Origin of the sequence: Oceanospirillum multiglobuliferum, assembly GCF_900167095.1 — a bacterium.
GTDB lineage: Bacteria > Pseudomonadota > Gammaproteobacteria > Pseudomonadales > Halomonadaceae > Oceanospirillum > Oceanospirillum multiglobuliferum.
In genome coordinates, this window is record NZ_FUXG01000014.1 from 1 (window position 1) to 57,671 (window position 57,671).

Here is a 57,671-nt window from a genome sequence, read left to right on the forward strand (position 1 = left end):
AAGCATCTGGTTAAAATCGACCAGTGGTTTGCCAGCTCCAAGACCTGTTCTTGCTGTGGACACAAGGTAGACACCCTGCCGTTGTCGGTTCGCATCTGGGCATGCCCGGCTTGTTCGGTAGAGCTAGATCGCGACATCAACGCCGCGATCAATATCCGCCAGCAGGGTGTTATCAAACTAAAGGCCGAAGGACTGTCGGTTCCTGCCAATGGAGGCTTGCGTAAATCCGGCCACGCGCCGGTTGCTGCCTGAGAAGTTGGAAGCCTCGCCCGAAAGGGCGGGGAGCAGTCACATCGCGTTAAACGCCATCCAACAGAGAGTATGGAGCTGCTTAAGCTTGCAGGAATTAAAAACCAAACTTGGTTGGATGTGGTGTTGCAGCACCACGAAAAGCTTGATGGCTCTGGTTATCCTAATGGGTTGAAAGGGAGTGAGATTTTACTTGAAGCTAAAATAGTAGGTTTGGCTGATATATACTCTGCTATGATCTCTAGTCGACCTTATCGTGCAGCATTAACACCTCAGAAGAGCCTAAAACAACTTTTTATGCAACGTGGTAGTTTCTTTGATGAAGCACTGACCAACATATTTCTAAGTGAGTTGGGTATCTATCCACCTGGAGCCTCAGTTAGCTTGGCTAATGGCGAAATAGGTGTTGTGATTAAGCGTAAATCACAAGAAACCAGCAAACCTATAGTGTCGTCAATAAAAGACCGCTTTGGCGTTCGCTTTATGCACCCTGTTATGAGAGATACTGGTGATAAACGTTATGCCATCAAAGCTGATATACCATCATCACAGCTAGGGCAAGTAAACCCTTCAATGCTCTGGGGATTGAAGCTTATGCGTGTAAGTTAAATGCGGCAGCGTTAATATTAATATTTATCCAATAAGGGAGTAAGCAATGAAAACGTTAATGTTAATTACGCTAGCGTGGGTATTTTCAACGACCAGTTATGCCGCGGATTACTCTGATCCAGCTCAAGCGATGAAAGCACGTCAGGATCAGTTTGAGGAAATTAAAACTACATTTAAACAGCTACGCTTTGATGTGATGCAAAAGAACTTTGATGCAGCAGCTACAGCTAAATCGGCTCAAAAAGTTGCCGAATTAAGCCAGCCTCTACTAGAAATGTTTAGAGTGCGCTCAGATCAAGGTAAAACGAAAGCGTTGGATCGAATTTGGGACAACTGGCCTAGATTTGAAAAACAAATGTTAGAGTTTGTTGAGTTGAATAACAAAACCGTAGAAGCGTTACGTTATGGTAATCAAGATGATGCTAAAGACTTTGTAGATCAAGCGGCTAAAAGCTGTAAAAGTTGCCATAGGTTGTTTAAAGCTAAATGAGTTTTTAGTATTGGATATTAGGAGTAGGTGCTGAAATGTACATGACAGTGCGCCACCTACTTCTTTGAACCTGTTCTTTCCTCCTCTTCCCAATAGAAATCCCTCCTATAATGTAGCCCTCTGTAATGGATTCATCCTACAGCGCTGGGGTGATAGAATGACCGCAATTTTGAAATTATGCGGAAGAACTTATGCTCAGTTATCGCCATGCTTTTCATGCGGGTAATCATGCCGACGTATTGAAACACCTTACCATGTCACTTGTTTTTGAGGCTCTGGGCAAAAAAGATAAACCTTACTGTTATATTGATACTCACTCTGGTGGTGTTTATTACGATTTAAATAGTGATGAAGCACGTAAAACAGGTGAGGCTATTGAAGGTATCTTGCAGGTTTATAATCACCCTCTATTACCAAAGTCTTACCGTAGTGCAATTGCCCGTTGTAATGATGATGGGCGCTTAACCCGTTATCCTGGCTCTCCAGCCATTGCGCAATCTTTTCAGCGAGAGCAAGATTGTTTGCACTTAATGGAGCTACACAATACAGAGATAGAGTTGCTTAAGCAGCGTACAGGTCGGTGGCATCATACCTCTATCCATCACCGTGATGGTTTTGAAGGGTTGCCTGCATTGCTACCGCCCAACCCAAGGCGAGGATTGGTGCTGGTAGATCCTTCTTACGAGATCAAATCAGACTATAGTAAAACTGCTCAGGCTGTGGAGAAGGCTTATAAACGCTGGTCAACGGGTATCTTTGCGGTTTGGTATCCCATTCTTATCGCAGATAAAAGCCGGTTTATGCTTGATCAGTTTGAGCAAAGCGGCATTCGTAAAATTTTGACTATTGAGATGCAGCGTAAAGCAGAACCTGATGAGACCTTTGGCATGATTGGTAGTGGTATGTTACTGATTAATCCGCCTTATCAGCTAGATCAGCATCTAGACACTATTCTACCCGAGTTAGCCAAGGCGCTACTTGGCGATACTGCTGTCGCTACGGTGCGCTGGCTGGTAGGTGAGTAGCCCATATTTGGCACTAATTAGTCTACCTATCCCAAATCTAAAACTAAAAAACCCCACTTCAAAATGAAGTGAGGTTTTTTTGGGTGTTAGGTTTGAAAAGCGTATTGCTACGTTCTACTTCTCTTCCCAATCCCATTCAACACTGGCCGCACCCGCTTTAGCTGCATCCGGTAGTAGATCTACAAAAGAAAATGCTTCTTTTGTGTCAACATCGAAGTCGCGCACGATATTAGGCTTATTGATTTGCACTTCTAAACGAGTGCCATCATCTGCTACACCAGTAAAGATTAGCGTGCCTTTACTGTATCGAGTAAAGTTCATCTGCGTGTCGTTATAGTATGAAAACTTGCTCATCAGATCGTCCCCTGTGGGTCAGGTCATTGTTGTTTTGTTATTCAGGGCTGTGTTTGACTAGAGTATGATGATTCTGACTGATGAGTATTGAGCTAGATCAAAAGGATACAGAAATAGGATTTGTATTTAAATTTAAGAATCACTTTTGGTATTTTGTTTTTTTCTCAGTGTATAAAAAAACCCAAGCACCTCAATGAGTGCTTGGGTTTTGAGCTCAACTTAAAGCTGAGCTTGATACATCAATCGCTTTTTCTAGCTTATAAAGAAGACAAAGCGCTGTTCAGTGTTTCACTTGGGCGCATTACAGCATCAACTTTAGCCATATCTGGGTGGTAGTAGCCACCGATATCAGCTGGTTGACCTTGTACTGCACTTAGTTCTGCAATGATTTTCTCTTCATTTTCAGTTAGAGATTTAGCTAAAGGCGCAAAGCGCGCAGATAAAGCTGTATCCTCTGTCTGTGCTGCTAGTTCTTGTGCCCAGTACATGGCTAGATAGAAATGACTGCCACGGTTGTCTAGCTCACCGACTTTACGTGATGGTGACTTGTTGTTCTCTAGCAGTTTGCCAGTTGCAGCATCCAACGCTTTTGCCAGTAGTTTAGCTTGTGCGTTGTCATTCTTGATACCTAGCTCTTCAATAGAAACAGCCAGTGCCAAGAACTCGCCTAGAGAATCCCAACGCAGGTGGTTTTCTTCCAGTACTTGTTGAACGTGCTTAGGTGCAGAGCCGCCAGCACCTGTTTCGTACATACCACCGCCCGCCAACATTGGAACGATAGATAGCATCTTCGCAGATGTACCCAGTTCCATAATTGGGAATAGATCCGTTAGGTAGTCACGCAGAACGTTACCAGTTACAGAAATAGTGTCTTTACCACGAATCATACGCTCCATAGATGTACGAATTGCGCGGTTATAACCCATAATGCGTAGGTCTAGACCTGCTGTGTCATGTTCTTTCAGGTATTCTTCAACCTTCAAGCGCAGCTGACGATCGTGAGCACGCTCAGCGTCTAGCCAGAAAATTGCAGGGGTGTCAGATTGACGTGAACGAGTCACTGCCAACTTAACCCAGTCACGTACCGCTGCATCTTTAGTTTGGCAAGCGCGCCAAATGTCGCCCTTCTCAACATTGTGCTGCATTAACACAGTGCCGTCAGATTTAACAACACGCATCACGCCATCTTCTTTCATTTCGAAAGTTTTGTCGTGTGAACCATATTCTTCTGCTTTCATTGCCATCAAGCCAACGTTAGGTACAGAACCCATTGTGGTTGGATCAAAAGCACCGTTAGTACGGCAGAAGTTGATCATCTCTTGATAGATGCGTGCATAAGTTGACTCAGGCATAACGGCTTTAGTGTCTTTAATCTTGCCGTCACGACCCCACATCTGACCAGAACTACGAATCATTGCTGGCATAGAAGCATCAACAATAACGTCGCTTGGAATGTGTAGGTTGGTAATGCCTTTAACAGAGTCTACCATCGCCATTTCTGGGCGGTGCTCGTAGCAAGCGTGAATAGCTTCTTCGATCTCTTCTTGCTGAGACTGAGGCAGCGTTTTGATTTTGTCATAAACGCTAGCCATACCATTGTTTGGATTAACGCCCAGCTGTTCAAATAGCTCGCCGTATTTTTCGAACACTTCACGGTAGAAAACACGTACAGCGTGACCGAATACGATAGGGTGAGACACTTTCATCATGGTGGCTTTAACGTGCAGAGACCACATAACGCCATCTTCTTTACACTCTTGTAGAGTACGCTCGAAGAAAGCATCCAGCGCTTTAGCGCTCATGAACATGCTGTCTAATACTTCAGCGGCTTCAAGTTTCAGTGATTTTTTCACCTCAACGTTGCTGTTCTGACCTACAAACTCAATACGCACTTCGTCAGCATCAGTCATCGTGACAGACTGTTCGCTAGAGAAGAAGTCACCGCCACGCATATAGTCTGCGTGTGAGCGAGAAGCCTTGCTCCACTTGCCCATTGAGTGAGGGAACTTACGTGCGAAAGCTTTAACAGCTGGTGGCGCACGACGGTCAGAGTTACCTTGACGTAAAACAGGGTTTACCGCACTACCTAGAATTTTAGAGTAGTTTGCCTGAATCGCTTTCTCTTCTTCTGTTACAGCTTCATCAGGGTAGTTAGGTACGTCGTAGCCTTGCGCTTGCAGCTCAGCAATTGCGGCTTTCAGCTGAGGGATAGAAGCACTGATGTTTGGCAGCTTGATGATGTTGGCGTTTGGATCAAGTGTCAGCTCACCTAGCTCGGCTAATGTATCAGGAACCTTCTGATCATCCGTTAGCTTCTCTGGGAATGCTGCCAGAATACGCGCTGCAACGGAGATATCACTGGTTTCAACTTCAACGCCTGCCGCTGAAGTGAACGCTCTGACGATTGGCAGCAGAGAACCTGTTGCCAGATATGGTGCTTCGTCGGTGAGGGTGTAAATGATTTTTTGATTTGGAGTTGGAGTTGTCATTTTTATCCCTATAGTTATGGCGTGATAGCCAAAGACCTAACAAGAGATGACTTGTGGTCACCTCTGCTCAAATAAGGTGTTCTGTTCTAGATTAAACCCGTCTGCTAGGCGCGATTATACTGAAATCTAGCGCCTATTTATACGGGGCTAGATTACACTTAAGGCTAGTGAGTCGTAGTTTTTTTACAGAATACACCATTAAAAATAATCGCTTGGCGTGATTATGGCAAATATGACACTGTATTTTGCTAAAAATGCGATTGAAATTTCAAATCACTACACAAAATGTAAAAACTTGTAGTCGGACAGGATGCAGGGAGGTGCGCAGCAGCAGAGTGCTGCGCTGCAATTTCAAATCAAGTCTTAGGCAGCGTAACCCCTGTTTGGCCCTGGTATTTGCCGCCACGGTCGCGGTATGAGGTTTCACAGACTTCATCTGATTCAAAAAACAGCATCTGTGCCACGCCTTCATTGGCATAAATCTTTGCAGGCAAATTGGTGGTGTTAGAAAACTCTAAGGTCACATGACCTTCCCACTCTGGCTCTAATGGCGTTACATTCACGATAATGCCGCAGCGTGCGTAAGTGGACTTGCCCAAACAAACGGTTAGCACATTACGCGGAATTCGGAAGTATTCTACAGTACGTGCTAGGGCAAAAGAGTTAGGAGGAATGATGCAAACATCGCTTACTACATCCACAAAGCTTTTTTCGTCAAAGTTTTTTGGATCTACAGTCACTGAGTGAATGTTAGTGAACACTTTAAATTCGTTGGCACAACGTACATCATAACCATAGCTAGAGGTGCCATAAGAGATAACTCGCTGATTGTCAGCGTCGTAACGCACCTGCCCAGGCTCAAAAGGTTCAATCATTGCATCAGATTCTGCCATGCGGCGAATCCACTTATCCGATTTAATGGCCATAAGCTTCCTACGGGGAAAGTTGAAAAATGGTAGGAATCATACAAGGTTAAAGCCGATTAAAAAAGCCAATAACCTTGTATGTAAAGCATGAGTCAATAAAGGTTTAAGTCTGAGCGGCTTGTTGCCACTAAACCGTTAGTCGTCACTGAATGAAATAGTCGGATTTAACTGTACTACTTGCGCTAACTGTTGGTTCACAGCGTCGGCAATGTCTGCAAATAAACCTGCGATCTGCCCCTCCGGTTCAGCAATCACTGAAGGTTTACCCGCGTCTGCTTGTTGGCGAATACTCAAGGTCAATGGCAACTGACCCAACAATACTGTTTGATACTCAGTGGCGATACGGTCACCGCCGCCTTCGCCAAATACAGGCTCGGTATGCCCACAGTTTGAGCAAGTGTGTAGGCTCATATTCTCAACCACACCTAATATAGGCACTTTTACTTTGCGGAACATTTCAACGCCTTTTTTCGCGTCTAAAAGCGCAATGTCTTGTGGGGTGGTGACAATGACCGCGCCGCTAACTTTTACTTTTTGCGTAAGCGTTAACTGAATGTCGCCCGTTCCCGGCGGCATATCGATAAATAGGTAGTCCAGATCAGGCCAGTTTGTTTGTGTTAACAGTTGTTGGAAGGCTCCGCTGACCATTGGCCCGCGCCATACCATTGGGGTGTTTTCATCAACAAGAAACGCCATCGACATGGCATAAACACCGTGAGCCTGTACAGGGATAAACGTGCGCTCATCTTGCATTTGTGGGCGAGTGCCTTCGGCAACGCCTAGCATTAAAGCTTGGCTTGGGCCGTAGATATCTGCGTCTAAAATACCAACTTTAAACCCCTTCTGCGCCATCGCTAGAGCTAGGTTTACAGTGACCGTTGATTTACCCACCCCACCTTTGCCAGAGGCAACGGCTATAATATGTTTTACTGAATCCAGCATAATTTTTCTCTGTATCCTCTCTGTGTCACATCAGTCATTTCAAAAAGCATACCATAAGCAATAACCAAGCTCATTAGTCAGATTTATAATCAGTCGAGGCTGTGTCGTCCAATGCTTAACATTAAGTCATAAGGGTGCAGATCAAAGATGAAAAAATCTCTCTCAGTCGCTATAGTTAGCGCAACTTTTAGCAGGGGTGAAACCTTTAGCACCTATCACCCACACCTTTTTAATTTTGATCAGTTTAAAGAGACATCATGTCATCAGCTTCTCCAACTCGTAAAATCTTAGTCACTAGCGCGCTACCTTATGCCAATGGCTCTATTCATTTGGGGCACTTATTGGAATATATCCAAACTGATATTTGGGTGCGTTTTCAGAAACAACGGGGTCACCAGTGTACCTACGTGTGTGCAGATGATGCCCACGGTACAGCTATCATGCTGCGCGCCGAGCAAGAAGGTATTACCGCTCAGCAGCTGATCGACAAAGTGAATGCTGAACACCGTGCGGACTTTGACAAGTTTCTGGTTAACTTTGACAACTACTACTCTACTCACTCAGAAGAGAACCGTGAGTTTGCAGAGCTGATTTACACTCGCCTACGTGACAAGGGCCATATTGCCACCCGTAGCATCACGCAGATGTTTGACCCTGAAAAAGGGCTGTTTTTGGCTGATCGTTTTATCAAAGGCACGTGTCCAAAATGTAAGGCGGAAGACCAATACGGTGATAACTGCGAAGCTTGTGGCGCCACTTATAGCCCTGCGGAACTGATCAATCCAAAATCTGCAATCTCGGGTGCCACTCCGGTTGAAAAAGATTCTGAGCACTACTTCTTTAAGCTGCCTGACTTCCAGCAAATGTTAGAAGGTTGGACGCAAAGCGGTACCCTACATGAGTCCATTTCTAACAAGTTAAAAGAGTGGTTAGATATTGGTTTACAAGAGTGGGATATCAGTCGTGATGCACCCTACTTTGGCTTTGAGATTCCAGATGCACCGGGCAAGTACTTCTACGTTTGGCTAGACGCGCCTATCGGCTATATGGCCAGCTTTAAAAACCTATGTAGCCGTCGTGATGATTTAGACTTTGATGCTTACTGGAAAGAAGGCTCCGAGGCCGAACTTTATCACTTCATCGGTAAAGACATCATCAACTTCCACGCCCTGTTCTGGCCTGCCATGCTGGAAGGTTCGGGCTTCCGTAAGCCAACTGCAGTAAACGCGCATGGTTTCTTAACGGTGAACGGCCAGAAGATGTCAAAGTCTCGCGGTACTTTTATTAAGGCGCAAACCTATGCAGAGTTCTTAAACCCAGAATACTTGCGTTACTACTTTGCCGCCAAGCTGACCAGTCGCCCAGAAGACCTTGATTTGAACTTAGAAGACTTTAGCGCACGGGTGAATTCAGACCTGATCGGTAAGGTGGTGAATATCGCCAGCCGTTGTGCAGGTTTTGTGAAAAAAGCGGGTGGTACGCTTTCAGCTCAATGTGCAGAGCCAGAAATGTTGGCCGAAGCGGTGGCTGTGGGTGAGCAGATTGCCGAGTTCTACGAAAAGCGTGAGTTTGGTCGTGCCGTGCGTTTAATTATGGAGCTGGCTGATAAAGCGAACCAATATATTGCAGACAAAGCACCTTGGGCACTGGCAAAAGAAGAAGGCAAAGCAGAAGAAGTGCTGGATATCTGCTCGGTGGGTATCAACCTATTCCGTCAGCTTGTCACCTATCTTGCACCTGTATTGCCTGAGATGAGCCGTAATGCCGCTGAGTTCTTAAATTTGGATTCATTGAACTGGGATGCACGCGCTGAGCTGCTGCTAGGTCACCAAATCAATGCCTTTAAACCGCTGATGACCCGTATTGAAACGGATAAAATTGACGCGATGATTGAAGCGTCAAAAGAAGTTTTAGCAGAAGAGCAAAAACTAAAAGAAAAGCCATCTGCAAACCTGCATTTGACCGATGACCCTATCAGTCCAGAGATTGAGTTTGACGACTTTGCCAAACTTGACCTGCGTGTTGCCACTATTATTGAGGCCAACCACGTTAAAGGTGCTGACAAACTGATTCAGCTGACCTTAGACCTTGGCGGAGAAACCCGTAACGTCTTCGCGGGTATCAAATCAGCCTATGCACCAGAGCACTTAGTGGGTCGCCAGACCGTGATGGTGGCCAACTTGAAACCGCGCAAAATGCGCTTTGGCATGTCAGAAGGTATGGTGATGGCCGCAGGCCCCGGTGGTGAAGAGATCTTCTTACTGTCACCTGATCAAGGTGCCGTAAACGGTATGCGTGTTAAATAAACGTATTGGCGTTATTTGAAGTAAAAAACCATAAAAAGCAGAGGGTTAAACCTTCTGCTTTTTTATTGCCTGCCCAAAAAGCAGAAATAACGTTATAAAATATTTTTGTGCTTCTTATAACTATAACCTATAAAAAGAACTTTCTTTTTTCTTGTAGGGAATAACCTAAAGCAAGATAATAGCGACTCTCGGGTTGAAGCTGATCTATATCAGCCCCTAAAAAGCGTGATCTGATACACTTTTTCCACTCGAAAAAATATTAAGGTATTGGTTTGTGAGGACTCGTATTAAGCCAGCGCTGCAAAACCTGCGACAAACTGCCACAGGTCTTGGTTGGTGAAACTGATCAAATCTAAAGCGATAAAAGTTACCATTACCAATCATATGCACTCTTTCAATCGGTTTTGACACTCAGATGACTGAATATATCTTGCTTCTGATCAGCACTATTCTGGTCAACAACTTTGTTTTAGTTCAGTTTTTAGGCTTATGCCCATTTATGGGTGTATCCAATAAGCTGGAATCGGCGATGGGGATGTCTCTAGCGACCACCTTCGTATTAACGCTGTCCTCTTCTAGCAGTTATCTGGTGTACCACTTTGTTTTAGAGCCGCTCGGTATTGAGTACCTGAAAACCATTGCTTTTATCATGATGATTGCTGTGGTGGTGCAGTTCACCGAGATGGTGGTACGTAAAACCAGTCCGCTGCTGTATCGTGTTTTGGGTATTTTCCTGCCACTCATTACCACCAACTGTGCGGTGCTAGGCGTCGCACTGTTGAGCTTAAACCGCAATAGCGGCTTTGTTGAGGCCACTATTTATGGCTTTGGTGCGGCAGTTGGTTTCTCTCTGGTGTTGGTGCTGTTTGCCGCTATGCGTGAGCGTATTGCGGTTGCTGATGTGCCTGCACCATTCAAAGGTGCCTCTATTGCGATGGTCACTGCGGGTTTAATGTCCTTAGCCTTTTTAGGTTTCAGTGGGTTGGTGCAGCTTTAAAAGCCGTTTTTTGAGGGGTTGTTAAAGCCCAACCTGTGTGAGTAGAAGAGCCAGAAATGACAACATTTTTTAGCCAACATCCTGTTTTAGCGGCCGTGCTAGGACTACTTTTATTAGCCTTGGTTTTTGGTGCCTTATTGGGTTATGCCGCTATCCGCTACAAAGTAGAGGGCAACCCTATTGTGGAGCAGATTGAAAGCCTGCTGCCTCAAACACAATGCGGCCAATGCAGCTATCCGGGCTGCCGTCCTTATGCGGAGGCGATCGCCAATGGCGAAGAGATCAACAAGTGCCCTCCAGGTGGTGAAAGCACTATGATCGCGCTGGCTGATTTAATGGGGCGTGACCCCGTACCATTGGATGCCGACCCCGATACCATTGGGATGAAGAAAGTAGCCTTCATTCGTGAAGACGAGTGTATTGGCTGTACAAAATGTATTATCGCTTGCCCTGTTGATGCCATCGTTGGCGCAACTAAGCTGATGCACACCGTCATTGAAAGAGATTGCACAGGCTGTGAGCTATGTGTTGCACCTTGTCCTGTAGACTGTATGGATATGCTGCCGATAGAAACCACTGCAAAAACGTGGAGCTGGTCAATTCCACAAGGGCCGAATGCACGCTTTCAGGCCAATGTATTTGCCACAGATGGAGGCCAAGCCTGATGCGTAGTTTATGGGATTTTCACGGTGGTATTCATCCTGATGAAAACAAACAGCAGTCTTTACAGCAACCCTTAGCGGATGCGCCACTGCCTAAAAAAGTAGTGCTGCCGCTGCAACAGCATATTGGTGCCGCGTCTGAGCCGATTGTTCAGGTGGGCGATAAGGTCAAAACAGGCCAATGTATCGCCAAAGCCGATGGTTTTGTCAGTGCCAATATTCATGCCTCTATTTCGGGTACAGTGGTTGCAATTGACGAACAACCGATTCCACATCCGTCCGGCATGAGTGACTTGTGCATCAGTATCGAGTCAGATGGTTTAGATCAATGGGTTGACTTAACCCCCGTCACAGATTGGCAAACGGCTGACACTGAGACCTTGATACAAGCCATCGCTAAAGCGGGTATTGTGGGTTTGGGAGGCGCAGGCTTTCCAACGGCAGTTAAAGCCCGCACTCGCGAGCGCCATGCCATTGATACGTTAGTGATCAACGCGGCAGAGTGTGAGCCTTATATTACCGCTGATGACATCAGCATGCAGACTTACCCTGAGCAGATTATTATTGGCGCACAAATCCTTTGCCAACTGGTGAACCCCAGCAGTTGCTTGATTGGCGTTGAGGATAACAAATCAGATGCCATCAAAGCACTGCAAAAAGCCGCTCAAGGCACACATATTGAAGTGGTGGTGATTCCCACTAAATACCCTTCTGGCGGCGAAAAGCAGCTGATTAAAATTCTGACCGGACGAGAAGTGCCTTCTGGCGGCTTGCCTGCGGATATTGGCGTGGTTTGCCAAAACGTGGGTACCACACTTGCCATTGCTCAAGCGATTACTCTTGGCCAACCTCTAGTCAGTCGCGTGGTAACCTTGACAGGCAACGCTTTTACCCGTCGTCAAAACTTACAAGTGCGTTTGGGTACACCTATTCATGAGTTGCTGGCGTATGCCGGTTATAACGCTGCAATTGCCAGTCGCTTAGTGATGGGCGGCCCCATGATGGGCTTTAGCCTGCTCAGTGATCAACTACCTGTTGTTAAAACCACCAACTGTATTCTAGCGCCCACGGCTCAAGAGTTTCCTGATCCTGAGCCCGAGAATCCTTGTATTCGTTGTGGCATGTGTGAGCAAGCCTGTCCCGCAGAGCTGTTGCCGCAACAACTGCATTGGTTTGCCAAAGCGCAAGAGTTTGAAAAAGCACAGCTATTCAACCTATTCGATTGTATAGAGTGTGGCGCTTGCGCTTACGTTTGCCCAAGTCACATTCCTTTAGTGCAATATTACCGTTTTGCTAAATCTGAAATTCGCAAAGAAAGCGAAGAGGCTAAAAAAGCAGAACGTGCAAAAATTCGCTTTGAACAGCGTCAAGCCCGTTTAGAGCGAGAAGAGGCCGAGAAGGTTGCACAACGAGAAGCACGCATGGCGGCAGCTGCAGCGGCCACAGCTGCGAAAAAAGCAGCTGAAGCCAGTCAAAGCACAAATCTTGATAGTGCAACAGGCACATCAGCACACAATACCGCAGCTGCACCATTGGCTACTGCAAGTCACGCGGCCACTAGCCAATTAGATGAAGCCGCACTGAAAAAGCTCAAAATTCAACGGGCTGCCGCCGCTGTTGCATTGAAAAAAGCAGAAAAAGCATTAACAGAGGCCAAAGACAATGGCGTTGATGTAGAGACTCTCAATACACTTGACCAGCAACTGAATGCGGCTCAGCAAAAACTGAATACAATTGATCAGCAACTGGGTAAAGAGATCAGCCCAGCCGCTGCTACATCGTCAGCAAATGCCACGGCATCTCTTAATGCAGGTGCCCAAGCTGAACATGAAAAAGCACTTAAACAAGCCAAAATTGCTGCTGCGGCCAGTAAAGCCGCTGTGAAAAAAGCAGAAAAAGCGCTAATTCATGCCCGTGAAAATGAAGGTGTCGAAGAGATTTCTGCCAAAGAGCAAGCGCTGGTTATCGCACAAAACCTTGCCCAAAAAGCTGCGGAAAAGCTAGAGGCGTTAAACCAAGCTCCTGTAGCCGCTTCAGTGGCAGCACCTTCTCAGTCGGCTTCTACAGTTGAGGCAAATAGCTCGGATACTGGGCAAGCCGAATATGAAAAAGCACTTAAACAGGCCAAAATTGCCGCTGCTGCCAGTAAAGCCGCTGTGAAAAAAGCAGAAAAAGCGCTAATTCATGCCCGTGAAAATGAAGGTGCCGAAGAGATTTCTGCCAAAGAGCAAGCGCTGGTCATCGCACAAAGCCTTGCCCAAAAAGCTGCGGAAAAGCTAGAGGCGTTAAACCAAACTCCTGTAGCCGCTTCAGTGGCCGCACCTTCTCAGCCAGCATCTACAGTTGAGGCAAATAGCTCGGCAGAGACTGGGCAAGCCGAATATGAAAAAGCACTTAAACAAGCCAAAATTGCCGCCGCTGCTAGCAAAGCTGCTGTGAAAAAGGCTGAGAAGGCGTTGGCTCAAGCCCAAGAAAAGGGTGATGCCACTGAAATTGACCAGTGCACAGATGCGGTTAACAGTGCAAAAAATAAAGCAGAAGCAGCCGCCAACAAGCTAAAACAGCTGACCGAAGCCAAAGCTGCAATTGTTGAATAACCCTATAAACTGAAATAACACAAGAGACAGGAACCACTATGGCGTTTATACGGGTTTCATCCCCTCACCTGCATCGCCCGTTGAGCACTCATCAGGTTATGCGTTATGTGATATTAGCAACCTTACCCGGCTTGGCGACTCTGACCTATCTGTTTGGCTGGGGTAGCTTAATCAACGTATTATTGGCCAGTGCCTTTGGTTTGGTTTTTGAAGCCATTGTGCTGAAAATGCGTAAACGCAACCCTATGCCTGCCCTCAAAGACAATAGTGCCTTACTAACCTGTGTGCTGTTAGGTTTAGCGTTGCCACCTTTAGCCCCTTGGTGGATGTTGGCCACGGGTAGCTTTGTTGCCATTGTCATTGCCAAACAGCTTTATGGTGGACTGGGGAATAATCCGTTTAACCCTGCTATGGTGGCCTATGCCCTACTGTTAATTGCCTTTCCGGTTGAAATGACGCAGTGGATTAGCCCTGCTCGCCTGCTGGAGCATACTCCTGACTTAGTCAGCAGCTTGCAAGCTGTGTTTGGGCATCCTCAAATTGCCGATGCCTTTACGATGGCCACTCCTTTAGATGGCTTTAAGCATAAAGGCGAACTGATGGCGGATGAATACTGGCGTCAAAATGCTTTTATGCCTGAAAAGGTGTGGGAGGCTTGGGCGTTAAGTTCAATTGCCTTTATGCTGGGCGGTTTGTTTCTACTCTGGAAAAAAATCTTCACTTGGCACATTCCCGTAGCATTTTTAGGTAGTTTGGGTTTGCTATCACTATTGGCCTATGGTGCTGATGCCAGCAACTTTGCCAGCCCAATGATTCACTTATTCTCTGGTGCAACAATGTTGGGGGCATTTTTTATCGCCACTGACCCAGTTACAGCCGCCACCAGTAACAAAGGTAAGCTTTGGTTTGGTGCTGGAATTGGTGTTTTAGTGTTTGTGATTCGCACATGGGGTAACTACCCCGATGCCGTAGCATTTTCGGTATTGTTGATGAACTTCGCTGCACCTCTGATTGATTATTACAGCCAGCCGCGTAGCTTTGGTCATAAGAAACCCCGCAAGGGCATCAAACACGACGCCTAATCTTAACAATCTCAAGGTTAAGGATTTTGAACATGCACGGCTCACCTGATCAGACCGTTATTGAAGATACAACAGCGCAACCTGCTTTAAGCCTAGGGCAGTCTATTTTACGTAGCAGCATAGGATTAGGGATTTTTGCCGTTGTTACGGCAGGTGTAATCGCCATTACGCAGCTGGGCACCAGCGCCACTATTGCCGATAATATACAAAAAGCACAAAGCCGTACCTTGTATGAGTTAGTGCCTGCTCACTTGCTCGACAATGACCCGCTTAAAGACACTGTAAGCCTTCAGCCTGACGCGACATTGGGCAATAAAACTGTTGTCAATGTGCATATTGCGCGCAAGCAAGGGCAAGTGGTGGCCTTACTGTTTCCTGTGACAAACCCACATGGTTATAGTGGCAATATCGACATGTTAGTGGCGGTTAACGCCAATGGTGAATTGGCAGGGGTTCGGGTACTGTCTCACAAAGAAACCCCCGGTTTAGGCGATAAAGTTGAAACCAAAAAATCATCATGGATTCATAGCCTGACGGGGCTGTCTCTTGAAAAGCTTGGCCTAGAAGGCTGGCGCGTGAAAAAAGATGGCGGTCAGATCGACCAGTTTACAGGGGCAACCATTACCCCTAGAGCAGTTGTTGGGCAAACACGTGCGGTATTGCAGTATTTTGAGCAACATAAAGCTGAATTACTCAATCATCGCGTTGTCGCCCCCTCTCACACCTCAACCGCACAATAACGGAATCGGCTATGAGTACTACAACAGTAAAAAGCTATCAAGAGATCAGCCAAGATGGCCTTTGGCATAACAACCCCGCATTAGTACAGCTATTAGGCTTATGCCCATTATTGGCGGTAACAGGCTCTGTGGTGAATGCTTTAGGTTTAGGGATTGCCACTATTTTGGTGTTAGTGGGCTCTAACTTATCGGTATCACTGATTCGTAACTTTGTACCAGAGCAAGTACGTTTGCCTGCCTTTGTGATGATTATTGCGTCGTTTGTGACCTGTGCAGAGCTTTTGATGCAAGCCTTCACTTACGAGTTGTACCAGATCCTAGGTATCTTTATTCCGTTGATTGTGACCAACTGCGTTATTTTAGGGCGCGCAGACGCCTTTGCCAGCAAGAACCCTATACTGCCCTCAGTAGTAGATGGTTTTATGATGGGGCTAGGTTTCACGGCGGTACTGGCAGTATTAGGCGCCATGCGTGAGCTATTAGGCCAAGGCACATTGTTTGAAAATATGCAGTTACTCTTTGGCCCCGCTGCTGAAAGCTGGAAAATTGTAGTGTTTGAAGACTATAGTTTCCTATTCGCAATTTTACCGCCGGGTGCTTTTGTCGGTATGGGGATTTTGATTGCGCTGAAAAACTTGATTGAGCAGAAAAGGTAGTCAATAAAGAGGGCTGAACAAGGGAAAGGCAAGAGAAGGATAAATCAGACTAGGATTAAGCTAAAAAAGAAGAGTCGGCATCCTTGCCGCGTACTACCCCACATCACCTCCATGTGCTGTCTATAATATCGGTCTTTATCTAAAAGCAAAACTGCCTGAAACCCTAGAATTGCCTAGGGTTTTCCCTAGTATTTGGCATTTAACTTGATTTAACAAACTTAAAACCGTGTTGAAAAACCGATCTGAGCTTCTAAACCAAATAGTTCTGAGTTGGGTAATGTGGCATTGGCAGAAATAATTTTATTCCGCTTCTCGTAATAGCCATGCAAGCCAGCATGAATTAACCACTGCTTGTCCATCTGCCAGCCTAACATGGCGCTGGTATGAATATCATAACCATCAAATTGGCTGGTTAATGTTGTTGGTATATTGGTTACACGGAAATAGAGTGGCGTAGAAAACTGGCCTGAGAACTTATAACGCAAGCCCGTGCCGTTGTTCTCGAAAAAAGTGCTGTACTGGTAAGCTGAAACAAAGTTAACCGCCAGCATCTCTTCTCTTACTGTTGCACTATAAAGGCTGGCGCGAGCCGCATTCATTGCCGCTGCATCAGTGGTATCTACAGCAGTACCATCACTTTGCGTATAGGGAAAAGTGCTTTCACCTAAGGCTGTTAGCGCAAACTTTGATCGAACAAAGGTGTTTTTATCAAAACCCAATCCAACACTTAGATCATGACGTTTAGCGAGGCGTTGGCCTAGCTGCAAGCTGAAACTGGTACGTGTGGCCTCTAGCTGGTTGGTTTGTGCCGTGCTGCCGTTTAGCTTCCAAGTTTCTTTTTGCGACTGGGTATACAGCGTGCCCATACCGGTAAAATATAAAAAAGTTTGGGGCGAGAAAAAAAGTTTAATGTCAGTTTTAGCGCTGGGCACTAACGCGCTGTAATCCGTTGCTAATGCACCTTTGCTGTGTTGCACCTTCTCGGAATAGTTTTGAAAGTCTAAACCTGCTCGGGCATCTAATTCTATGGGATAAAAAGCTCCCTCTTTAGCCCAAGCAGAAGCTGCTATTCCAGCGAATAAGGTTGCCAGCAAGGTAGTAGAGTAGGTAAGCCTTGCCATTAGTAATCCTTGTATTGAGATTCAACGAAAGAAGGGCTTACGCCCCTCCTTCATTTTCTGATTTTAAATGTATTCTTAATATCTACTGTACGGTCAGCGCACTAACACATTCAGCATCATTTCTAGGTGGAACATTCAAAAAGTGAGAGATTGTACCCTGCCAAGTTTCCAAACCTGATGCAGTATCAAGGCTAAACTGATAGGTATCCAGTGGAGAGGCCTTAACAGTACGTTTAACTATCAATGCTTGTTTTGGTGAAATGGGTTCTGTAATGGCAATATTAACGGAGAAATCAGTTAGTTTGTTCCAATAGCCAGTTAAAAGAACACCTTTATCTAACCCCTTAATGTCTTTTAAGTCACTACTATCCTCTGTAGCTCTCACACACAGCGCTACCCGCCCTTCCAGTGTCGACTTGGGGCTAGGTATAAAATAAATATTGGCCTGCCCAGTTTTATTCGCGCTCATAGGCTCTGCATAGTTCAATTTAATAACTTTACCAGAAACAGTGATCTCGTCAGTCTGCATAGTAGGCGCTACAAAAAGAGCTCCCTCAATTGGAAGTTTAGGCACAACCTTAGGCAGCGTGGTTTGGTTAACCATGTTGTCTAGATCTACTTGACTGTTGAAGTCAGTAATCTTAAAGGTGTCAGTATTCCCTGAAATCTGAGTTAGAACTTGTCCTGCTACAGTTTGAGACGCATTCGTTTGATTTTGAACGCTATTAGACTTTACCTCTCGCTTAACCTGACCTACTGCAAAGTCAGCTACACGAGCATAGCGATATAAACTTTCTTGTTTCCCTGCTATAGAGGTCTCGTTATTAGCTCCTGTGGTAAGTGGGGATTTATTAGCATCAAACCAGTTAAATAACTGTGAAACCCTAGCTGCAATTGCCGTTTTCTCATTTGCAGCCCACTCAGCAGCGGGCTTACCTGTTGTAGGCTGCAAAGCAGCATCTGATGCAGTTAAAGCTGCTTCCCAGTCAGCTATAACAGGCGTGCTCTTATCTGCTAGCATCTGAGCAATAGCAGCATAAACAAATTTTCCCGCAGATGCAGGGGGTAGAATACCATTCACCTTTAGGGCATCAGCTTTCAGACTATATTTATGTTCAAGGGCTGAAGATAGTATTGCCGCAGCTTTATGTATTTGCATTGCGCGCCGGAATTTTTCTGGATCAACACCAGCAGCGCCATTTGAATCTTTAGATAAAAAGTCTTGTGTTAACTCGGCTTTCAATGTGGCGCGTTTTAGCGCATCACCCGCAACAGATGGGTCAATAAAGTCGAGTATAGCATTCTCTTGAGAGGTGGACGCAGCAGTAAATAGAGAGATCAATGGATTGGCAGTACCTAATTGCTGATCGGAACCGTTTAAGGTCAGCGGCATTTCCATTGAGCCTGTAAAGGCTTGCCCTGTTGCAATATCGTAGCCGCCTTCAATACGTAACACTGCAGAATCACTCACTTGTGAGGTGTTCAAACAGTAGCGAACATTGCCTTCTGCGCAATAATCAATTGAGATGCCATTTGCATCAGGTTTTGACTTTGAAAAATAGCCATCTTTATCGGTATAGGCAAAATCTTCAGTTGAGAACTGGTGAATACCATCGTTATTTAAATCAACATAAACTTTGGCTTGTGCTACATAAGGGTCTACTACCAAGCCTGATAATGTGACATTGCTAGCGCTAGAACCAGAGTCTTGGCTACCAGAGCCGCCACCACAGCCCGCTAATGCTAGAGTGACCAGCGAAATTGAAGCGGCTAATGCACTTTTATTAAATGTCATCTTGTTATCCTCTAACTTTAGAATGTTTCTTCAAAGCTGAATTGCAAGCCAAACTGGCGTGGCAGAGTGTTACCATCTACTTTTACGCTTTCTAAACCGTAAGTTAGGTCAATATTGGCTACGCCACGGAATAAACCTAAACCAAAGTTTAGAGCTGAAAGCTTTTCGCCCGCTAGGTTTTTCTGGTAACCAATACGTGCCACTGGCGCGACTGGGTTTTTCGGAAAAAAGCTAGCAGCTACTTGCATATTTTTCACTTTATCGCCAACAGGGTCGTTTACCTCAACCATGTCCATGCTACCTGTGATCATCCAAAGTTTGCTTTTGGTGAACACAGCACCGCTTACGGTATACTGCGGATCCATGGTGTAGGTTTCATTCAGAGAGATTTCAGTGGAGAAGTTACGAGCATCACGATTGTTATCTAAACTGCTATAGTCAAACTTTGGACTATTTAAGTTTTGCGCGGCAACACCCACTTGGTAATAGTCTGACTGCCATACTGCACCTAAATCAATGCCCAGTGCGGAGGTTGATTTAGAGTTATCTTTTAAGCCATCGTTAATCAGCGTGCCAATGCTTTTACCATCATCACGGTCAATTCCAGACACTTGTTTAGTTAATTTTGCTCCGTAATACTTAGTGCTGGCACCGAGGACTAATGTACCAGGGAAGTTGCCACTATTGCTAAATACAGGGCGGCTATAACCTAAACCTAACTCAACAACACTTGCGCCTTTGACATAAACCGCTGAACGAGTACGCAGGGTGTTAGATACATCAACTAGCGGAGCATCCAAAAATGATACTCTACCCAATGCAGATACGCTGGCGTCAACCACAATGGTGCCACCTAGTGTCTCGGAATGAACTGCTAAAGGCAAACCAGGGACTGCGACATTGCCCGAAAATTTAATTCTACCATTCTCGCCAAATTTGAGCAGAACTGCGTCAAATCTTGTTTTGGCATCGGCTACTCCTTGAGCATTAGGGTTTTTGCCCAAGTCATCTATAGCCTTTTGCAGGTCATCAATATCTTCTTTAAAATTATCCGCCTGGCCAAACTCTATACTGCCGCCAAATTGTGACCAGTAGCCAAAACGTAACTTCTCTTTGGCTTCATGGTCGATCATTAAGTAGCCCGCAGCAGGGTTGTAGCGAGTGCTGTTCAGGGTTTGTGGATTTGCACCTTGGCCTAAGGTTGTGGCTGAGCCAAATGAACCTATTGGCATAGCAGCCTGTGCTGCAATAGGTAGTGCAGCAATCGCTGCTGTGGCGAGTAGATGTTTTTTCATATCCATATATTCCTTCGGGCGGGTGTTGTTATTAATCAAAACTCACTAACTGATTAAAACTTAGCACAATTTCATTAACAAGCACTCTAGCAGACTATTTAATATTTTTTTGACTTCAATACGGAACTTTTTGAGCAACTTGATTTTTGTCTAGAAGCTTAGAGAACTACAGGTAGTATCAATTAAGTTAATATGCTTCGTTTAAAGGGCGGTAGACTATCTAGTAGCTGTTTGCCATAGCGTTTGGTAATAATGCGACGATCTAGAAGTGATATTTTGCCTTTGTCTTGCTCTGTGCGTAGTAGGCGCCCAGCCGCCTGTACCAGTCGAATAGAGGCATCAGGTACGGTAATTTGAAAGAAGGGATTACCGCCTTTTAATTCAATCCACTCGGATAAGGTTTTTTCAACAGGGTCGTCGGGCACTGAAAATGGAATTCGAGTAATGACAACATGCTCAAGATACTGTCCGGGTAGATCAATCCCCTCGGCAAAGCTGGCTAAGCCAAAAATAATACTGCCCTGCTTTTTATCGCAGCGCTGTTTATGCCGTTCTAATAACACTTGTTTGGTAAGTTCATCTTGTACCAAAATATTAGAGCTGAGTTTTTCAGGTAATCTCTCTAATACTTCTTTCATCTGTTTACGGGATGAAAATAGTACCAGCGTGCCACTTTTTTGGTTTAACTCTGTTTTGATAAAGCTGACAATTTGTTTGGTATGCAGGTCAGTTTGTGTTGGGTCGCAGGCTTGGCTAGGTATTTCTAATATGCCGTTGTTTTGAAAGTCAAAGGGGCTTGGCACAACCAAACAGGCGCTGTCATCAGGTAAGCCTGCACGGGTTTTGATACGATCAAAGCTGCCTAAAGCTGTTAAGGTAGCTGAAGAGAGTACGGCACCAAAACAGGGTTGCCAAAGTTTTTGAGCCAAAGTACCTGCGGCACTGATTGGGCTACAGGCCACCTCTAAATCAAGGTCAACCTGTTGATTTAGCAAGCTAATCCATCGGGCAATAGGCATAGCGTTGTCTGCTTGAGGTTGTGCGTATACGCCCCAAAGCTCCCATGCTGAAACTGCTCTGCCATGTAATAAAGTGGCTAAAGGCAGCCACTGTTCGGCCTCTGTCTTGCCAATAGGGCTGTTGGTGTCAGGGTCTAGGGCGTCTTTTAGTTGTTTAACTATAATTTCTAGTTTTTGGCACAGTGCTGCAAAGCTGATTTTTAGGTTAAGTGCTTGAGTGATTAAGCTTTCAGGCACTATGCCTTGCTCAAAACGGTGTATGGGGCGATCTAGGCTTTTACCGTTGACATCATCGTCAATGTTGAACTGAGTGAGCTCATGTAGCGACCGATAGCATTCGGCCAGCTCAATCTCTAAACCATTGAGTATTTCAGGCAGCTGATTCAGCTGGCGGGTAATTAGGTCATCTCGTCCTAGTTCAGTATTTAAATCTGTGAGCGATTTTTTCAGCAAGCGCAGCCATTGCAAGCTGGCGTTGATACGAAAGCTACCAGCAAAGTGGCTGATGGCTTTATCTGGAAGGTGGTGTCCTTCATCAAAAATATAAATGGTATCTTCGGGTTTAGGTAAAACAATGCCTCCACCAAGGGATAGATCTGCTAAAACCAGATCATGGTTGGCAACAATAATATCTGCGCCATCTAACTCGTTGCGAGCCTTGAAAAAAGCACACTGAACAAAGTTACTGCAACGGCGGTTGGTACATTGTTGATGGTCGGTGGTGACGCGCCGCCAAATTGGGTCTTCTAAGCTGTCGTGCCAGCTGTCACGATCTCCCTGCCAGCGACCTGATAGGTAATGCTGTGCCATAGTTTGATAAAGCGCGACGGTCTCAGCACTGTTACTGTTTTGCAGGTACTCTTCAAACAGCGATAAAGTGGTTTGAGCTTGATCTGAGTTAGCGCCTTCTAAATTTTGCTCTAATCGGCTTAGGCAGAGATAACGGCTGCGGCCTTTGGCTAGAGCATATTTAAACTGAATATTGGCATGAGTTTGTAAATCGGGCAGGTCTTTAAATATCAGCTGTTCTTGCAAGGCAACCGTTGCGGTTGAAACCACAATCCGTTTATTAAGGGCTTTGGCAATAGGCAAGCTGGCGACTAAATAGGCCAAAGTTTTACCTGTACCTGTACCTGCTTCTACGGCGCAAACATGGCTACCACTGATGCGTAAGCCGTCTGCATCTGTGGTGATCTGTCCAAGGGTGCGAGCAATTTGTGCCACCATCAAACGCTGACCGTGACGTGAACGCAAATTTCGACTTTTAAGAAAAGTAGAGTAGCTGCTTTGTATTTCAGATTTTATTGCGTCGGTTAACATACTGGCCCCTTATACAGTGCCGAGATTGTAGCCGATACTAAGGATGGGGCATAGAAAAGCCATCAATACAATTCAGCCGCCAAGTTGATTAATTGGCGGCACAGTTTTATGCCCTAAATGGTTATGGATACCAAGCTTAAGTCAAATATTTGGGTTTAAGCCCAACAGCCCTCCAATTTGATTGAATACACTGGGGGGAACTTTACCAGCCTCTAAGGCGCGGTTTATTTTGAGGTCTTGATACTCAATTTGTGACAGATCAATTTCACTACGATCATCGAGTAGAGAGCCGTTAGTATCAAATAAGGGCTTGAGCTTTGGTCTAGAGCGTAGGCGCTCATGTAATGCTGTTACCACGCCTATACGGCGGTCATTTAGTTGTACCAGTGTGCCTATGGGGTAAATACCTACAGCCTTAATAAACTTCTCAACTAATGTGGCATCTACAACTTGGTTGCGCCAAGCATAAATCTTACTCAAAGCATTGGTTGTACTGCTTTGTTCGGAGTAATGGCGATTGCGGGTTAGGGCTTCAAATGTAGTGGTTAAGTGCAAAATACGAGAGGGTAGCGGTATACGCTTGCCTCTTAATCCTGCTGGATAGCCTGTGCCATCATAACGTTCATGGTGGTAAGCAATAATGCCAATTAGAGGCTTTAGCCTTGAGTAAGCCTCTAAAATATAGCAGCCGTACTCCACATGTTTTTGAATTTGTAGGCGTTGGCCAACACTCAGCATTTCTGTTTGTTGTAGGAGCTCTGCTGGCACTTTTAACATACCAATATCATGGAGCAGTGCCGCCATACCAAGCTGTTGAAGCTGTTCGCTTTTCATACCCAAGTAACGGCCAAACATCAGGCTTAACACCGCAACATCAAGAGACTTTCGCTCTAATGAGCTGTCTTTTTCTGTCAGTTGGCTAAGTAGTGAAAGAGTTTCAGGCCGCGCAGCGGTTGAAAGTAGCAAGTTACGCACGCAACCTTGTAATGCTTCGTCGTCAATGGTGTTGCCTGAACGTACTTGATCGAATAAGGTGCGTAGAGCGCTAAGGGTCTCTAAATAGCTTTCAGTGACCATTTGTTCTGATATTTTAGCGCGTAGATCAGTTCGAGCAGATGAAGAGGCTGTGGTAGCGGTTGTTGTGGGTTCGCTATTTGACTCGTTAGTGTTGTTTTCTTCGGGCTCTGTTTGAACTTGATCTTCACCCTGTACAGCGGCCACTTCAATGAGAACAGTCTTACAGTGTTCGTAAAGCTTTACGATATCTTCCGAAGAATTCACCGTAAAAGCGCCTTTGCTATGGGGAAAGTTCTCCCAGCCTATATCAACTTTTACGACTCTCATACCGGGCAATAGCTGATTAATGAGCACTTTTTTTAGCATTGACAAACCTTAGATCAAAATGAATAAGTCACCTTTAGAAAATAAAAAAGGTGATAACTAATTAGGCAGTCAAGCAAGGCTCCATTTGTCAGCTACCAAACGGTACTTCTTATTGTATGTCTTATTATAGGAAAGGTTGAGGTACATGCTCTTTTATTCGTTTAATCATAGGTGAGTTAACACTTGTTGTGAAGCAGGTGTAGGATAAAAACACTAGGTTTAGCATTGTTTTGTTTGCTCCTATTTAGATACAAAAATTTGCTTCTTAAAACATAGTCTCGGCATTATGATGCGCCATCTTTAGTTTTATGGTTTTTTGTATGAAGCTGATCTCGTTTGATGCCCTAAGAACCCTCAACTATCCCTCTCAAACTTATATCAAGCCTGAGCTTTTTTTGAAGCATCAAACAGAAGTCTCTGAAGCTGACTGGGTGCTGTTTCCTGAGTATTGGCAACTGAATACTTTAGTATTTGCTATGGGTGCTAATATATTTCCTAGTCTTTCCAGTTATTTGATTGGGCATAATAAAATTGAGATGACCCGTGCCTTTATGGCTGTGGCGCCTGAACACGTTCCCTTCACAATGATTCACGCTAATACACCGGAGCAAGCGGAGAAGGTTTGGCAAGCTATGCCGTTGCCTTTTGTGGCTAAAATTCCAAAAAGTAGTATGGGAGAAGGTGTTTTTTTGATTGAAAACCGTGCAGATTGGCATCAGTACTGCTTAAAAAGTGATGTGCTGTATGCGCAGGAATATCTGCCCATTGATCGAGATCTTCGTATTGTCGTTATTGGCGATCAAGTTGTAGGTGGATACTGGCGTATTCAAAGTGACAATGGCTTTCATAATAATATCGCTAAAGGCGGTACTATGATGCAAGGGCCTCTCCCTGAGTCTGCGGTTGCTTTAGTTAAACGCTTAGCTGAAGCCTTAGGTATTGATCATGCAGGTTTTGATATTGCAATGGTTGATAACTATCCCTTTGTTTTAGAGTTTAACCGAGTGTTTGGTACTCAAGGTGTAGAACAAATTATAGGCGATATAACACCCTTGATTTTAGATTATTTGCAACGCCGAAGTGCTGGAAATGACCCGACCAACCCCAATGAACCACGAGATCCAAATGACCCAACTAGTCCAAATAAGGGGGGCAGAAAGCGTCGTAGTCGTTGGTCAACTGCGGCTTAACGAATGCTTGTCGTATCATTTTTCAGTTGCAAAAGTATAATGTAATACTTTGATTCATGTTGCTGAAAAGATAATACCTATGCCAATTGATAAGCCTATTTCTGTTTTATTCGTATGCTTGGGCAATATCTGCCGCTCCCCTACTGCTGATGGCGTTTTTCGTGGTTTGGTCGCAAAGGCGGGTTTGGCAGATCAAATTAAAGTAGATTCTGCGGGTACTGCCGCATGGCATATAGGCAAGCACCCTGATCCTAGAACCCAAAAGGCTGCAGCTGATAGGGGTTATGACCTGAGTCAGCTGCAAGCTCGACAAGCAGTTGTTGCTGATTTTGAACAGTTTGATCTGATATTGGCAATGGATCAGGCTAACTACAATGATTTGATGTTGTTGCAGCCTGAGCATAGCCGCGCTCGCTTGCAGCTTTTCTTGTCTTATGCGCCAGAACTGGGTGTGAGCGAAGTGCCTGACCCTTATTATGGTGGTCAAGAGGGCTTTGAGCAGGTTTTAGACTTGGTTGAAATTGCAGGGCAAAATCTGCTGAAGCAGTTGGTTCAACAATATCAGCTGACTACAGCCTCAGTGTAAAAGGATCGCCTGTGATACAGCTTCAGCATGGTCTTCTAATTCAGCAAAATGTCTCTTTACAAGATAAAAATACTTTTGGTTTTGAATCAGTTGCGCGTTATTTTTGTGAGCCAAACTCTATTGAGCAGTGTCAAGAGGCTTTAGCTTTTGCGCGAACTCATCAGCTTAATCTATTTCCGCTGGGTGAAGGCAGTAACCTGATATTAACCGCTGATATTGATGGGCTAGTGCTGCGTATGAGCAATCAGACGCTGACCTATCAAGTTGAAAAAGACCATATCATCGCAGAGGTAGGCGCTGGGGTGGTTTGGCATGAGCTGGTTATGGATACGGTGCGAAAAGGGTATTACGGGCTTGAAAACTTAGCCTTGATTCCCGGTCGAGTGGGCGCAGCTCCTGTACAAAATATTGGCGCTTATGGGGTGGAACTATCGGATAGCTTGGTGTCGGTTCAAGTGCTCTATGTTGCAGATGGTGCAGTAGGTTCTATAGCGGTTGAAGACTGCGATTTTGCTTATCGAGATAGCGTTTTCAAGCAGCAACTTAAAGGGCAGGTTGTGATTACAGGGGTTACGCTTAAGTTACACGCTAATGCTCAGGGTAAGTTGGGTTATGGTGATCTGGCTACAGAGCTGCAAGATTTAACCCCAAACGCAGAAAATATTGCCCATGCGGTTTGTGCTATTCGAGCACGTAAGCTGCCCGATCCTAAACTTATTGGCAATGCAGGTAGTTTTTTCAAAAACCCTATCGTTTCTGACTCTCAAGCCAAACTGCTTAAGCAGCAGTATCCCGATATGCCAATTTATCCTATGTCTGATCAAAGCTGCAAGCTGGCGGCTGGTTGGCTGATTCAGCAAGCAGGCTTCAAAGGTTATAGAGAGGGTCATGTGGGCGTTTATGAGAAACAGGCTTTAGTGCTGGTGCATTTTGGTGCAGGGCAAGCAAGTGACCTGCTTGCTTTGGCTGAGCAAATACAGTTGAAAATCTTCGATTTATTTAATGTGCAATTAGAGATAGAGCCTTCACAAGTACCGTTATCTTGATAGAGCAGCTTTTAAACAGTGTCATCAATTTAGCTCTAAGCCTTCAAATTTATGTCTTTAACCAGTCACTCGCTTGCAACTTAAGGCTGTCAAATTACCCCTATAGATCACAAGGATTCACTCGATTAATTTAGGGGTAAGATATGAACGCACGGACTCAGTTCGAACAAGCGAGTGCAGCGCAGTTACAGCGGCATAATATCTCTTGTCGCACCTATCAACCTATTAAGCCCGCGTACCGGCTCTCCTCCAAAGTATCTAATCCTGTTGTGCAGCACCTTGAACATGTGCAAGGACAGCTAGAGGGGCATATTGATAGCTTAAATAATGTGGTTGTGGCCATGCAGCGTATTAATAGCATTTTAGAGCGTATGGCGGCTAAAAAATGTAAGCTCAACCGCCCTTGTCCTTAGTCTAGTTGAGTAAGTTTGTAGGTGAGTAACAAAAAAAGGGTCAGACTTGCGTCTGACCCTTTTTTGATTGTTTAGCCGTTAGCTTAAATTCCAGCTAATGGCTAAGTCACAATAAGCTATTCGCTACGTTGTGCTCTTGGGTCGTTTGATGCTCGACCTGTACGAGGGCGACGCTCACGTGGCTTCTTCACAACTTCAGCTTTAGCCTTAGGTGTAGGGGCTGGCGCACCTGCTTCACTAGGCTTAATTACTGGAATCTTCAGCTCAACAGGTTGGCCTGATTCTTTGGCTACTTTTGCACGTACTTTACGGCTAACACGCTTTGGTTTAGCTGTATCAGTAGTCTGCTCTGCTGCAACAGGAGTAACCGCAGCAGGAGTAGGCGCTGGCTCTATATCTTCTGCTGGTGTTGCTTCAGGTTCTGGCGCTGCTTCGGTTGCTTCAACTTTAGGCTCAGCAGTTGCAGCTGTTTCTGCCTCAGCTTGAACCGTTGCTGGCACTGCTTCTAGCACCTCTGCTACTTCAGCCGCTTCTATAGCCACAGAGCTGCTTGCTTCAGTTGGTGTTGCCTCAACAATAGCTTGCTCTGCTTTTTCAGGTTCGGCAGTGTGCTCAGTAGGTTCTGCAACGGGTGCTGTTTCTACCGTTTCTGTTTCTACAGCTACTTCTGCTGTTGTTTTTACTGCCTCTGTTTCAGTAACTGACTCAGTTGGCTCGGCTTGCTGTGTTTCAGCCTCAACTTCAACTGTTGTCTCGATGGTTACAGTTTGAGTTGTTTCGGCTGCTGCTTCTACTTTTTCCTCAGCTTGCGCAATTGCTGCTTCAGCTTTAGCCCAAATGGCTTTTGCAGTTTCAGTTGCCACTGGGGTAACTTCTGCTACAGGCGCTTCTGCTTCAATTACAGCCGTGCTTTCAACTGCTTTTGTTTCTGCAATAGCGTTTGCGGCTTGGGCTTCAGTTTGAGCTGAACCTGGCACTTTATTATTGTGTTTTGTTTCACTGCTCTCAGTGGTTGAGGCTGCATTGGTTGATGCCACTGCCACATCTTGCACTACTCCTGAGGTCGCATTAGCTTCATCAGTTGTGTTCTTGTTGCGTTTACGACGACGCGGGTTGTTGCGTGTGCGCTTGTTCTTCGTTGAAGCTTCTGTTTGAGCAGCCTCTGCGTTTACATTTGCACTTACGCTGTTTTTGTCGTTATTTCGCTCATCATTGCTGCTAATCGACTGGTCATCTGCCTGCTCGTCGCGGTTACGACGGCGGCTGTTGCGGTTAGGCTTTTCACCACGAGAGTCTGAGTTACGGCTGTTACGCTCGTTGCGCTCCTCGTTTCTTGAGTCGCCTCTTGTTTCTTGGTTGCGTTCTTCTGCTTTATTTTCTTCTCTTTGATCATCGCGGTTACGTGATCTGCGGCCTCGGCCACCTTCATCGTTGTTGCGACGACGTGAGCGGTTGTTACGCTCGCCATTGTTATTGCGCTCGTAGCTGCGCTTCTCGCTGCTTTCTTTGCTCTCTTCCTGTGGTTGAGGTGTAGCAACAGCAGGTTCTTTCTCTGGTTGAGAGGAAAATAGTGCACTGATCCCTTTGATTAAACGGGCAAAAAAGCCCTCTTCTGCTGCTGTTGTAGGGGGCGCAGCAACAGCTGTTGTTGGCTGGCTTTCAGTTACTGGAGCTGGTGCTGAAGGTGCAATGCTGCGAACAGCTGCTTGTGCGCGCTCTAGTGGCTTGCTTGCTGCAATGGGTTCTTCGCGATCAGCTTGTTCAAAGGTGATTTCGTAACTTGATTCTTCTGTGCCTGCTTCTAAATGGTCATCACGCATACGCAGTACTTCGTAGTGCGGCGTTTCCATATCAGGATTAGGAACTACAACTACTTCAACATCTTGACGGCGCTCAATGTCACTTAAAATAGCCCGCTTCTCATTCAGCAAGAAGGTTGCAACATTGACCGGCAAAATAGCTCGAATTTGAGCAGTACGATCTTTCATTGCTTCTTCTTCGATCAGGCGCATGATCGAAAGAGCCAGTGATTTGACATCACGAATAGTGCCTTGGCCTTCGCAGCGAGGGCAAACAACACCGCTGGTCTCACCCAAAGATGGACGCAGGCGCTGGCGTGACATTTCCATTAAGCCAAAGCGAGAAATACGACCAATTTGTACACGAGCACGGTCAATTTCTAATGCATCACGCATGCGATTTTCAACGTCGCGCTGATTTTTGGCAGGCGTCATGTCGATGAAGTCGATCACGATCAAGCCGCCGATATCACGCAAGCGAAGTTGGCGTGCGATCTCATCAGCTGCTTCTAAGTTGGTGTTCAGTGCGGTTTCTTCAATGTCGTTACCCCGTGTTGCGCGGGCAGAGTTAATATCAATCGACACTAAAGCTTCTGTGTGGTCAATTACGATTGAGCCACCAGAAGGCAGTTTAACTTCACGCTGGAAAGCCGTTTCGATCTGGCTTTCAATTTGGAAGCGGCTGAACAAGGGAACAGGGTCTTCATATAGCTTAATTTTGCTTTGATAGCCCGGCATCACCTGTTGAATGAAGTTCATCGCTTCAAGGTGCACATCAGCGGTATCAATAAGTACTTCGCCGATATCTTGGCGCAGGTAATCACGCATAGCGCGAATTACTACGTTACTTTCTTGGTATACCAAAAACGGTGCAGGGCGCTCTACAGCGGCGCTTTTAATCGCATCCCAAAGCTGTACTAAGTAATCTAAATCCCACTGCAACTCTTGCGCGCTACGGCCAACGCCAGCAGTACGTACAATGACGCCCATATTGGCTGGCATTTTCAGCTGATTCATCGCATCACGCAGTTGTGAACGTTCATCACCTTCGATGCGGCGAGAGATACCACCTGCACGGGCGTTGTTTGGCATTAATACCAAGTAACGACCTGCTAAGCTCACAAAAGTGGTCAACGCAGCGCCTTTATTGCCGCGCTCCTCTTTGTCAACTTGGACAATAACTTCAGTGCCCTCTTTCACCACATCTTTGATGTTGATGCGGCCGCTGATTTCAGATGGTTTTTTACTGAAGTACTCTTTAGAAATTTCTTTTAATGGCAGAAAACCATGACGGTCAGCACCAAAATCAACAAACGCAGCCTCAAGGCTAGGTTCAATACGGGTGATGCGACCACGATAGATGTTGGCTTTTTTCTGCTCACGTGAGCCTGACTCAATATCTAGATCGTATAGTCTTTGGCCGTCAACGAGGGCAACACGCAACTCTTCTGATTGAGTGGCGTTGATTAGCATTCTTTTCATTTAGATTCTGTGTGTCCTTGGGACACCCGTGCCAGATCAACTGACGCAAGCTAATGTTTCGCGAATCAAAATTTTTATGCGTGCATTATGCTCTTCTGCAAGGTTCTAAAATGATTGACCTGATTCTTTTAGCCGAATATCAGCAAAAGATGAAAAGCATATTGGTGGCTAGGTACTGGGCTGGATGACGACAATTGATGACACCTTGCATTGATAACTGACCAATGCATACAACTCACCAGCGGTTCCACTAGTCTGACCGGACACGAAGCATAATTTGATCCGTTTGCACAATGGATTGCTTGGGTGTGCTGTTAACGGAAAATTATGAGCTGAGGATTCAGCTCACATTCAATTTGTAATCTGTTACCATTTTGCGCTTTCGCGATGGTATTTGCCTGAAGACGCTATTGTTTGCATCCTGCGTCCTACAAAATAACTTTGTGGCACAGGCTAACAAATCTCTTCTGATTCTTTTTTCAGGCGGACGGTAATATAGCAGTTATCATAAAAACCATCAATTTGATTTAATTGAAGAACTCTTGATTTTGCCTTGATAGGAGGCTCTGTGGCTGAAGCTGCCAACGCTGTACGTTTTGTCACAATAAATGCGAACCATGAAGGCCAGCGCATTGATAATTTTTTAATCACTTTTTTAAAAGGAGCGCCTAAGAGTTTGATTTACCGAATTATTCGTAAAGGCGAAATTCGAGTGAACAAAAAGCGTGTTAAAGCAGTCTATCGCCTCTGCATAGGTGATGAGGTGCGAGTACCGCCTATCCGCTTGGCAGAAAAAGCGGAAGAGATTCCGGTGAGCGCCAATTTTGCCCAAGTGTTAGAAAGCTGTGTGCTGCGAGAAACAGAAGATTGGTTGGTGCTGAATAAACCGCAAGGCTTATCTGTGCATGCAGGTAGTGGTGTGCAGCAAGGTTTAATAGAAGCATTAAGGCAGATTCGCCCAGAAGAGGCGTTCTTGGAGCTGGTGCATCGACTCGACAAAGATACATCTGGTTGTATTTTAATTGCTAAAAACCGTTTGTCATTGAACCAGTTGCAAGACAGTTTGAAGAAAAAGCAGTTTTCTAAACGCTACCACGCTTTAGTGGGTGGGCGCTGGCCTGCTCGAACAGAACAGGTTAATCAGCCGCTCAAGAAAATTGGTATTGGCAATGCTGAGCGAGTGGTAAAAGTTGATGAAGCTGAAGGTAAAGCGTCTTTGACTCGTTTTAAAGTGCTGGAACGCTTTAAGGGTTGTACGTTGATGGAGGCTGAGCCTGTTACGGGCAGAACCCATCAAATTCGTGTTCATGCGCAATGGGCGGGTCATCCGCTGATAGGTGATGTTAAATATGGCGATGAAGCGGCTGATGCTGGCTTTCGTCAGCTAGGGTTCAAGCGATTATTTCTGCACGCGGCGAGCTTAGGGTTTCCTGATCCGGTGACAGGTGAGCAAGTTACTGTTAAAGCGCCTTATGACTCAGCGCTGAGTGAAATTATGCAAAAACTAAAACGAGGTGAGGCACAGTGAAGTACAGCTTGGTAATTTTTGATTGGGATGGCACTTTAATTGATTCTGAAGCACGTATCATCGCCAGTATGCAGGCAGCAGGACGGGATGTTCAATGGCCTGATCCCTTATCAGATGAAGCCGTACGCAATATAATCGGCCTTGGCTTACCTGAGGCGATTAGAGAGCTTTGCCCTGGGATTTCAGGCGACCTAGTGGAGCAGGTGCGCCAACGTTATTCGCATCACTTTTTAGAAGTATCAGAGCTAGGTATGCCTCTGTTCGAAGGTGTGCTGGAGGGGTTGCAGCGCTTAAAAGATGCGGGGTGTACACTGGCCGTAGCAACGGGCAAGAGTCGTCGTGGGTTAGATCGAGGCTTTCGTGATACGGGGCTTGGTCGTATGTTTAGAACCTCACGCTGTGCCGATGAAACCAAATCAAAGCCTGATCCGTTGATGTTGAATGAGCTGCTTAAAGAAACAGGTTTTTCGGTTCATGAAGCGGTTATGGTTGGGGATACTGAGTTTGATCTTGGAATGGCCGAAAATGCAGGTATGGATCGTATTGCAGTCACTTACGGTGCACATCACCCTGATAGGTTGAAGGTCTATCAGCCGATTTATACTGCCCACAAGTTTATGGATTTAATTGATTGGATATTGGCTTCTGCTGCCAATGCTAATTCTACAATCAATGGAGTTAAGTCATGAGTCAATCGGATTGGAATGAAAATGATTCTTTACCACCTTCGGCTAAAGATCAATCAGCGCTAGAAACGGGTCGGTTGATGGAAAAGTGGTTAATGGAAACGTTAAAAGAGCAGCGCAGAGCGCGGCGTTGGCAGCTCTTTTTTCGCTTTACGCGCTTTGCCATCGTTTTAGTGGTGCTAGGTTTGGCTTGGCGCGCTATGGAAACTAATATTGATATGCCTTCGGGAGAGCATGTTGCAATAGTCGATGTTAAAGGTGCTATTGGTGATGAGCAGGAGGCGAGTGCTGACTTGATTATACACGCTTTGCGTGACGCCTTTGCGGATGGTGATACAAAAGCTGTTATCTTGAATATTAATAGCCCCGGAGGCAGCCCGGTACATTCCGGTGAAGTGTATGACGAGATTATGCGCTTGCGTCAGTTGCACCAGAATACACCTGTCTATGCAGTAATTCGTGATATAGGTGCCTCAGGTGCTTATTATATTGCCGCCGCTGCTAATGAAATCTATGCCAATCGAGCCAGTCTTGTTGGGTCTATTGGTGTTGTCTCCTCTGGTTTTGGCTTTACTGATCTGATTGATAAGTTGGGTGTTGAGCGTCGCTTGTTTACTTCTGGTGAAAACAAAGCGTTTTTAGATCCGTTCACTAAAATGTCTCCGCAGCAGGCAGAGTTTTGGCGCTCAGTGCTTGGGCAGACTCATCAGCAGTTTATTGATGCTGTCAAGAAGGGGCGTGGCGACCGATTGTCAGATCAGCCTGAACTTTTTAGTGGCTTGGTTTGGAACGGCGAGCAAGCGCTCAGCTTAGGTTTGGTGGATGGTTTGGCGAGTGTTCGAGAAGTCGCCAAGAATAAAGTGGGTGTAGAGCGACTGGTAAACTTTACCCCAGAGCTATCGCCTCTTAAGCAGATTGGTCGAGAGTTTGGTGTGCAGTTGCAGTTGTTGCTGGAGCGTCAGTCGATCTACTAGATTGTTGTGAAAGGTGTTCTTAGAGAGGTGTATTGCTTAATGGGCATATACCCTCTTTGTTAAGCATATCGACTAGGCGGATCAAAGGTAGTCCAACTAAACTGTTTGGGTCATCGCCTTCCAATGCTTTAAATAGCGCAATGCCTAGTCCTTCTGACTTAAAACTGCCCGCACAGTCCAAAGGCTGCTCTTTACGGATGTAACCATCAATCTGTGCGGTTGATAGCGCTTTGAAGTGCACAGTAAAGCGTTCAACCTCAACTTGGCTTGTCTCTGTAATGCTATTGTATAAGCACAGACCTGTTAAAAAAGTTACAGACTGGCCGCTAAATTGACTCAATTGCTTTTTTGCATTGTGTTCTGTGTGTGGTTTGCCGATAATCTGCCCTCGAAAAACAGCCACCTGATCGCTTCCGATAATTAAGCTGTGCGGATGTTTGCTAGACAAGGCTTTTGCTTTGTTCAATGCCAGACGCTTAACTAAAGTTTCAGCGCTTTCATTTGGCTGTGGGCTTTCATCAATTTCTGGGCTGTCTTGAATAAAAGGTAAGCCAAGTTTGTCGAATAATTGCTTGCGATAACTAGAAGATGAAGCCAATACCAGTGAGAACATAAAAATGATCCTTGATAGTCAAAAAGACGTTGTATGCAAAAGCGTTTTGGGGATTTATTTGATGCTCTTTTATTCTATCCTTTGACAGTTGCGGGTCATATCCCTATTATTGCGCGCTTATGTTTGGTGACCGACTTCCAATTACAATCGAGCCGTACAAACTGGCTCGTGACGCAGGTATTGTAGAGGGTGATATTCCTCTTGATAAATGTGCTCGCGTGCTTGATGCCTTAGTGAATAGCGAAGGCCATTGTCATGTACGTCTTGAGTTTGATATTGATCCTCAACGGATCCGTTTTGTACGTGGGAAGCTAAAAGGCGTTGTTAATGTCTTTTGCCAGCGCTGTATGAATGCGATGCCGCATGAGATTGATAGCGAATTCCTATTAGCACTGGCGTCTTCTGACGAGGCTGCTGCTAATTTGCCGAAACAGTACGAACCGCTGATCGTTGAAGACGAAAAGCTTGAGCTTTTGTCTGTGATTGAAGATGAGATACTGCTAACGCTACCTATCGCATCTTACCACGATCTCGATGATTGCTTGGTAACAAGTGAAATGCTGGTTTCAGGTGATGTGGAAGAAGCGCAACCTGAAACTAAACCGGAAAATCCTTTCAGCATCCTTCAACAGCTGAAAGGAAAACGTTAACTACAACCTCTAGTTGTATTAGGAGTGAGTTGTCATGGCTGTTCAACAGAACAAAAAATCTCGTTCAAGACGTGGTATGCGTCGTTCACACGATGCACTGACTGTGTCTGCATTGTCTGAAGACAAAACCACTGGTGAAATCCATATGCGTCACCACGTGACTGCAGACGGTTTCTACCGTGGTCGCAAAGTTATTGACAAAGGCGACGAATAATCTCGTTCTCCTATGTTAATCGCTATTGATGCGATGGGCGGGGACTTCGGTCCCCGCGTCACCGTTCCTGCCGCGATTCGCGCGCTACAAGATTTTCCAGATCTCTCCATACTACTGACAGGCGACGAAGCGCTTATAAAGCCTTTGCTCAGTCGATGTCACCCCCATCTTCTTAAAAGAATCAGCGTTCAGCATTCTGTCATTGCAGTTGCTATGCATGATAATCCAAAGCATGTTTTGCGCAGCCAGAAAGGCTCTTCCATACACCTTGCTATTCAAGCCGTTGCTGAAAGGCGAGCCGAAGCTTGCGTGAGTGCGGGCAATACTGGGGCTTTAGCTGTAATTGCACGTTATCTGCTTAAAATGTATCCAGGCGTGAGTAGGCCTGCAATATGCACTATGTTGCCTGCTCAAAATGGCGAATGTTTGATGCTCGACTTGGGTGCAAACTTGGCCTGCGATGCAGAGGATTTGTATCTTTTCGCCCTAATGGGCAGTGCTATGGCTGAGGTGATGCAGCATAAACAGAGTCCAAAAGTTGGCTTGCTGAATGTTGGAGAGGAGGAGCTAAAAGGTACTGAGGTCATTCAGCATGCCGCTGCAATCATGTCACAACAAAGCTTAGTACATTATTCAGGTTTTGTTGAAGGTAGTGATATTTTTTCCGGGCAAGTGGATGTGATTGTCTGTGATGGTATCTCTGGCAATACTGCTTTGAAAACCAGTGAGGGTGTTGTCCGCTTTCTTTTTCAGCAGATCAAACAAGCTTTTATGCAAAGTTGGTACAGTCGATTGGTCAGTGTATTAGTGCGCCCAGTGCTAAAGCGTCTTAAGCGTTCTTTAGATCCGGAGCGTTACAATGGTGCTGTGCTTTTGGGCTTGCAAGGGGTTGTGGTGAAGAGTCATGGCGCAGCTGAATCTGAGGGTTTTTATCGTGCTATTGTGCACGCGCAGCGTGCAGTGCAAGCGAATTTGTGTCAAAAAGTTGGTGATAAAGTTCGTGCGAAACAGTGATTAATCTACAGCAAAGTTAAACGATGTATAAATGCCGAGTATTAAATTCGGACTCGATTTTTTTTCTACTGTGATATAATCGCGCGCTATTCTGGTTGGTTAATCAGTAATAATGGAAGTAAAAGAGATTCAAGGGGATATTGTTTTGCCTATTATGGCGTCCTTGAAGTCTTATAAATAATAACAGTGTAAAGGGTTTGCTATGACACAGTCCCTGGCTTTTGTTTTTCCTGGGCAGGGTTCTCAGGCAGTTGGCATGTTAAATGAGCTGGCTGATCGTTATGCGGTAGTACGCACAACATTTGAAGAGGCCTCTCAAGTTTTAGGTTACGATCTTTGGCAGCTAGTGCAAGAAGGTCCTGCTGAAGACTTAAATAAAACTGATAAAACTCAGCCTGCTATTTTGACTGCGAGTATAGCAGTATGGCGAGTTTGGCAAGAATTAGAAGGTCCACGCCCTGCATGGGTATCAGGGCATAGTCTTGGAGAGTATAGCGCCCTAGTTTGTGCAGGTGCTATGAGCTTTTCTGATGCCGTTCGGTTAGTTCAACTGCGTGGGCAGTTTATGCAAGATGCAGTACCGGAAGGTACTGGTGCAATGTCAGCCATCTTAAGTTTGGATGACGAAAAAATTGAAGAGGCATGCCGATTGGCTGCTGAAGGCGATGTAGTCGCGCCAGTCAATTACAACTGTCCAGGTCAAGTTGTAATTGCGGGCAGTAAAGACGCAGTGGCTAGAGCAGGTGCTAAGTGCCAAGAGTTTGGTGCTAAGAAAGTAGTGCCATTGGCGGTTAGCGTTCCCTCTCATTGTGAGTTGATGCGTCCAGCCGCAGATCGTTTAGCCGCAGAGCTAGAGCGCATTGATATTCAAGAGCCGCGTATTCCAGTTGTACAGAATGTTGATGGTTTGCCGCATAGTAATGTTGACACTATTCGTGCCAACTTAGTTGCACAGTTATATAGCCCCGTACGCTGGGTTTCATGTGTGCAATATATGCTTGACCAAGGCGTGGATACCACAGTTGAGTGCGGGCCAGGAAAAGTACTGTCTGGACTGAATAAAAAAATCCAACGTAGCTTAAAAGTACTGGCTATTAACGAACCGGAATCTTTGTCCTCAACACTAGGGCTGGTTAAGGGCGAGTAACTCACCTGTTAGGAGTAAATATGAGTTTGAATGGAAAAGTTGCACTTGTAACAGGTGCGAGTCGTGGTATAGGTCGTGCGGTGGCCTATGCACTTGGCGAAATGGGCGCTACTGTTGTGGGCACTGCAACTAGTGAGTCTGGCGCAGAAAGCATTAGTGCTGGCCTTGCAGAGAAAGGCATTCAGGGCAAAGGTTATGTTCTAAATGTAACCTCTCAAGAGTCTGTTGATGCGGTGATTAAAGAGATTACAGCTGAATTCGGCGCACCACTGATTGTGATCAATAATGCGGGTATTACCCAAGATAACTTGTTGATGCGCATGAAAGAAGATGAGTGGGATTCAGTGATTGATACCAACTTGAAGTCTGTTTACCGTGTTTGCAAAGCTGCAATGCGTGGTATGACCAAAGCGCGTTGGGGACGAATTGTCAATATCAGTTCTGTTGTGGCCACTATGGGTAACATGGGGCAAACCAACTATGCGGCTGCCAAGGCAGGTATGGAAGGTTTTACCCGTGCAATGGCGCGTGAAGTGGCTTCTCGCAACATTACAGTAAATGCCGTAGCACCAGGCTTTATCGCAACAGATATGACTCATGCGCTACCAGAAGAGCAGCACAATATGTTGCTTACCCAAATTCCTTTGTCCCGTTTAGGACAGCCTGAAGAGATTGCAAACGCAGTAGCTTTCTTAGCGAGTGAAGGTGCAGGGTATATCACTGGTGAAACTCTGCAAGTGAATGGCGGCATGAATATGCGCTAAGGCTGGTTGTTGATTGGCTATTGCGCCGTTCACTAACCCTCTATAAAATACCGGACAGCTTTTGGGCTGTTCGGATTTGTACCCACAGGAGATATTTGAAGTTATGAGCACTATCGAAGAGCGTGTAAAAAAGATCGTTAGCGAGCAGTTAGGTGTTAAAGAAGAAGAAATCACCAATGCTTCTTCTTTTGTTGACGATCTGGGTGCAGACTCTCTGGACACTGTAGAGCTAGTAATGGCTCTAGAAGAAGAGTTTGAAACTGAGATTCCAGACGAAGATGCAGAGAAGATTACTACCGTTCAGGAAGCAATCGACTATGTAGTTGCTAACCAGTAATCTGGTAATAGCATCAGTCTTTGGCTGACTACAAAGAAGCCGCTTTCTGCATTGCAGGGCGGCTTTTCTTTTTCATACCGTTGTTCTTTTTTGATCTTAATAAATACAACGGTGCTACTGATAAGCCGTATTTGGAGGAAGCATAATGCCTCGCAGAAGGGTCGTAGTAACTGGCCTGGGTTTGGTAACGCCCCTCGGCAATAATGTAAAGGACAGCTGGGATGGTATTCTGGCTGGTAAAAGTGGTATAGCACCTATTGAGCACTTCGACACAACGGGGTTTGCAACTCGTTTTGGTGGCTCGGTTAAAGGGTTTGATATCGCTGAATACATGTCTCCAAAAGACGCCCGTAAAATGGATACTTTTATTCAATACGGTATGGCTGCTGCCATTCAAGCAGTTGCTGACTCAGGTTTAGAATGTACAGAAGAGAACGCATCCCGTATTGGTGTGGCGATTGGTTCTGGCATTGGTGGTTTACCAATGATCGAGAAAAACCATGATGTACTGCTAGCGGGTGGCCCTCGTAAAATTTCTCCATTCTTTGTACCTGGCAGCATTATTAATATGATTTCCGGCAACTTGGCGATCCGTTATGGTTTCCAAGGGCCAAATATTGCCATTACCACAGCTTGTACTACGGGAACGCATAACATCGGCTATTCCGCTCGTACTATCGCCTATGGTGATGCTGATGTGATGATCGCAGGCGGTGCAGAAATGGCAACAACGCCGCTAGGACTAGGCGGCTTTGCTGCGGCACGCGCACTGTCTACACGTAACGATGACCCAACAGCAGCAAGCCGTCCTTGGGATCGTGACCGTGATGGTTTTGTTTTGTCTGATGGCGCAGGTGTTTTGGTGCTTGAAGAGTACGAACATGCTAAAGCGCGTGGTGCTACCATCTATGCGGAGCTCACAGGCTTTGGCATGAGTGATGACGCTTACCATATGACACTACCTCCTTCAGATGGCCGTGGTGCCGCAGCTTCTATGGGTAATGCCATTAAGGATGCGGGTATTAATCCAGAGCAGTTGAACTATATCAATGCACACGGTACTTCAACGCCAGCTGGCGATGTTGCAGAAAGCCAAGCGGTTGAAAAGGTAATGGGCGATGCAGCAAAATCTGTTGCAGTGAGTTCAACTAAGTCTATGATCGGCCACTTACTAGGTGCTGCCGGCGCGGTAGAGGCGGTGTTTACAGTATTGGCGATTCGTGACCAAGTTGCGCCACCGACAATCAACTTAGACAATCCTGCCGAAGGTTGTAATCTTGATTACGTGCCTCATACGGCGCGCAGCATGACAATTGATCACGCCCTTTCCAATTCATTTGGTTTTGGCGGCACCAATGGTAGCTTGCTGTTCTCGCGTATCTGATCAAAGGGGCTCGGTAACGGGCCCTTATTTTTTCTATCATGACATTTTCAACGCTGATCAATGGACAAGTGCAAAGCCAGCTGTCGATAACTGACAGAGGGTTAGCCTACGGCGATGGTCTGTTTGAGACCTGCCGGCTAATAGACGGTGTAGCGCCGTTACTTTCTTTGCATTGGCAAAGGCTTTGTGCAGGCTGTATTCGATTAAAACTACCTAATCCTTTTCATTCCTGCGCTGACTTTGCTCAGAAGCTTTCTCAAGTTGTGCCTCATAATGGGGGTGGGCTTGCTAAGCTTATCTTAACTCGAGGTAGTGGTGGTCGAGGCTATTTAGCACCTAGTGACCCTGTTGTCTCGTGGATTCTTCAAGGCTTTCCTGTACCTGAAACACCCCTTGAACACTATCATCAAGGGGTAGTCGTAAGGCGCTGTGCGTTGCAGCTTTCTGTTCAGCCTATATTAGCAGGTTTGAAACATTTAAACCGTTTAGAGCAAGTATTGGCTAGGGCAGAGTGGCAAGATGATGGCATTTTTGATGGCCTACTTTTTGATCAAAATCAGAGGCTAATTGAAAGTACTGTATGCAATATTTTTGTGATCAAAAAAGACCAGTTACTGACCCCTTTGCTTGATCAGTCTGGTGTGGCGGGTGTGATGCGAGCTGCTATTATTGAGTCCTCATCTGCACTAGCGTTAGATATCAAAGAAACCAATATTACTGAAAATCAGCTACTCAACGCGGATGCCGCTTTTTTATGTAATAGTGTGCGGGGGATTATTCCAATCAGGGCTTGGCATTTAGACAGTGGTGACATTATTAAACAATGGCCTATTCATCCCCTACAGAAAAAAATTAGCCAGCACTGGCATCCCATCCTAAATCTGCCAGCTTGCCAATAAGGTTCATCATGTTACTTCTGAAAAAACCTATTATTTGGAGCTTAGCCCTTCTGCTAAGTTTATCTTTGCTATCCGCTTTAATTGGTGTTGCATACTGGAAAAATTTATTAAGTAAGCCGATCCACAATCAAGGCGACAAGGTTTACGAACTAAAGTCTGGCTCAAGCGTGAATCAGGTTCTGCTTGAACTTGAACAGCAACAGGTAATTAGCGAAGTCTGGCCGATTAAAGTATTGATCAAGCTTTACCCTGAGCAAGGTCTAATAAAAGCGGGTGAATATCTGATTCCTAGCGGTATCAACAGTTATCAACTGCTGACTTTACTCTCATCTGGTCAGTCTATTCAGTATCAGATTACCTTGGTGGAGGGCTGGACTTTTGCCCAAGTATTAAAACTTATTCAGCAGCATCCAAAGCTTGATATCAAAACACAAGCACTGACAAATACTGAGATCATGACCAAAATTTCTGGTTTGCCACCAGCACAGGTTCCGCATCCAGAAGGGCAGATATTTCCGGATACTTATCAGTTTCAAAAAGGCGTCACTGACTTAGAACTGCTGACTTGGGCATACAAAAAAATGCAACGGGTGTTAGAAGAAGAGTGGGAAAAGGCCGATCATAAAGCACTGCCCTATCGCTCTGCCTATGAGGCGCTGATCATGGCCTCGATTGTAGAAAAAGAAACTGCTATTGCTGCGGAAAGAGCACGTATAGCAGGGGTGTTCGTGCAGCGCTTAGAAAAAAATATGCGCTTGCAAACTGATCCAACCGTAATATACGGTCTTGGCGATCGCTATCTTGGTAATATCACGCGTCGGCACCTGAATGAAAAAACTCCGTATAATACTTATAGAATTAATGGCTTACCGCCAACGCCTATTGCGCTGGCTGGTAGAGAAGCGATTCATGCAGCATTGCACCCATTAAAGGAAGGCGATCTATACTTTGTGGCCAAAGGTGATGGTAGTCATGTGTTTAACCGTAGCTTAGAGGCACACAATCGGGCTGTGCGTCATTACCAAATCAATCAGCGACGTAAGAACTATCAATCTTCGCCAGAGTTTAAAGTACCCACTGAAATTTTAGATAACAGCAGCCAACCACTTCAGTAAAAGGTTTATACGTGTTAGAGCAAGTGACAAAAAAAGGGGTATTTATCACCCTAGAAGGTTCTGAAGGTGTAGGTAAAAGCACTAACTTGGCTTTTATTGAACAATGGTTAAAGCAGGCTGGTCATGACCCTATTTTAACTCGAGAGCCGGGTGGTACGCCGATGGCAGAAGAAATTAGGGCGTTGCTACTTCAGAAAAGAGAGGAGTTGGTCAGTGAAAAGGCCGAGTTACTCTTAATGTTTGCAGCTAGAGCGCAACATCTTGATCAAAAGATACTGCCTGCTTTGGCGTCAGGTCGTTGTTTGGTTTCAGATCGCTTTACCGATGCTACTTATGCCTATCAAGGTTATGCGCGAGGTTTAAACCTTTCTTGGATTACGCAACTGGAGCTGCTCGTGCAGCAGGCTGTACGGCCAGATCTGACCATCTTGCTTGACCTATCTGTTGAGGTTGCCATGAGTCGTGTGCAACGCCGTGGTGAGACAGATCGGTTTGAACAGGAAAAAACTGAGTTTTTTCAACGCGTTCGACAAGGTTATCTAGCACGTGCACAGGCTGAGCCTGATCGTTTCGCTATTATAGATGCCAGCCAACCACTAGAGGCGGTTCAGTCTGATATCGGTCATGTATTGGCAGATTTCTTTTTGAAAAGAGCATCGATATGAATAATAAGTCTGAAGCTTGGGGGCAAGCGTTCCCTTGGCATAAAGAGGTTTTTACACAAATAGTACAGCGCTACCAGTCAGGTCGCCTTCCTCATGCTTTACTGTTTTCTGGTGATGCAGGCGTTGGAAAACAGCAACTGGCGTATTCTATTGCGGCTTTTTTACTCTGCCGAAATGCAGAGCACCACGCTTGTGGTCAGTGTAGTGGTTGCGAGCTATTAAAAGCGGGTACTCATCCTGATTTATTACAGATATTACCTGAGTCTGAAGGCAAGCAGATTAAAATTGAGCAGATTCGATCTGTACAAAGCAACATAGGCAAAACTGCTCAGCAGGGCGGGTATCGTGTTGTTATTGTTCAGCCTGCTGATGGGATGAATGCCAATGCTGCGAATGCATTGTTGAAAAACTTGGAAGAGCCCGGTGAAAATGTTCTGTTTATTTTAATCAGCAATCGCCTTAGTGCCTTATTGCCCACGGTAAAGAGCCGCTGCCAGCACACACCATTGCCATTACCTGATCAAGAGCAAGCCAAAGTATGGCTACAACATCAACTAGACAGTCATGCTGCACAACATGCCGACAGCTTATTGCGCATGGCAAATGGAAATCCACTGACAGCAGTATTATTGGCAAGTGAAGCGCTGCATAAACAGCGCGAGCAGCTCTACCTTAACTTAGAAAGCTTGACTCGAGGTGCGGAGCCTATTGAGTTAGCGGCCGCTTTTTTGCAAGGTGATTTACACTGGATGCTGCGTTGGCTGCAAGCTTGGCTTGCAGACTGGTCATCATGGGTTCTATTGCAGCAAGACGAACAAGTGAAATATCCAGAAATGTTGCCTTTATATCGGCACTGGCAAAAAACGGCGCACTTGAATCAGGCGAGATCACTATTTTTAAGTATTGGCGAACTGCGCCAACAGCTTGCATCAGGCGCTAACCCCAATACTCAGTTGGCAGTAGAGTCTTTGCTGATCCGCTGGGCTGATAAAATGCTGGGGTGATTTGCTCTAAAATGCGGTCTATGCTTCATCTAACCCAATGATTTGATAGCAGGAGTTTTTATGGCAGGAAGTCAAACCAAACCTCAAGTGGTCACGGTGAATTTGACGAATAAAGACGAGCTTTATGAGGCCTATATGCCATTTGTAAATAATGGCGGTTTGTTCTTGCCGACAAGGGGCACATTTCGATTAGGGCAAGAGATTTCGCTATTGCTGAACCTGATGGATGAGCCAGAAAAAATTCCTATGGCAGGTAAGGTTGTTTGGGTGACACCTCAAGGGGCGCAGGGTCGGCGCGTTGCAGGCATTGGTATTCAGTTCAACGATAATCACATTGGGCTACGTGATAAAATAGAAACTTATCTCGCTGGACGCTTAAGTTCACAGCATCCAACGCATACTTTATAACCGATCTAAAAATGAGCTTATTATGTATCTTATAGACTCTCACTGCCATTTAGACCGTCTGGATCTTAGTGCATATCAAGGAGATTTGTCAGCAGCTTTAGATGCCGCTCATGATCGTGGTGTAAGCCACTTCTTGGCCGTTAGCGTAACCTTAGATGATGTTGCTGAGCTGAAAGATCTTGCTCGTCAATATACCAGTGTATTTACTTCAGCAGGTGTGCACCCTCTGCAAGAGCTGCCTCATGAGCCTACAGTAGAGGAGATTGTTAAAGAGGCCGATGATGAGCTTGTTGTAGCAATTGGCGAGACTGGCTTGGATTATCACTATGCCCTTGAAACCAAAGCGATTCAAATTGAGCGTTTCAAACGTCATCTGCTAGCAGCACAAAAGCTGGATAAGCCCGTAATCATTCACACAAGAGATGCCAAAGAGGACACTTTACAACTATTGCGTGAATATGGCCCTAAAGCTGGCGGTGTTTTACATTGCTTTACTGAGGATTTGGAGATGGCGAGGGCTGGTGTTGCCTTAGGCTATTATATTTCTATTTCTGGTATCGTGACCTTTCGTAATGCTGATCAAGTTAGAGAGGTCGCAAAGGCAGTGCCATTAGACTGCCTGTTGGTGGAGACTGATGCACCTTATCTTGCACCAGCTCCTCATCGAGGTAAAAAATGTGAGCCAAAACATGTACGTGATGTAGCAGAATTTATTGCTGATCTGCGTGGCATCTCTTACGAAGAGCTAGCGATGCAAACAACCGCTAACTTTTTCCGCTTATTCAAAGGCGCTCGTCCGTTGGCAACACAGCGCTAATATCGACATATCACTAACCCTAAAAGGAGTTTAGGGCTAGTGTGGTTTGGTTGGGCTTGTTGATTCATAAAAGTCGCTGTCGGTTTGGGTTGATGGAATAATACTGCCATCTTTTTGACGCATATAGCCATCAGGAATTGCAGACTCTACATGCCCCTCTGGATAGACATACATTGACTCCTCCTCTGTGTTCAAAATACCTTTGCCGTGCCAAGGCAGTAAGCGGTAGTCAGCGTGCTCTGAAAAGTCCATAAATGGATATTTAATAATTTCAAAGTAGGGCGAGTAGTCAAAGTCTCTTGGTGTGCATAGCTGAGGGTTGCGTCGGAACAGTTGCACGCCGTGCTCGCCGCTTCTTTTCACTAGCGGCAATATAGGGAACTGAATAAAACCAAACGCCTCTGCAATCATGGTGGAGCAGACGGTGCGTGTTGGATTACCAATATTGTGTTGAAATAACGTTGAACGCCAGCGCCTTGGCATAATCCACCAAGGAAATAAGAAACGTGCTAAATCTAAAATTTGACGCACATTATATTCTTTTCCAAGCTGGCTAATGGCGTAGTGTGTAACCTGCTGGCTGTCGCGATGACTAAGTCCTCTTGGCCGACAAATACGAATATGGTCGTCTTTATAAGAGGCTAAATCACGAACCACCGTACCTAAGCCTAGCTCTGACTCAACAATTAACTGAGTATCTGCGGGATATGGAAAAAGTTCTGAAATAGTTTTTCTCAGCTCTGGGTCTTCAATATCATGAATGCGGCCAAGATAAAGCGCTGCATGGGACCAAGGGCTTTGTGTGATCATCTTGATCACATCGCTAACTCGAGAACGCCCTTCTATTAACAGTACATCACAAGGCCGTATTTCATAACGAATACGTTCAAAATCACTGAGCGGGAACTCTGGCGCAGCACGCTGTTCAGTGAGCCATTGAACAATGGGGCGAGTAATCCGTGTGACCTTCATAGCCATTTCTCCATCGCACCAGTAGATGCTATATCTGGTGAGTTTGAATCCTTGTATCAAATGATATTTAAGTTTTTAGTTAGCCATTGAATTTGAAATGATGCAGGGATTGTCTGACTTAAAGAATATGTCATTTTTCAAAAGCTGAACAGCTAATCGGTAAGAGAAAGATTTTTGGTTTTGGTTAGAAAATCAAATGAATGCTCATAAATTCATGAAAGCGTCACACATTAGGCGACCGATAAGCATATACTGCGATTGTGACATAACAATTAATAAAAAATTTAAATGAACACGGAGGGACTCGATATGAAAACTTATCAAGTCGAACAGTTCGAAATTATTGCCCGCCCAGAATTTAATCGTGTATTGCTACCTAAAGTAGGGCCTGATTTCAATCTTAAAGAAGCGAAACTATTCCTTGGTGAGGTTGGCACAGTGATGATTCGCGACCAACACTCAACTTTGGTATTTAACAACGTCAGTGAAAAAAGCCTTGGTTATATTCGAGCTGCGGGCGGCGTGTCTGTAATGGACCCAACACTGCAATCACATCCTAAACTGGCATATATCCCTTTGCATCATTAATGCTTAGCTGAAAATCCAACCTTATTGAATACGCAGCTGCTATGTTTTTACATGGTGGCTGTGCTGGCAATATTTAAACTCGCAATTGTTTGATTCTATTGAAAATACTTCTCCTCTCTAAAACGTAGTCGTTGTTGTTATTATCTCCATTTAATACTGTTTTGTGTGCAATGCAGCAAATGGCACTTCTCGACAGTATAGCCAAGGTTTACACTAGCAACTTTACAACCTTTATATAAGGTTATCCAAACAGATTAAAAAGGAGGTTTTATGTCTGAGCGTCCGCTATTCGCCTTGACTGAGCAGATTAACAATGAGCGTACTTGTGTTAATCATCTGTTTTTTCCCGCAGGCTGTGAAACCCGCTGGCATCGTCATGAGCGCGACTATGTAATTGTGCCTATGCAAGACTGCCAACTCGAAATTGATACTGGCAATGGGGCAATATCGGTGCCGATGAAAAAGGGAGAATGCTATTTTCGTTATGCAGGGGTAGAGCACAACGTGATAAATGACTCTGAGCAGGACATCACACTGCTTGAAATTGAAATAAAATAAAGATTATCTGACAGACCTGTATTCCCGACTGTTTTTCTGGGACAATGCTCGGCTGTGATAACCTCCTGCCGACTAGCCTGATAGATCTCTGATAATGAGCCCCATGACCAGTAAACATAAAACTGCACCAGACCTATTTTCTTATCCGCTTTATTGGGCGGAGTGTTTTGGCACTGCGCCATTTTTACCCACCACTCGGGAGGAGATGGATCTATTAGGCTGGGACAGTTGCGATGTGATTATTGTCACAGGTGACGCTTATGTTGACCATCCCAGTTTTGGCATGGCTGTTATGGGGCGCTTGTTAGAAGCTCAAGGCTATCGCGTAGGGATTATTGATCAGCCTGATTGGCGCAATGCAAAAGACTTTAAGCGTTTAGGTAAACCCAACCTTTATTTTGGCGTTACCGCAGGCAATATGGACTCTATGATCAACCGATATACGGCTGATCTAAAAGTACGTAATGACGATGCCTATACCCCATATGGTGAGGGTGGTAAACGTCCTGACCGCGCGGTGATTGTCTATTCGCAACGCTGCAAAGAAGCTTTTAATGATGTACCTGTAATGATTGGTGGCATTGAAGCCAGCCTAAGACGTATTGCCCAATATGATTATTGGAGCAACGAAGTGCGTCGCTCGGTATTGATCGACTCAACCGCAGATATTTTACTTTATGGTAACGCTGAGCGCGCTATTGTTGAGGTCACTCACGCCTTGGCCGCGGGTAAAACCATGGATGATTTGTTAACCATTCGCGGAACAACGGTGATTCGTGATACTCCTCCGGGTGGTTATACCGAAATCGACTCTACCCGTGTTGATTGGCCGGGCAAAGTCGACCAGATCTATAGTCCTTATGAATATATTCCTGAGGGTAAATGCCAAACTGAAGGTCAAGATGCTGATTCTGATGTGATGCCAATTCGGGTGATACCCGCACCTTTAAAAGGCAAAGAAAAGCTTGATGCGGACAAGACCTATGTGCGTCTGCCTTCCTTTGAAAAGGTCAACAAAGATCCTGTGCTTTATGCTCATGCCTCACGGGTTTTACACCTTGAATCAAACCCTCACAACGCCCGCGCTTTAATTCAAAAGCATGGCAAAAAAGAGATATGGGTGAATCCACCTCCTATTCCTTTGGAAACAGAAGAGATGGATGCGGTATTTGGTTTTAATTATGCCCGTGTGCCACACCCTAAGTATGGCAAAGCACGTATTCCAGCCTATGATATGATTCGTTTTTCAATCAATATCATGCGAGGCTGCTTTGGTGGCTGTACTTTCTGTTCTATTACAGAGCATGAAGGCCGAATTATTCAAAGCCGCTCTCATGAGTCAATATTGAAAGAAATTGAAGAGATTAAAACCAAAGTGACAGGCTTTACTGGTGCAATTTCTGACTTAGGAGGGCCAACCTCCAACATGTATATGCTGAACTGTAAAGACGATGAGATTCAGGCATCTTGCCGTAAGCTGTCTTGTGTTTACCCCGGTATTTGCACCAATCTAAATACTGATCACAGCCCAACCACACAACTCTACCGTAAGGCTCGTGCGATAGAGGGCGTGCACACAATCTCCATCGCTTCTGGCCTGCGTTATGACCTTGCCGTTGAAGACCCAGAATATGTGCGTGAGCTGGTGACCCATCATGTTGGCGGGTATTTAAAGATTGCACCAGAGCACTCAGAAATGGGTACTTTGTCCAAAATGATGAAACCGGGTATGGGAACCTACGACAACTTCAAGCGGATGTTTGATAAGTTCTCAAAAGAAGCGGGCAAAAAGCAGTATCTAATCCCTTACTTCATTGCGGCGCACCCTGGCTGTGAAGATGAAGATATGTTGAACTTGGCATTGTGGTTGAAGAAAAATGACTTCCGCCCAGACCAAGTGCAAACCTTCTATCCCTCGCCTATGTCGTTGGCCACGGCGATGTATCACTCAGATAAAAATCCGCTGAAGCAGGTCACTTACAAGAGTGAGAAACTGTACACGGCAAAAGATTATGATCAGCGGCGAGTGCAAAAAGGTTTCCTACGCTACCATGACCCGAAAAACTGGCCTGCACTACGGCAAACTTTGCGAGACATGGGGCGTGCTGATTTGATTGGTGAGGGTGCTAATAAGCTGGTGCCTGACGAAAGCAAAGACCCTGTTGGCCAGTACCGCAATCAAAAAGCGAAACCGGGGCAGCAGACCGGAGCCTCACATAGCAGTAATCGACCAACAATGGCTAAAAATGCAGCTGCCGCCAAAGCCGCTGCAAAAGCTGGTAAAAAGCCCGCACAGACCTCAGTTAAAAAAGCTGCCGCTGCGGCGGCTAATAACAAGCCTAAACCTACGGTGAAGGCTAGCGTCAGGCCAACAGGAAAGCCTAGTGCGAAAAAGCCAAGGCAGGTTAGCAAAAAGCGCGGTGCATAACCCGTTGCCCCAATAAGTTTATACAGAGTAAAAGGCGGATTTATCCGCCTTTGTTGTATTTAAAGACCGCTGACAAAAAACCTGAGGCGGCCTTTAAAAATAGAAGCTATGTTAAAAGTAACCGAGTATTTCTCTCGGCTTTATTTTATGTAGCAATGGACTGTCGTATATTGAGGCTCGTTGTATGCTAAAAAATCAATCACTCAAGACTCAGCTCAACCTGTCTTTTGGCATTTTGGTTGTGTTGCTGGTCATTATTTCAGTAGTGGCCTATTCAGGCTTATCTAATACCTACCAAGGCTTTACCGACTATCGTGGTCTTGCTCGTGATACCAATTTAGCAGGCCGAGTGCAGGCTAATATGCTGACAATGCGTTTGTCAGTTTTAAGTTTCTTAAATACACGCTCAGATCAGGCCTTAGCGGACTATCAAGAGCGAAAGGCGTTAATGACAAGCTTTCTAGAAGAAGCCTCAAAAGAGATTGTCGAGCCAAGCCGTGCCCAGTTGATTCGCAATATCAAAACTGAAATCCAAGATTATGACACTGCCTTTGCTGAAGTGGTCAAACTGTTCCATGAACGTAATCAGGTGGTCAGTGGGCGTTTAGACCCTGCGGGTCTAGCGATGCGTGTTGCGGTAACTGATATTGCGCGTTCCGCTTATGATGACGAAGATGCCTCTGCCGCTTATATGGCAGGGGTCGTACAAGAGCATTTATTATTGGGGCGTTTGTATGTCACTAAGTTCTTAGTGACCAATACCCAAGACGATGCAAACCGAGCAGAGCAAGAGTTAAACCAAACGTTAGTCTCTGCAATGACAGAGTTAGACTCACAGTTGCAAAACCCTAAGCGTCGTCAGTTACTTGCAGATTTACAGCGTAATCATGCGCAATACACCAAAGCCTTTACTGAAGTACAAAACATTATTGTGCGTCGTAACGATTTGATTAATAACACGCTGAATAGAATAGGCCCTGTTGTGGCGGATCAAATTGAGCAAGTCAAACTTTCTGTGAAAAATGAACAGGATGCATTAGGACCTGTCGTACAAACCGAGGCTGAAAATACGCTAATAATGGTCGGAGTGATCGCTCTATGCTCTGTGCTAGGAGGTGTTGTACTTGCGATGCTCATGGTGCGTATCATTCAACGACCTATTGGTGGTGAGCCAAGGGTTATCGCCAAAGTTGCAGAGGTGATCGCCAATGGTGATCTCAGTCAGAATCTGTCAGTGAAATCGGAGGATACAGGCATTTATCGTGCAGTGTGTGAAATGTCAGAGAAGCTGAAAACCTTATTGAGCGGTATTGTTGTGACCACGCAGCAGCTAGAGCGCTCAGCAGAGGAGGGCAGTGATGCGGCCAGTCGTAACACACAAACAGTTAATCAGCAGAAGAAAATGACAGATCAAGTGGTGGTGGCTGTTGAGGAGATGAGTCACAGTATTCAAGAGGTTGTACAAAATGCGGCAGAGTCAGCGGCGCGTTCGGAACAAGGTAAGGCCGAAACCAGTCGTGGTCGCAGCAGTGTCAAGCAAACGGTGCAGGCGATTAATGAGCTGGCCAATAAGCTGAACACTTCTATGCAAGAAATTAAAGAGCTAGAGCAAAAAAGCATGGAAATTGGCTCTGTGGTTGAAGTGATTCAAGGTATCTCCGAACAAACTAATCTCTTGGCATTAAATGCTGCCATTGAGGCCGCAAGGGCAGGTGAACAGGGTCGGGGCTTTGCAGTTGTAGCAGATGAGGTACGGACATTAGCACAGCGAACACAAGAGTCTACCACTGAAATTCAAGCGATGATTCAAGACCTGCAACAACGGACTAGCCGCACAGTGTCTGCGATTAAAAACTGTACAGACCAAGCCAATGACAGCGTACAGTGCTCTCAAGAAACAGATCAAGCCTTGCAAGTGATTGATGAAGTGATTGATGAGATTGCCCATATGAATAACCGTGTTGCGGTGGCGATTGAGCAACAATCTACGGTGACAGATGAAATGGCGCGTAATATGGCGGAGATATCGTCGACCTTAGAAAGCACAACCGAAAGTGTGCTTGCTGCTGAAAAGGCCAGTAAGAAAGTGGAGGAGATGGCCGACAGCTTAGGGAAATTGGTCTCAGGGTTTAAAGTTTAAGCAGAACGGGTTGATCTGATGACTATCAAGTGGTCGCTGATTCTAGTCAGCGGCCACTTTTTTTGTCATTGGTTTAAGTTTAGTCGCTACAGCACATCATTGATGGCGACACCTAGCCCGATGCGTTCAATATACTGATCGTAATCCGCTAAAGTGTCACCATAGCCCGTACGCGCAAGAATGTAGCCTTTCATACGACCGCCAATAGGAAAACTCCAGCTAACCTGAGCATTGCCCCGTTTAAATTGACTCTCTAAGTGATTACGCAGCCGGAATGTCACCACATGATTGTTGTGCCGATAGGCTGCTGCTACCTCATTGAGACCAACAAATGAAGCCAAGTCAACGTTATCATCTTGGCTTGAGGCCTCTGGAATGCGATACCAGCGTTTTAAAGATAAGCCCCAATCGCCGGTTGCAAATATGGCCTCTGCAAACAGTCGGTTCCAACTACGAGAATAATCACCACCTTGGCCGTTCGACTGGTGGTTAATGCCAAACAGTACCCCTTCCAAGGTTAAGCGCTTCATCAAGCGGTATTCAGTGCTGATACCGTAGACCAACTCCGGCTCATACATGGTTTCACGAAATGGTGCTGAGTTCTGATAAATTTGCCAGTACGACTGCTGTGTATAGGTGGCAATTAAAGCATCTTCTCGTGTCAGTAAACCTGTGGCGACAGGGAACTTGAAACTGAGCTGGAACTGGGCTTCTGTTGGCCCATAGTCGACCCCTCTTGATAAAGATGAGGCTTGATGCCCACTGTAATAGCTGGCAGGTAAAAAGTAGTTGGCTTTATAAGGCAAAAACACGAGAGGGTTGCTGGCCAATACCACTTCTTGATCTAGCCTTTGACGGACTGCGTTTACAACTTCGTCATCTGTCTCTGTCTCACTTGTTTCTGTCTGAGCGTATGAGAAGTGACTAGATAACGCTAAGCTGAGTAATAAGAGTCGACCTGTTGTTTGGCTTAACATTATTTAACCTCAGTCAACTGGCCATATTCTAAACGCAATACACGATCCATACGCTGCGCCAGTGCCATGTCATGGGTTACGGTGATAAAGCAGGTGTTGTGCTCTTGACCTATTTCTAACATCAATTGGTTTACAGATTCTGCGGTATTAGGATCAAGGTTGCCCGTTGGCTCATCAAGCAGAACGCAGCTAGGGTTGCCCACTAAAGCCCGAGCAATGGCCACTCGCTGGCGCTCGCCTCCAGATAGCTCCGCTGGTTTATGCTGCATACGATGTCCTAGCCCAACGCGCTCTAATAGAGCGGTTGCTTTGGGTATAATGTTTTTGCGCTTTTCGCCACGGATCAGCAGTGGCATCAGTACATTTTCGAGTGCTGTAAACTCGGGCAACAGATGATGTAGCTGATAAACAAAGCCCAAAGAACGGTTGCGAAACTTGCCTAGTTCCGCGTCTGTCATCTGTACTAGGTCTTGCCCTGCAATCAATACTTGGCCTGAGGTGGGCTTGTCTAAGCCTCCCAGCAGGTGCAGTAAGGTTGTCTTGCCAGAACCTGAACTACCTACAATGGCAACGCGCTCACCATGAAAGGCGGTAAACTCCAGATTATTCAACACTTGAATCTGCTCTGGGCCTTCTGAAAAAATCATATTCAATGCGACACATTGAAGTGCAGGCGCGTGACTTGTGTGTATTGAAGTCGATTTATTCATAGCGTAAAGCATCCGCAGGTTGAATACGTGACGCGCGCCACGCAGGGTACAAAGTGGATAGGAAGCTCATCACCAGTGCAGCGCCTGTAATGACCCAAACATCGTCTATTTTCAGTTCAGAGGGTAAATAGCTAATGAAATAGACACTGCTGTCCAAGAATTGAACCCCCAACAACTGCTCTACCCAAGCGACAAAATCACTTACATTAAGAGCCGCCAAAACACCCAGCACTGTACCAATTAAAGTGCCAGTTAAGCCAATCACCGTACCTTGAACCATAAATATCGCCATAATGGTTCCGGGTGTTGCTCCTAATGTGCGCAAAATTGCGATATCACCTTGTTTATCGGTGACCACCATAATTAAAGTTGAAACGATGTTAAATGCGGCAACTGCTATCACGATCATCAGCAATAAACCGATCATGCGTTTTTCCATTTGAATCGCTTGGAATAAGTTGCCGTGGGTGCGAGTCCAGTCACTACCGCGTAAGTGCTTCGGTAAGACTTGCAGTTGTTCCCAAACCACTCTTCGCGCATCAAATAGGTCGGTTAGTTGTAAGCGTACACCATGAATATCATCACCTAAGCGCATCAGTGTTTGCATATCACCGAGGTGTGCAACTGCCAGATTTGAATCAAGATCTGCCCCTACGCTAAACAGCCCAACGACCGTAAAACGCTTCATTCGAGGGAATACGCCCGCAGGTGTAATGGAAGCCTCAGGTAACATCAAGGTAACCTTGTCGCCCACATTGACACCTAAAAAGCGTGCCAGAAGATCCCCCAATATAATGCCAAACTCACCTGCTTTCAGATCATCTAGATGCCCGGCCTTCATATGCTGGTCGATGATGGATACACGGCCTTCTTGCTCTGGAAGCACACCGTTGATCAAAGCTCCGCGCACATTTCCGCGGGAGGTGAACATCCCTTGTGCTTTAACATAAGGCACTGCGGCAATAATCCGAGGGTCTTGTTCTAACTGTTGGGCGACATTAGGCCAGTCTAGAAAACCGCTGGTAGAGCTGATGGTGGCATGGGGCACCATGCCAAGAATGCGTTCACGTAGCTCTCGGTCAAAACCATTCATTACCGATAGCACCAAAATCAGCACCGCGACACCAAGGGTTAGACCGATCATCGAAGTTAAAGAGATAAAAGAGATAAAGTGATTACGTCGCTTGGCTCGCGTATAACGCAAGCCAATCAGAAAAGGAATTTTGTCAAACATCTGCACGGCTCAATTGTTTACTGCCTTAAAGGCTGAGGCGCACATCATACGGCAAAAAAAGGTCGTCTGAGTATAGTTCAGGTTTTTTTTCTACTGCATCAACCTAAGCAGAGCTGATTTTGCCGTTGTCATGCTGATCAGCGCCTTTGGCTATAAAGAAATGCCATATTTTTTCAGCTTCATCGCAACGGTGTTATGAGAGACTCCTAATCTGATGGCTAGCTTTCGTGATGATGGATATTGTGGGAATAAATCGGATAATAACTGTTGTTCAAAATGTTCAAGCGCGCTATTCCAGTCGGTAAACTGGTGGTTGGATTTCAGGTGCTGCTCTTGTGAGGGTTGATCTAAGCCTAGATGCTCTGCATTTAAAATCGGGTCGTCAGACATCGCTACGGCTCTAAATAAAATGTTTTGCAACTCTCGTATATTTCCCGGCCAGTGATGTTCTAACAGTCGATTCATACCTGATTCTGACAGCCTTGGTGGTTCTCGTCCGGTTTGTTCTGCCGCTCTTAAAATAAAATGCTCTGCCAAAGCTGGAATATCTGTTTGTCGTTGGCGTAATGGTGGCACTTTCAGATTGAGTACGTTAAGGCGGTAGTACAAATCCTCTCTAAACTCATGCTGTTCGGCCATCTCTAACAGATCACGGTGTGTTGCGCTGATAATACGAACATTAACGCTGATTTCTTTGTCTCCACCAATGCGCCGAAAGGAATACTCCTGTAGAAAGCGCAATAACTTAGCTTGCAAGTAAGGGGACATTTCGCCAATTTCATCTAAAAATACTGAGCCTCCATCAGCCCGCTCTAACAGCCCAGGTTTACCATTTTTATGTGCGCCAGAGAATGCGCCAGACACGTAGCCGAAAAGCTCACTTTCAAGTAAGTTTTCAGGTAATGCCGCACAGTTAATCGCCATGAATGGGAAGGCTGTGCGTGTCCCCTGATCATGCAAAATGTGCGCAAGCAGTTCTTTACCTGTGCCTGTTTCGCCTTGAATCAGTACTGGCATATCGAGTCGAGAGAATCGTTCTGTATACTTTAAAAGGGCCCTAGTGGCGTCAGATTGGCCAATCAAAGAGCTAGAGCTGCCGCTAATAGGGCGAGTAACGGCATTAATTTGCTGACCAATGCGACGTATGCTCTGAAGCAATAATACTGCACCAGTTACGACGACTTCGTTGCGGTTGTCAGAGAATACAGGTGTGATATCGACCAAAAAAGCTTGTCCAGAGAATGTGATATTTAGACTTGTTGGTTTTTGAGTCAGAAATGTTTGCAAACTGGTATCAGTAAACTCTGTTATTAAGCGCCCAGTAAGCGCTGCCTCAGACTCTTTGTTAAACATGGAAATAGCTGCGCTATTGGCGAGTAGTATTTTTCCATTAAGGTCAATATCTAGAATAGGGTCTCTTAGTTTTGATAGCACCGCATCTAGATGCTGGCTTTTACGTTCACCCGGCATCAGGTTCACTTCAAATACGTCTGTAATATCAGCTACATGGCGTAAAGCGGCTTTTAAATCCTCAACGGTTACACCATCGTTTAAGTCCAGTCTCACAAAAGTATGGTGAAGATACATCTCCATACTGACTAAATTCCATTGCTGGCGTGAAAACACCGCCAGAATTTCTTGAGTAATACCCAGTCGATCTCTTGACTTGATCACAAAGCGCATTGATATACCTGCTTTTTTATTGTTCTTGTAATTGTTTGTAATGAATAAATGACAGTGTAATTTATTTATTACAAAGTCGTGTTTATCTAGGTTTTATCAGTATTACTCATTGGATTTAGGTATTTCAAGTCATAAGTTTGTCATAAATTTATGACAGAAATCAGTCCTTATTAGGCTGTTTAAAATATAACCATTTGATTTTAAACAATATTTTTTATCTGGCTCAGCGGTTGCAATACCTTAGGGAGGAATAACAAGAACAAAAGCAAAAGGTAAACAAATGAGAGAGAACAATACCTCGATTAAAGGTGATCAGCGCGCCCAAAGCGCCCTTACAGAGGGTGTGCGCTGGGCCTCAGATCTCACTAGAGCGCGTCAAGCTGGGCCATCGTTAAGTCATAAAGACTGGAGCCAAGCTGGCTTTTCCACTGCTGCCGTACATGCGGGCACAATGGACGATGAAGCAACAGGTGCAGTTGGTACGCCAATCTATCAAACCTCTACCTTTTTACTAGGCGATGAGCAGTACCGTTCAGTTGAAGAAGGTTATGCCCGTGATCGTTTCATTTATACGCGTTATGGCAACCCTAATCAGTGGGCGTTACAAACTAAGCTTGCGGCTTTAGAAGGTGCAGAGTCGGCACTTGTATTCAGCTCGGGGATGGCAGCAATTACTGCAACGGTAATGGCTTTGCTTGATAAAGGTGCTCACATTGTGGCCTCAAATGAGTTGTATGGCGGTACGTACAACTTATTCAATCAAGAGATGCCTACTATGGGGATTAGCGTCAGCTATGTTGATCCTCGTGATTATGAGGCAATTGAAGCGGCCATTCGTCCTGAAACTCAGATGATGTACTTTGAGGCCTTAACCAACCCCCTGTTAAAGCTAGTGGATGTGCGCCGTTTAGCGGATATTGCAGAGCGTAAACAAGTACGTCTAGTGATTGATGGTACTTTTCTACCTCCCGTTTGCTGTCGAATGATTGAGCAGGGCGCAGACATTGTTATTCACTCCGCTTCCAAGTACTTAAATGGTCACAGTGATTTGATTGCTGGCGCTATTATGGGAAGTCGTAAGCTAGTGGATATGGTTTGGCCGCGCCTGTTGGCTTTTGGTGGCAGCCTAGACCCTCATGCGTGCTTTATGTTTGAGCGTGGCCTGAAAACACTGGCGATTCGTATGGCTGCCCATGAGCGATCTGCACTTAGCCTAGCGTCATATCTAGAAAAACATCCTCTTGTAAAGCGTGTTTATTACCCGCTGTTGTCAACACATCCTGACCACGATTTAGCTCAGCGCGTGCTTCGCAATGGTGGTGGCATGATCGCATTCGAAATTTCAGGAGGCGATACAGCAGCCCTTGAGCTGTTAAAACACCTGAAAATTCCAAAGCAAGCGACCAGTTTAGGCGGAGTCGAATCACTGGTTAGCCTGCCTTATAACACCTCTCATGCAGGCTATACCAGCAAGCAGCGTCTCGATATGGGCATAAACCCTGGCTGTGTACGTCTATCTGTCGGCATTGAAGATCCTGAGGATTTGATTGCCGATTTTGATCAAGCACTTAAAGCACTTTAGTTATCTC

51 protein-coding genes and 1 pseudogene are annotated in these 57,671 nt (G+C 45.5%); 36 read left to right on the plus strand and 16 right to left on the minus strand.

Annotation, left to right across the window (positions count from 1 at the left end; genetic code table 11):
* The 4 genes and pseudogenes from B5D26_RS10490 to B5D26_RS10505 form a co-directional block, all read left to right on the plus strand.
* On the plus strand, positions 1–252 hold a 252-nt coding region (locus tag B5D26_RS10490; RefSeq protein WP_143833114.1), incomplete at its 5' end, for a zinc ribbon domain-containing protein.
* A gap of 42 nt (positions 253–294) precedes the next feature.
* Positions 295–858: pseudogene (locus tag B5D26_RS10495) on the plus strand (HD-GYP domain-containing protein); the annotation flags it as partial.
* Between the two features lie 46 nt (positions 859–904).
* On the plus strand, positions 905–1,348 hold the full coding sequence (locus B5D26_RS10500; RefSeq protein ID WP_078745694.1) for a c-type cytochrome: 444 nt from the start codon (positions 905–907) through the stop codon (positions 1,346–1,348).
* Positions 1,349–1,539: 191 nt separating this feature from the next.
* A complete protein-coding gene (locus B5D26_RS10505; protein ID WP_078745695.1) occupies positions 1,540–2,373 on the plus strand; it encodes a 23S rRNA (adenine(2030)-N(6))-methyltransferase RlmJ in 834 nt (277 codons plus the stop codon).
* A gap of 114 nt (positions 2,374–2,487) precedes the next feature.
* Here B5D26_RS10505 and B5D26_RS10510 read toward each other — a convergent pair whose 3' ends face one another.
* The 4 genes from B5D26_RS10510 to apbC form a co-directional block, all read right to left on the minus strand.
* A complete protein-coding gene (locus B5D26_RS10510; RefSeq protein WP_078745696.1) occupies positions 2,488–2,727 on the minus strand; it encodes a hypothetical protein in 240 nt (79 codons plus the stop codon).
* Between the two features lie 257 nt (positions 2,728–2,984).
* A complete protein-coding gene (locus B5D26_RS10515) occupies positions 2,985–5,216 on the minus strand; it encodes an NADP-dependent isocitrate dehydrogenase (protein ID WP_078745697.1) in 2,232 nt (743 codons plus the stop codon).
* Positions 5,217–5,572: 356 nt separating this feature from the next.
* Positions 5,573–6,142, minus strand: a complete 570-nt coding sequence (gene dcd, locus B5D26_RS10520; protein WP_078745698.1) for a dCTP deaminase — start codon at positions 6,140–6,142, stop codon at positions 5,573–5,575.
* A gap of 135 nt (positions 6,143–6,277) precedes the next feature.
* Positions 6,278–7,084 carry an iron-sulfur cluster carrier protein ApbC gene (apbC, locus tag B5D26_RS10525; protein ID WP_078745699.1) on the minus strand — a complete coding sequence of 269 codons (807 nt, stop codon included), beginning with the start codon at positions 7,082–7,084 and terminating at the stop codon, positions 6,278–6,280.
* A gap of 257 nt (positions 7,085–7,341) precedes the next feature.
* Between apbC and metG the strand changes: the two genes are divergently transcribed.
* From metG to B5D26_RS10560, 7 genes are all read left to right on the plus strand, one after another.
* A complete protein-coding gene (gene metG / locus B5D26_RS10530; RefSeq protein WP_078745700.1) occupies positions 7,342–9,390 on the plus strand; it encodes a methionine--tRNA ligase in 2,049 nt (682 codons plus the stop codon).
* A 415-nt stretch (positions 9,391–9,805) separates the two neighbouring features.
* Positions 9,806–10,387, plus strand: coding sequence for an electron transport complex subunit RsxA (gene rsxA, locus B5D26_RS10535; RefSeq protein WP_078745701.1), 582 nt, complete (start codon positions 9,806–9,808; stop codon positions 10,385–10,387).
* A gap of 56 nt (positions 10,388–10,443) precedes the next feature.
* Positions 10,444–11,052, plus strand: a complete 609-nt coding sequence (gene rsxB, locus B5D26_RS10540; protein WP_078745702.1) for an electron transport complex subunit RsxB — start codon at positions 10,444–10,446, stop codon at positions 11,050–11,052.
* Positions 11,052–13,646, plus strand: coding sequence for an electron transport complex subunit RsxC (gene rsxC / locus B5D26_RS10545; protein WP_078745703.1), 2,595 nt, complete (start codon positions 11,052–11,054; stop codon positions 13,644–13,646). Before rsxB ends, rsxC begins: the two co-directional genes overlap by 1 nt.
* A 38-nt stretch (positions 13,647–13,684) precedes the next feature.
* Positions 13,685–14,728, plus strand: a complete 1,044-nt coding sequence (gene rsxD, locus B5D26_RS10550; protein ID WP_078745704.1) for an electron transport complex subunit RsxD — start codon at positions 13,685–13,687, stop codon at positions 14,726–14,728.
* 32 nt (positions 14,729–14,760) lie between these two features.
* On the plus strand, positions 14,761–15,468 hold the full coding sequence (gene rsxG, locus B5D26_RS10555; RefSeq protein ID WP_078745705.1) for an electron transport complex subunit RsxG: 708 nt from the start codon (positions 14,761–14,763) through the stop codon (positions 15,466–15,468).
* A gap of 11 nt (positions 15,469–15,479) precedes the next feature.
* A complete protein-coding gene (locus B5D26_RS10560; protein WP_078745706.1) occupies positions 15,480–16,124 on the plus strand; it encodes an electron transport complex subunit E in 645 nt (214 codons plus the stop codon).
* Between the two features lie 218 nt (positions 16,125–16,342).
* Here the strand turns inward: B5D26_RS10560 and B5D26_RS10565 are convergent, their stop codons facing one another.
* The 5 genes from B5D26_RS10565 to B5D26_RS10585 all read right to left on the minus strand — a co-directional run bounded on the left by B5D26_RS10565 (position 16,343) and on the right by B5D26_RS10585 (position 24,057).
* Positions 16,343–17,245, minus strand: a complete 903-nt coding sequence (locus tag B5D26_RS10565) for a hypothetical protein (protein ID WP_078745707.1) — start codon at positions 17,243–17,245, stop codon at positions 16,343–16,345.
* A gap of 82 nt (positions 17,246–17,327) precedes the next feature.
* Complete coding sequence (locus tag B5D26_RS10570; RefSeq protein WP_078745708.1) at positions 17,328–19,040, minus strand: hypothetical protein; 1,713 nt, start codon at positions 19,038–19,040, stop codon at positions 17,328–17,330.
* Between the two features lie 17 nt (positions 19,041–19,057).
* Entirely contained in the window at positions 19,058–20,335 is a 1,278-nt protein-coding gene (locus B5D26_RS10575) for a conjugal transfer protein TraF (RefSeq protein ID WP_159445647.1), read from the minus strand.
* Positions 20,336–20,517: 182 nt separating this feature from the next.
* Positions 20,518–22,674: an ATP-dependent DNA helicase DinG gene (gene dinG, locus B5D26_RS10580; RefSeq protein WP_078745710.1), complete on the minus strand. Its 2,157-nt coding sequence runs from the start codon at positions 22,672–22,674 to the stop codon at positions 20,518–20,520.
* A 141-nt stretch (positions 22,675–22,815) separates the two neighbouring features.
* A complete protein-coding gene (locus tag B5D26_RS10585; RefSeq protein WP_078745711.1) occupies positions 22,816–24,057 on the minus strand; it encodes a cyclic di-GMP phosphodiesterase in 1,242 nt (413 codons plus the stop codon).
* Positions 24,058–24,377: 320 nt separating this feature from the next.
* On the opposite strand from B5D26_RS10585, the gene B5D26_RS10590 reads away from it, so the two are divergent.
* The 4 genes from B5D26_RS10590 (at position 24,378) to B5D26_RS10605 (ending at position 27,292) form a co-directional block, all read left to right on the plus strand.
* Entirely contained in the window at positions 24,378–25,247 is an 870-nt protein-coding gene (locus tag B5D26_RS10590) for an ATP-grasp domain-containing protein (protein WP_078745712.1), read from the plus strand.
* Positions 25,248–25,326: 79 nt separating this feature from the next.
* Positions 25,327–25,833 (plus strand): low molecular weight protein-tyrosine-phosphatase, encoded by a 507-nt coding sequence (locus tag B5D26_RS10595; protein WP_200810661.1) that lies wholly within the window; start codon positions 25,327–25,329, stop codon positions 25,831–25,833.
* A gap of 11 nt (positions 25,834–25,844) precedes the next feature.
* Complete coding sequence (gene murB, locus B5D26_RS10600) at positions 25,845–26,879, plus strand: UDP-N-acetylmuramate dehydrogenase (protein ID WP_159445648.1); 1,035 nt, start codon at positions 25,845–25,847, stop codon at positions 26,877–26,879.
* A 143-nt stretch (positions 26,880–27,022) separates the two neighbouring features.
* On the plus strand, positions 27,023–27,292 hold the full coding sequence (locus B5D26_RS10605) for a hypothetical protein (protein ID WP_078745714.1): 270 nt from the start codon (positions 27,023–27,025) through the stop codon (positions 27,290–27,292).
* Between the two features lie 116 nt (positions 27,293–27,408).
* Here B5D26_RS10605 and rne read toward each other — a convergent pair whose 3' ends face one another.
* On the minus strand, positions 27,409–30,573 hold the full coding sequence (gene rne / locus B5D26_RS10610) for a ribonuclease E (protein WP_078745715.1): 3,165 nt from the start codon (positions 30,571–30,573) through the stop codon (positions 27,409–27,411).
* Positions 30,574–31,141: 568 nt separating this feature from the next.
* Here rne and rluC point away from each other — a divergent pair.
* The 3 genes from rluC to sppA are packed head-to-tail and all read left to right on the plus strand — an operon-like array spanning position 31,142 to position 33,761.
* Positions 31,142–32,101 (plus strand): 23S rRNA pseudouridine(955/2504/2580) synthase RluC, encoded by a 960-nt coding sequence (rluC, locus tag B5D26_RS10615; RefSeq protein WP_234985276.1) that lies wholly within the window; start codon positions 31,142–31,144, stop codon positions 32,099–32,101.
* Entirely contained in the window at positions 32,098–32,790 is a 693-nt protein-coding gene (locus B5D26_RS10620; RefSeq protein ID WP_078745717.1) for an HAD family hydrolase, read from the plus strand. Before rluC ends, B5D26_RS10620 begins: the two co-directional genes overlap by 4 nt.
* Entirely contained in the window at positions 32,787–33,761 is a 975-nt protein-coding gene (sppA, locus tag B5D26_RS10625; protein ID WP_078745718.1) for a signal peptide peptidase SppA, read from the plus strand. Before B5D26_RS10620 ends, sppA begins: the two co-directional genes overlap by 4 nt.
* Positions 33,762–33,780: 19 nt before the next feature.
* Here sppA and B5D26_RS10630 read toward each other — a convergent pair whose 3' ends face one another.
* Entirely contained in the window at positions 33,781–34,374 is a 594-nt protein-coding gene (locus tag B5D26_RS10630) for a Maf family protein (protein WP_078745719.1), read from the minus strand.
* A gap of 119 nt (positions 34,375–34,493) precedes the next feature.
* On the opposite strand from B5D26_RS10630, the gene B5D26_RS10635 reads away from it, so the two are divergent.
* From B5D26_RS10635 to B5D26_RS10695, 13 genes are all read left to right on the plus strand, one after another.
* A complete protein-coding gene (locus B5D26_RS10635; RefSeq protein WP_078745720.1) occupies positions 34,494–35,024 on the plus strand; it encodes a YceD family protein in 531 nt (176 codons plus the stop codon).
* 34 nt (positions 35,025–35,058) lie between these two features.
* Complete coding sequence (gene rpmF / locus B5D26_RS10640; RefSeq protein ID WP_078745721.1) at positions 35,059–35,238, plus strand: 50S ribosomal protein L32; 180 nt, start codon at positions 35,059–35,061, stop codon at positions 35,236–35,238.
* A 12-nt stretch (positions 35,239–35,250) separates the two neighbouring features.
* Positions 35,251–36,252 (plus strand): phosphate acyltransferase PlsX, encoded by a 1,002-nt coding sequence (gene plsX, locus B5D26_RS10645; RefSeq protein ID WP_078745722.1) that lies wholly within the window; start codon positions 35,251–35,253, stop codon positions 36,250–36,252.
* 202 nt (positions 36,253–36,454) lie between these two features.
* Positions 36,455–37,399: an ACP S-malonyltransferase gene (gene fabD, locus B5D26_RS10650; protein ID WP_078745723.1), complete on the plus strand. Its 945-nt coding sequence runs from the start codon at positions 36,455–36,457 to the stop codon at positions 37,397–37,399.
* A gap of 20 nt (positions 37,400–37,419) precedes the next feature.
* Complete coding sequence (gene fabG / locus B5D26_RS10655; RefSeq protein ID WP_078745724.1) at positions 37,420–38,163, plus strand: 3-oxoacyl-ACP reductase FabG; 744 nt, start codon at positions 37,420–37,422, stop codon at positions 38,161–38,163.
* 103 nt (positions 38,164–38,266) lie between these two features.
* Positions 38,267–38,500, plus strand: coding sequence for an acyl carrier protein (gene acpP, locus B5D26_RS10660; RefSeq protein WP_078745725.1), 234 nt, complete (start codon positions 38,267–38,269; stop codon positions 38,498–38,500).
* Positions 38,501–38,645: 145 nt separating this feature from the next.
* Positions 38,646–39,884: a beta-ketoacyl-ACP synthase II gene (fabF, locus tag B5D26_RS10665; protein ID WP_078745726.1), complete on the plus strand. Its 1,239-nt coding sequence runs from the start codon at positions 38,646–38,648 to the stop codon at positions 39,882–39,884.
* Between the two features lie 38 nt (positions 39,885–39,922).
* Positions 39,923–40,783 (plus strand): aminodeoxychorismate lyase, encoded by an 861-nt coding sequence (gene pabC, locus B5D26_RS10670; protein ID WP_078745727.1) that lies wholly within the window; start codon positions 39,923–39,925, stop codon positions 40,781–40,783.
* Positions 40,784–40,791: 8 nt separating this feature from the next.
* Positions 40,792–41,898, plus strand: coding sequence for an endolytic transglycosylase MltG (gene mltG, locus B5D26_RS10675; protein ID WP_078745728.1), 1,107 nt, complete (start codon positions 40,792–40,794; stop codon positions 41,896–41,898).
* Positions 41,899–41,909: 11 nt separating this feature from the next.
* Complete coding sequence (tmk, locus tag B5D26_RS10680) at positions 41,910–42,563, plus strand: dTMP kinase (RefSeq protein WP_234985277.1); 654 nt, start codon at positions 41,910–41,912, stop codon at positions 42,561–42,563.
* Positions 42,560–43,567, plus strand: coding sequence for a DNA polymerase III subunit delta' (locus tag B5D26_RS10685; RefSeq protein WP_078745729.1), 1,008 nt, complete (start codon positions 42,560–42,562; stop codon positions 43,565–43,567). Before tmk ends, B5D26_RS10685 begins: the two co-directional genes overlap by 4 nt.
* 60 nt (positions 43,568–43,627) lie before the next feature.
* On the plus strand, positions 43,628–43,975 hold the full coding sequence (locus B5D26_RS10690) for a PilZ domain-containing protein (RefSeq protein ID WP_078745730.1): 348 nt from the start codon (positions 43,628–43,630) through the stop codon (positions 43,973–43,975).
* Between the two features lie 22 nt (positions 43,976–43,997).
* Complete coding sequence (locus B5D26_RS10695; RefSeq protein WP_078745731.1) at positions 43,998–44,792, plus strand: TatD family hydrolase; 795 nt, start codon at positions 43,998–44,000, stop codon at positions 44,790–44,792.
* Between the two features lie 36 nt (positions 44,793–44,828).
* Here B5D26_RS10695 and B5D26_RS10700 read toward each other — a convergent pair whose 3' ends face one another.
* The gene (locus B5D26_RS10700; protein ID WP_139776648.1) at positions 44,829–45,764 is read right to left on the minus strand and encodes a C40 family peptidase; all 936 of its coding nucleotides are present in this window, start codon (positions 45,762–45,764) and stop codon (positions 44,829–44,831) included.
* A 309-nt stretch (positions 45,765–46,073) separates the two neighbouring features.
* Here B5D26_RS10700 and B5D26_RS10705 point away from each other — a divergent pair, with 309 nt between their 5' ends.
* The 4 genes from B5D26_RS10705 to B5D26_RS10720 all read left to right on the plus strand — a co-directional run bounded on the left by B5D26_RS10705 (position 46,074) and on the right by B5D26_RS10720 (position 51,478).
* Positions 46,074–46,352: a hypothetical protein gene (locus B5D26_RS10705; protein ID WP_078745733.1), complete on the plus strand. Its 279-nt coding sequence runs from the start codon at positions 46,074–46,076 to the stop codon at positions 46,350–46,352.
* A gap of 270 nt (positions 46,353–46,622) precedes the next feature.
* Positions 46,623–46,910: a cupin domain-containing protein gene (locus tag B5D26_RS10710; protein ID WP_078745734.1), complete on the plus strand. Its 288-nt coding sequence runs from the start codon at positions 46,623–46,625 to the stop codon at positions 46,908–46,910.
* Between the two features lie 103 nt (positions 46,911–47,013).
* Positions 47,014–49,338 (plus strand): YgiQ family radical SAM protein, encoded by a 2,325-nt coding sequence (locus B5D26_RS10715; RefSeq protein WP_078745789.1) that lies wholly within the window; start codon positions 47,014–47,016, stop codon positions 49,336–49,338.
* Positions 49,339–49,522: 184 nt separating this feature from the next.
* Positions 49,523–51,478 (plus strand): methyl-accepting chemotaxis protein, encoded by a 1,956-nt coding sequence (locus B5D26_RS10720; protein WP_078745735.1) that lies wholly within the window; start codon positions 49,523–49,525, stop codon positions 51,476–51,478.
* A gap of 86 nt (positions 51,479–51,564) precedes the next feature.
* On the opposite strand, the gene B5D26_RS10725 is transcribed toward B5D26_RS10720, so the two are convergent.
* The 4 genes from B5D26_RS10725 to B5D26_RS10740 form a co-directional block, all read right to left on the minus strand.
* A complete protein-coding gene (locus B5D26_RS10725; RefSeq protein ID WP_078745736.1) occupies positions 51,565–52,455 on the minus strand; it encodes a phospholipase A in 891 nt (296 codons plus the stop codon).
* Entirely contained in the window at positions 52,455–53,165 is a 711-nt protein-coding gene (gene lolD / locus B5D26_RS10730) for a lipoprotein-releasing ABC transporter ATP-binding protein LolD (RefSeq protein ID WP_139776647.1), read from the minus strand. The genes B5D26_RS10725 and lolD overlap by 1 nt, the downstream gene beginning before the upstream one ends.
* Positions 53,158–54,399, minus strand: a complete 1,242-nt coding sequence (locus tag B5D26_RS10735) for a lipoprotein-releasing ABC transporter permease subunit (protein WP_078745738.1) — start codon at positions 54,397–54,399, stop codon at positions 53,158–53,160. Before B5D26_RS10735 ends, lolD begins: the two co-directional genes overlap by 8 nt.
* Before the next feature lie 150 nt (positions 54,400–54,549).
* The gene (locus B5D26_RS10740; RefSeq protein ID WP_078745739.1) at positions 54,550–56,082 is read right to left on the minus strand and encodes a sigma 54-interacting transcriptional regulator; all 1,533 of its coding nucleotides are present in this window, start codon (positions 56,080–56,082) and stop codon (positions 54,550–54,552) included.
* A 280-nt stretch (positions 56,083–56,362) separates the two neighbouring features.
* Between B5D26_RS10740 and B5D26_RS10745 the strand changes: the two genes are divergently transcribed.
* Complete coding sequence (locus B5D26_RS10745; RefSeq protein ID WP_078745740.1) at positions 56,363–57,664, plus strand: trans-sulfuration enzyme family protein; 1,302 nt, start codon at positions 56,363–56,365, stop codon at positions 57,662–57,664.
* Positions 57,665–57,671: the final 7 nt, after the last annotated feature.

Bases quoted from the DNA above. Each gene is read 5' to 3' on its own strand.
- B5D26_RS10605 (WP_078745714.1), top strand. From the start codon at position 27,023: ATGAACGCACGGACTCAGTTCGAACAAGCGAGTGCAGCGCAGTTACAG.
- B5D26_RS10740 (WP_078745739.1), bottom strand. From the start codon at position 56,082: ATGCGCTTTGTGATCAAGTCAAGAGATCGACTGGGTATTACTCAAGAA.
- rsxD (WP_078745704.1), top strand. From the start codon at position 13,685: ATGGCGTTTATACGGGTTTCATCCCCTCACCTGCATCGCCCGTTGAGC.
- mltG (WP_078745728.1), top strand. From the start codon at position 40,792: ATGTTACTTCTGAAAAAACCTATTATTTGGAGCTTAGCCCTTCTGCTA.
- B5D26_RS10630 (WP_078745719.1), bottom strand. From the start codon at position 34,374: ATGTTCTCACTGGTATTGGCTTCATCTTCTAGTTATCGCAAGCAATTA.
- B5D26_RS10745 (WP_078745740.1), top strand. From the start codon at position 56,363: ATGAGAGAGAACAATACCTCGATTAAAGGTGATCAGCGCGCCCAAAGC.
- B5D26_RS10735 (WP_078745738.1), bottom strand. From the start codon at position 54,399: ATGTTTGACAAAATTCCTTTTCTGATTGGCTTGCGTTATACGCGAGCC.
- B5D26_RS10725 (WP_078745736.1), bottom strand. From the start codon at position 52,455: ATGTTAAGCCAAACAACAGGTCGACTCTTATTACTCAGCTTAGCGTTA.
- fabD (WP_078745723.1), top strand. From the start codon at position 36,455: ATGACACAGTCCCTGGCTTTTGTTTTTCCTGGGCAGGGTTCTCAGGCA.
- B5D26_RS10595 (WP_200810661.1), top strand. From the start codon at position 25,327: ATGCCAATTGATAAGCCTATTTCTGTTTTATTCGTATGCTTGGGCAAT.
- rsxG (WP_078745705.1), top strand. From the start codon at position 14,761: ATGCACGGCTCACCTGATCAGACCGTTATTGAAGATACAACAGCGCAA.
- fabF (WP_078745726.1), top strand. From the start codon at position 38,646: ATGCCTCGCAGAAGGGTCGTAGTAACTGGCCTGGGTTTGGTAACGCCC.
- B5D26_RS10570 (WP_078745708.1), bottom strand. From the start codon at position 19,040: ATGACATTTAATAAAAGTGCATTAGCCGCTTCAATTTCGCTGGTCACT.
- B5D26_RS10510 (WP_078745696.1), bottom strand. From the start codon at position 2,727: ATGAGCAAGTTTTCATACTATAACGACACGCAGATGAACTTTACTCGA.
- rne (WP_078745715.1), bottom strand. From the start codon at position 30,573: ATGAAAAGAATGCTAATCAACGCCACTCAATCAGAAGAGTTGCGTGTT.
- B5D26_RS10715 (WP_078745789.1), top strand. From the start codon at position 47,014: ATGACCAGTAAACATAAAACTGCACCAGACCTATTTTCTTATCCGCTT.
- B5D26_RS10515 (WP_078745697.1), bottom strand. From the start codon at position 5,216: ATGACAACTCCAACTCCAAATCAAAAAATCATTTACACCCTCACCGAC.
- B5D26_RS10710 (WP_078745734.1), top strand. From the start codon at position 46,623: ATGTCTGAGCGTCCGCTATTCGCCTTGACTGAGCAGATTAACAATGAG.
- B5D26_RS10505 (WP_078745695.1), top strand. From the start codon at position 1,540: ATGCTCAGTTATCGCCATGCTTTTCATGCGGGTAATCATGCCGACGTA.
- B5D26_RS10560 (WP_078745706.1), top strand. From the start codon at position 15,480: ATGAGTACTACAACAGTAAAAAGCTATCAAGAGATCAGCCAAGATGGC.
- dcd (WP_078745698.1), bottom strand. From the start codon at position 6,142: ATGGCCATTAAATCGGATAAGTGGATTCGCCGCATGGCAGAATCTGAT.
- rsxC (WP_078745703.1), top strand. From the start codon at position 11,052: ATGCGTAGTTTATGGGATTTTCACGGTGGTATTCATCCTGATGAAAAC.
- B5D26_RS10590 (WP_078745712.1), top strand. From the start codon at position 24,378: ATGAAGCTGATCTCGTTTGATGCCCTAAGAACCCTCAACTATCCCTCT.
- sppA (WP_078745718.1), top strand. From the start codon at position 32,787: ATGAGTCAATCGGATTGGAATGAAAATGATTCTTTACCACCTTCGGCT.
- rsxA (WP_078745701.1), top strand. From the start codon at position 9,806: ATGACTGAATATATCTTGCTTCTGATCAGCACTATTCTGGTCAACAAC.
- B5D26_RS10690 (WP_078745730.1), top strand. From the start codon at position 43,628: ATGGCAGGAAGTCAAACCAAACCTCAAGTGGTCACGGTGAATTTGACG.
- apbC (WP_078745699.1), bottom strand. From the start codon at position 7,084: ATGCTGGATTCAGTAAAACATATTATAGCCGTTGCCTCTGGCAAAGGT.
- metG (WP_078745700.1), top strand. From the start codon at position 7,342: ATGTCATCAGCTTCTCCAACTCGTAAAATCTTAGTCACTAGCGCGCTA.
- B5D26_RS10720 (WP_078745735.1), top strand. From the start codon at position 49,523: ATGCTAAAAAATCAATCACTCAAGACTCAGCTCAACCTGTCTTTTGGC.
- B5D26_RS10685 (WP_078745729.1), top strand. From the start codon at position 42,560: ATGAATAATAAGTCTGAAGCTTGGGGGCAAGCGTTCCCTTGGCATAAA.
- B5D26_RS10575 (WP_159445647.1), bottom strand. From the start codon at position 20,335: ATGAAAAAACATCTACTCGCCACAGCAGCGATTGCTGCACTACCTATT.
- lolD (WP_139776647.1), bottom strand. From the start codon at position 53,165: ATGAATAAATCGACTTCAATACACACAAGTCACGCGCCTGCACTTCAA.
- B5D26_RS10705 (WP_078745733.1), top strand. From the start codon at position 46,074: ATGAAAACTTATCAAGTCGAACAGTTCGAAATTATTGCCCGCCCAGAA.
- dinG (WP_078745710.1), bottom strand. From the start codon at position 22,674: ATGTTAACCGACGCAATAAAATCTGAAATACAAAGCAGCTACTCTACT.
- B5D26_RS10635 (WP_078745720.1), top strand. From the start codon at position 34,494: ATGTTTGGTGACCGACTTCCAATTACAATCGAGCCGTACAAACTGGCT.
- B5D26_RS10565 (WP_078745707.1), bottom strand. From the start codon at position 17,245: ATGGCAAGGCTTACCTACTCTACTACCTTGCTGGCAACCTTATTCGCT.
- B5D26_RS10500 (WP_078745694.1), top strand. From the start codon at position 905: ATGAAAACGTTAATGTTAATTACGCTAGCGTGGGTATTTTCAACGACC.
- acpP (WP_078745725.1), top strand. From the start codon at position 38,267: ATGAGCACTATCGAAGAGCGTGTAAAAAAGATCGTTAGCGAGCAGTTA.
- B5D26_RS10585 (WP_078745711.1), bottom strand. From the start codon at position 24,057: ATGCTAAAAAAAGTGCTCATTAATCAGCTATTGCCCGGTATGAGAGTC.
- B5D26_RS10695 (WP_078745731.1), top strand. From the start codon at position 43,998: ATGTATCTTATAGACTCTCACTGCCATTTAGACCGTCTGGATCTTAGT.
- pabC (WP_078745727.1), top strand. From the start codon at position 39,923: ATGACATTTTCAACGCTGATCAATGGACAAGTGCAAAGCCAGCTGTCG.
- rsxB (WP_078745702.1), top strand. From the start codon at position 10,444: ATGACAACATTTTTTAGCCAACATCCTGTTTTAGCGGCCGTGCTAGGA.
- rpmF (WP_078745721.1), top strand. From the start codon at position 35,059: ATGGCTGTTCAACAGAACAAAAAATCTCGTTCAAGACGTGGTATGCGT.
- B5D26_RS10700 (WP_139776648.1), bottom strand. From the start codon at position 45,764: ATGAAGGTCACACGGATTACTCGCCCCATTGTTCAATGGCTCACTGAA.
- fabG (WP_078745724.1), top strand. From the start codon at position 37,420: ATGAGTTTGAATGGAAAAGTTGCACTTGTAACAGGTGCGAGTCGTGGT.
- plsX (WP_078745722.1), top strand. From the start codon at position 35,251: ATGTTAATCGCTATTGATGCGATGGGCGGGGACTTCGGTCCCCGCGTC.